Annotated in this window: 53 protein-coding genes (2 of these 53 running past the window's edge); 24 read left to right on the top strand and 29 right to left on the bottom strand. The window is 69.2% G+C overall.

Annotated features, from left to right (window positions below):
• From ACOCEP_RS10770 to ACOCEP_RS10720, 11 genes are all read right to left on the bottom strand, one after another.
• Positions 1–133 carry the 5' portion of an ESX secretion-associated protein EspG gene (locus tag ACOCEP_RS10770; RefSeq protein ID WP_482337107.1) on the bottom strand. 665 nt of this gene lie to the left of the window's left edge, so the window shows 133 of its 798 coding nt (coding positions 1–133); it begins with the start codon at positions 131–133; the stop codon falls past the left edge of the window.
• 96 nt (positions 134–229) lie between these two features.
• On the bottom strand, positions 230–1564 hold the full coding sequence (locus ACOCEP_RS10765; RefSeq protein WP_482337106.1) for a PPE domain-containing protein: 1335 nt from the start codon (positions 1562–1564) through the stop codon (positions 230–232).
• Between the two features lie 3 nt (positions 1565–1567).
• Positions 1568–2167: a DUF3558 domain-containing protein gene (locus ACOCEP_RS10760; protein ID WP_482337105.1), complete on the bottom strand. Its 600-nt coding sequence runs from the start codon at positions 2165–2167 to the stop codon at positions 1568–1570.
• Positions 2167–2571 (bottom strand): hypothetical protein, encoded by a 405-nt coding sequence (locus tag ACOCEP_RS10755; protein ID WP_482337104.1) that lies wholly within the window; start codon positions 2569–2571, stop codon positions 2167–2169. Before ACOCEP_RS10755 ends, ACOCEP_RS10760 begins: the two co-directional genes overlap by 1 nt.
• Before the next feature lie 154 nt (positions 2572–2725).
• Entirely contained in the window at positions 2726–3181 is a 456-nt protein-coding gene (rplI, locus tag ACOCEP_RS10750; RefSeq protein ID WP_005168124.1) for a 50S ribosomal protein L9, read from the bottom strand.
• Positions 3182–3193: 12 nt separating this feature from the next.
• Positions 3194–3442: a 30S ribosomal protein S18 gene (gene rpsR / locus ACOCEP_RS10745; RefSeq protein WP_005168122.1), complete on the bottom strand. Its 249-nt coding sequence runs from the start codon at positions 3440–3442 to the stop codon at positions 3194–3196.
• 77 nt (positions 3443–3519) lie between these two features.
• The gene (locus tag ACOCEP_RS10740) at positions 3520–4023 is read right to left on the bottom strand and encodes a single-stranded DNA-binding protein (protein ID WP_126734698.1); all 504 of its coding nucleotides are present in this window, start codon (positions 4021–4023) and stop codon (positions 3520–3522) included.
• Positions 4024–4040: 17 nt separating this feature from the next.
• Positions 4041–4361 (bottom strand): 30S ribosomal protein S6, encoded by a 321-nt coding sequence (rpsF, locus tag ACOCEP_RS10735; RefSeq protein ID WP_016338288.1) that lies wholly within the window; start codon positions 4359–4361, stop codon positions 4041–4043.
• Positions 4362–4559: 198 nt separating this feature from the next.
• The gene (locus ACOCEP_RS10730; protein ID WP_482337103.1) at positions 4560–5441 is read right to left on the bottom strand and encodes a hypothetical protein; all 882 of its coding nucleotides are present in this window, start codon (positions 5439–5441) and stop codon (positions 4560–4562) included.
• A 101-nt stretch (positions 5442–5542) separates the two neighbouring features.
• Positions 5543–6433 carry a hypothetical protein gene (locus ACOCEP_RS10725; RefSeq protein WP_482337102.1) on the bottom strand — a complete coding sequence of 297 codons (891 nt, stop codon included), beginning with the start codon at positions 6431–6433 and terminating at the stop codon, positions 5543–5545.
• Positions 6434–6556: 123 nt separating this feature from the next.
• Positions 6557–7366 carry a hypothetical protein gene (locus tag ACOCEP_RS10720; protein ID WP_482337101.1) on the bottom strand — a complete coding sequence of 270 codons (810 nt, stop codon included), beginning with the start codon at positions 7364–7366 and terminating at the stop codon, positions 6557–6559.
• A gap of 118 nt (positions 7367–7484) precedes the next feature.
• Between ACOCEP_RS10720 and ACOCEP_RS10715 the strand changes: the two genes are divergently transcribed.
• From ACOCEP_RS10715 to ACOCEP_RS10705, 3 genes are all read left to right on the top strand, one after another.
• Positions 7485–8264 carry a deoxyribonuclease IV gene (locus tag ACOCEP_RS10715; RefSeq protein ID WP_257483497.1) on the top strand — a complete coding sequence of 260 codons (780 nt, stop codon included), beginning with the start codon at positions 7485–7487 and terminating at the stop codon, positions 8262–8264.
• A 193-nt stretch (positions 8265–8457) separates the two neighbouring features.
• Positions 8458–8967, top strand: a complete 510-nt coding sequence (locus ACOCEP_RS10710) for a hypothetical protein (RefSeq protein ID WP_482337100.1) — start codon at positions 8458–8460, stop codon at positions 8965–8967.
• A gap of 44 nt (positions 8968–9011) precedes the next feature.
• Positions 9012–9347 (top strand): hypothetical protein, encoded by a 336-nt coding sequence (locus ACOCEP_RS10705; RefSeq protein ID WP_482337099.1) that lies wholly within the window; start codon positions 9012–9014, stop codon positions 9345–9347.
• Here the strand turns inward: ACOCEP_RS10705 and ACOCEP_RS10700 are convergent.
• Positions 9304–10851: a glycosyltransferase family 87 protein gene (locus tag ACOCEP_RS10700; protein WP_482337098.1), complete on the bottom strand. Its 1548-nt coding sequence runs from the start codon at positions 10849–10851 to the stop codon at positions 9304–9306. The genes ACOCEP_RS10705 and ACOCEP_RS10700 overlap by 44 nt on opposite strands.
• Positions 10852–10868: 17 nt before the next feature.
• Positions 10869–11957: an ROK family transcriptional regulator gene (locus tag ACOCEP_RS10695; protein ID WP_482337097.1), complete on the bottom strand. Its 1089-nt coding sequence runs from the start codon at positions 11955–11957 to the stop codon at positions 10869–10871.
• Positions 11958–12027: 70 nt separating this feature from the next.
• Here ACOCEP_RS10695 and ACOCEP_RS10690 point away from each other — a divergent pair, with 70 nt between their 5' ends.
• Positions 12028–13062 (top strand): Gfo/Idh/MocA family oxidoreductase, encoded by a 1035-nt coding sequence (locus ACOCEP_RS10690; RefSeq protein ID WP_482339679.1) that lies wholly within the window; start codon positions 12028–12030, stop codon positions 13060–13062.
• Here ACOCEP_RS10690 and ACOCEP_RS10685 read toward each other — a convergent pair whose 3' ends face one another.
• The 3 genes from ACOCEP_RS10685 to ACOCEP_RS10675 all read right to left on the bottom strand — a co-directional run bounded on the left by ACOCEP_RS10685 (position 13063) and on the right by ACOCEP_RS10675 (position 19016).
• Positions 13063–15576 carry a transglycosylase domain-containing protein gene (locus ACOCEP_RS10685; protein ID WP_482337096.1) on the bottom strand — a complete coding sequence of 838 codons (2514 nt, stop codon included), beginning with the start codon at positions 15574–15576 and terminating at the stop codon, positions 13063–13065.
• Between the two features lie 160 nt (positions 15577–15736).
• On the bottom strand, positions 15737–18124 hold the full coding sequence (locus ACOCEP_RS10680; protein ID WP_482337095.1) for a transglycosylase domain-containing protein: 2388 nt from the start codon (positions 18122–18124) through the stop codon (positions 15737–15739).
• Between the two features lie 478 nt (positions 18125–18602).
• Positions 18603–19016 carry a DUF5318 domain-containing protein gene (locus ACOCEP_RS10675; protein WP_192747244.1) on the bottom strand — a complete coding sequence of 138 codons (414 nt, stop codon included), beginning with the start codon at positions 19014–19016 and terminating at the stop codon, positions 18603–18605.
• A gap of 247 nt (positions 19017–19263) precedes the next feature.
• Between ACOCEP_RS10675 and ACOCEP_RS10670 the strand changes: the two genes are divergently transcribed.
• Positions 19264–19809, top strand: coding sequence for a PadR family transcriptional regulator (locus tag ACOCEP_RS10670; RefSeq protein ID WP_005168208.1), 546 nt, complete (start codon positions 19264–19266; stop codon positions 19807–19809).
• A 61-nt stretch (positions 19810–19870) separates the two neighbouring features.
• Complete coding sequence (locus tag ACOCEP_RS10665) at positions 19871–20953, top strand: inositol-3-phosphate synthase (protein ID WP_191255714.1); 1083 nt, start codon at positions 19871–19873, stop codon at positions 20951–20953.
• Positions 20954–21143: 190 nt separating this feature from the next.
• On the opposite strand, the gene ACOCEP_RS10660 is transcribed toward ACOCEP_RS10665, so the two are convergent.
• The gene (locus ACOCEP_RS10660) at positions 21144–21779 is read right to left on the bottom strand and encodes an HAD family hydrolase (RefSeq protein ID WP_482337094.1); all 636 of its coding nucleotides are present in this window, start codon (positions 21777–21779) and stop codon (positions 21144–21146) included.
• A gap of 77 nt (positions 21780–21856) precedes the next feature.
• Here ACOCEP_RS10660 and ACOCEP_RS10655 point away from each other — a divergent pair, with 77 nt between their 5' ends.
• From ACOCEP_RS10655 to ACOCEP_RS10620, 8 genes are all read left to right on the top strand, one after another.
• Positions 21857–22315, top strand: coding sequence for a MarR family winged helix-turn-helix transcriptional regulator (locus tag ACOCEP_RS10655; protein ID WP_482337093.1), 459 nt, complete (start codon positions 21857–21859; stop codon positions 22313–22315).
• On the top strand, positions 22305–23522 hold the full coding sequence (locus ACOCEP_RS10650) for an MFS transporter (RefSeq protein ID WP_482337092.1): 1218 nt from the start codon (positions 22305–22307) through the stop codon (positions 23520–23522). The genes ACOCEP_RS10655 and ACOCEP_RS10650 overlap by 11 nt, the downstream gene beginning before the upstream one ends.
• 98 nt (positions 23523–23620) lie before the next feature.
• Complete coding sequence (locus tag ACOCEP_RS10645; RefSeq protein ID WP_482337091.1) at positions 23621–25663, top strand: PhoX family protein; 2043 nt, start codon at positions 23621–23623, stop codon at positions 25661–25663.
• A 179-nt stretch (positions 25664–25842) separates the two neighbouring features.
• Positions 25843–27954 carry a PhoX family protein gene (locus tag ACOCEP_RS10640; protein ID WP_482337090.1) on the top strand — a complete coding sequence of 704 codons (2112 nt, stop codon included), beginning with the start codon at positions 25843–25845 and terminating at the stop codon, positions 27952–27954.
• Positions 27955–28066: 112 nt separating this feature from the next.
• The gene (locus ACOCEP_RS10635) at positions 28067–29677 is read left to right on the top strand and encodes a DUF7850 domain-containing protein (RefSeq protein WP_482337089.1); all 1611 of its coding nucleotides are present in this window, start codon (positions 28067–28069) and stop codon (positions 29675–29677) included.
• A gap of 136 nt (positions 29678–29813) precedes the next feature.
• Positions 29814–30431, top strand: a complete 618-nt coding sequence (locus ACOCEP_RS10630) for a class I SAM-dependent DNA methyltransferase (RefSeq protein WP_482337088.1) — start codon at positions 29814–29816, stop codon at positions 30429–30431.
• 53 nt (positions 30432–30484) lie between these two features.
• Entirely contained in the window at positions 30485–32212 is a 1728-nt protein-coding gene (locus tag ACOCEP_RS10625; protein WP_482337087.1) for an arabinofuranosyltransferase AftB family protein, read from the top strand.
• Positions 32213–32296: 84 nt separating this feature from the next.
• A complete protein-coding gene (locus ACOCEP_RS10620; RefSeq protein ID WP_482337086.1) occupies positions 32297–32983 on the top strand; it encodes an SDR family oxidoreductase in 687 nt (228 codons plus the stop codon).
• 262 nt (positions 32984–33245) lie between these two features.
• Here ACOCEP_RS10620 and ACOCEP_RS10615 read toward each other — a convergent pair whose 3' ends face one another.
• The 3 genes from ACOCEP_RS10615 to ACOCEP_RS10605 are packed head-to-tail and all read right to left on the bottom strand — an operon-like array spanning position 33246 to position 37036.
• Positions 33246–34553, bottom strand: a complete 1308-nt coding sequence (locus tag ACOCEP_RS10615) for an amidohydrolase family protein (protein ID WP_482337085.1) — start codon at positions 34551–34553, stop codon at positions 33246–33248.
• Positions 34554–34613: 60 nt separating this feature from the next.
• On the bottom strand, positions 34614–35264 hold the full coding sequence (locus ACOCEP_RS10610) for a response regulator (protein ID WP_482337084.1): 651 nt from the start codon (positions 35262–35264) through the stop codon (positions 34614–34616).
• A complete protein-coding gene (locus ACOCEP_RS10605; RefSeq protein ID WP_482337083.1) occupies positions 35261–37036 on the bottom strand; it encodes a sensor histidine kinase in 1776 nt (591 codons plus the stop codon). The genes ACOCEP_RS10610 and ACOCEP_RS10605 overlap by 4 nt, the downstream gene beginning before the upstream one ends.
• Positions 37037–37217: 181 nt before the next feature.
• On the opposite strand from ACOCEP_RS10605, the gene ACOCEP_RS10600 reads away from it, so the two are divergent.
• Together ACOCEP_RS10600 and ACOCEP_RS10595 are read left to right on the top strand one after the other, a co-directional pair.
• Positions 37218–37913, top strand: coding sequence for an ABC transporter ATP-binding protein (locus ACOCEP_RS10600; protein ID WP_016338261.1), 696 nt, complete (start codon positions 37218–37220; stop codon positions 37911–37913).
• A gap of 160 nt (positions 37914–38073) precedes the next feature.
• Complete coding sequence (locus tag ACOCEP_RS10595) at positions 38074–40323, top strand: FtsX-like permease family protein (protein ID WP_482337082.1); 2250 nt, start codon at positions 38074–38076, stop codon at positions 40321–40323.
• A 395-nt stretch (positions 40324–40718) separates the two neighbouring features.
• On the opposite strand, the gene trmB is transcribed toward ACOCEP_RS10595, so the two are convergent.
• From trmB to ACOCEP_RS10565, 6 genes are all read right to left on the bottom strand, one after another.
• The gene (gene trmB / locus ACOCEP_RS10590) at positions 40719–41402 is read right to left on the bottom strand and encodes a tRNA (guanosine(46)-N7)-methyltransferase TrmB (protein WP_482339678.1); all 684 of its coding nucleotides are present in this window, start codon (positions 41400–41402) and stop codon (positions 40719–40721) included.
• A gap of 44 nt (positions 41403–41446) precedes the next feature.
• Positions 41447–41989 (bottom strand): hypothetical protein, encoded by a 543-nt coding sequence (locus tag ACOCEP_RS10585; protein ID WP_225950786.1) that lies wholly within the window; start codon positions 41987–41989, stop codon positions 41447–41449.
• 167 nt (positions 41990–42156) lie between these two features.
• Entirely contained in the window at positions 42157–42909 is a 753-nt protein-coding gene (locus ACOCEP_RS10580) for a hypothetical protein (RefSeq protein ID WP_482337081.1), read from the bottom strand.
• Positions 42906–43823 (bottom strand): ABC transporter ATP-binding protein, encoded by a 918-nt coding sequence (locus ACOCEP_RS10575; protein ID WP_482337080.1) that lies wholly within the window; start codon positions 43821–43823, stop codon positions 42906–42908. The genes ACOCEP_RS10580 and ACOCEP_RS10575 overlap by 4 nt, the downstream gene beginning before the upstream one ends.
• Positions 43824–43972: 149 nt before the next feature.
• Complete coding sequence (locus ACOCEP_RS10570; RefSeq protein ID WP_482337079.1) at positions 43973–44704, bottom strand: ABC transporter permease; 732 nt, start codon at positions 44702–44704, stop codon at positions 43973–43975.
• 38 nt (positions 44705–44742) lie between these two features.
• Positions 44743–45681 carry an ABC transporter ATP-binding protein gene (locus ACOCEP_RS10565; protein WP_482337078.1) on the bottom strand — a complete coding sequence of 313 codons (939 nt, stop codon included), beginning with the start codon at positions 45679–45681 and terminating at the stop codon, positions 44743–44745.
• Between the two features lie 190 nt (positions 45682–45871).
• Here ACOCEP_RS10565 and ACOCEP_RS10560 point away from each other — a divergent pair, with 190 nt between their 5' ends.
• Positions 45872–46450 (top strand): TetR/AcrR family transcriptional regulator, encoded by a 579-nt coding sequence (locus ACOCEP_RS10560; protein ID WP_482337077.1) that lies wholly within the window; start codon positions 45872–45874, stop codon positions 46448–46450.
• A complete protein-coding gene (locus ACOCEP_RS10555; RefSeq protein WP_482337076.1) occupies positions 46451–47362 on the top strand; it encodes an SDR family NAD(P)-dependent oxidoreductase in 912 nt (303 codons plus the stop codon).
• Between the two features lie 109 nt (positions 47363–47471).
• On the opposite strand, the gene ACOCEP_RS10550 is transcribed toward ACOCEP_RS10555, so the two are convergent.
• From ACOCEP_RS10550 to ACOCEP_RS10540, 3 genes are all read right to left on the bottom strand, one after another.
• Positions 47472–47885, bottom strand: a complete 414-nt coding sequence (locus ACOCEP_RS10550; RefSeq protein WP_482337075.1) for a VOC family protein — start codon at positions 47883–47885, stop codon at positions 47472–47474.
• Between the two features lie 379 nt (positions 47886–48264).
• Complete coding sequence (locus tag ACOCEP_RS10545; protein WP_037307422.1) at positions 48265–48921, bottom strand: response regulator; 657 nt, start codon at positions 48919–48921, stop codon at positions 48265–48267.
• Positions 48918–50111 (bottom strand): sensor histidine kinase, encoded by a 1194-nt coding sequence (locus ACOCEP_RS10540; RefSeq protein WP_482339677.1) that lies wholly within the window; start codon positions 50109–50111, stop codon positions 48918–48920. The genes ACOCEP_RS10545 and ACOCEP_RS10540 overlap by 4 nt, the downstream gene beginning before the upstream one ends.
• 194 nt (positions 50112–50305) lie before the next feature.
• On the opposite strand from ACOCEP_RS10540, the gene ACOCEP_RS10535 reads away from it, so the two are divergent.
• From ACOCEP_RS10535 to ACOCEP_RS10510, 6 genes are all read left to right on the top strand, one after another.
• Positions 50306–51826 carry a dynamin family protein gene (locus ACOCEP_RS10535; protein ID WP_482339676.1) on the top strand — a complete coding sequence of 507 codons (1521 nt, stop codon included), beginning with the start codon at positions 50306–50308 and terminating at the stop codon, positions 51824–51826.
• A gap of 202 nt (positions 51827–52028) precedes the next feature.
• Entirely contained in the window at positions 52029–52514 is a 486-nt protein-coding gene (gene grpE / locus ACOCEP_RS10530; RefSeq protein WP_482337074.1) for a nucleotide exchange factor GrpE, read from the top strand.
• Positions 52511–54346: a dynamin family protein gene (locus tag ACOCEP_RS10525; RefSeq protein ID WP_482337073.1), complete on the top strand. Its 1836-nt coding sequence runs from the start codon at positions 52511–52513 to the stop codon at positions 54344–54346. Before grpE ends, ACOCEP_RS10525 begins: the two co-directional genes overlap by 4 nt.
• A gap of 178 nt (positions 54347–54524) precedes the next feature.
• Positions 54525–55256, top strand: coding sequence for a DUF6802 family protein (locus ACOCEP_RS10520; RefSeq protein ID WP_482337072.1), 732 nt, complete (start codon positions 54525–54527; stop codon positions 55254–55256).
• A 396-nt stretch (positions 55257–55652) separates the two neighbouring features.
• The gene (locus tag ACOCEP_RS10515; protein WP_482337071.1) at positions 55653–57476 is read left to right on the top strand and encodes a phosphoenolpyruvate carboxykinase (GTP); all 1824 of its coding nucleotides are present in this window, start codon (positions 55653–55655) and stop codon (positions 57474–57476) included.
• An 84-nt stretch (positions 57477–57560) separates the two neighbouring features.
• A protein-coding gene (locus tag ACOCEP_RS10510; RefSeq protein ID WP_482337070.1) for an LLM class F420-dependent oxidoreductase crosses the window boundary here: on the top strand, positions 57561–57671 show its 5' portion. It continues 762 nt past the right edge of the window; only the first 111 of its 873 coding nucleotides appear in the window; it begins with the start codon at positions 57561–57563; the stop codon falls past the right edge of the window.

Below are 57671 nucleotides of genomic sequence, written 5' to 3'. Positions count from 1 at the left end.
CGTCCTCGGTCCGCTGCGCGTCCTCGTCGAACCAGGTCGGCGTTTCCGACAGGATCGTGTGCGGTTCGCCGCCGCGGCGGCGGATCAGCGTGATGAGGGTGCCGGTCGTGATCGTGACCTGCTTGTCCAGCACCGGAACTGCCCCCTAGTCGTTCTTGTTCGTCCAGCCCGGAACAAGACAAGCCGGGCGCGCCCCAATCTTGGCACGCGCCCGGCCCGCTTGTGACGACTACTCGCCGATCACCGGCGGTGCGGTGAGTTCGTCGGTTCCGAAGATCTCGTTGGGATCGTCGCCGACGAGGAACTTGGAGCTGCGCTCCTCGTCTTCGCCGCCCTTGCCCCTGGCGCCACCGGCTCCCATACCGCCCATGCCGCCCATCATCCCGCCGGCGCCACGGCCCGCACCGGCGCCGCCACCGGCTCCGGCCGCGCCGCCACCCATGCCGGCGCTGCCCATCGCCCCCGCGTTGCCGGGCAGGGCCGCGCCACTCCCGCCACCGGGACCGAACCCGGGGCCGAAGCCGCCGTCCGGGCCGAATCCGCCCGCACCGGGGATGTCGGTGCCGCCGAAGCCGCCACCACCGCCTCCGCCGCCACCTGGGCCGAAGCCCCCGGCGCCGGGGATCTTCGGCGGGGTGTAGCCGGACGCGTTGGTCCCGTCGTCCCAGGACGGCGGCTTGTAGTTGCTGCCGGGGATGTTCGGGTTGTACTGCCCGCCGGGCAGGTTCGAGCCCGGCAGATTCGACCCGGGGAGGTTCGACCCCGGCAGGTTGCTGCCCGGAAGGTTCGAGCCGGGCGTGCCGATACCCGGCATGTTCGACCCGGGGATGTTCGGCGTGCCCGAACCGGGGATGCTCGGCATCGACCCGGGCGGCGTCGAGATGCCCGGCATCCCGTTGTGCCCGTTCCGGTCGCCCTGGCCGTTGCCGTCCTTGTCCTTGTCCTTGCCGTTTCCGCCGCCGTTGACGTCGACGTTCGTGTTCTGCCCCTCCATCTTGGAGTAGGTGGGCAGCTTCTTGCCGTTCTCGGAACTGGCCTTGAAGTACTCGTTGAACGCGTCGACGTTCGCTTGACCCTTTTCGTTGTAGTCCCGGATCGCGCGGTCGGTGTCGGTGGTCCACGGGGTGATGGAGTTGAGCAGGTTGTTCTTCGGCGGTTCCTTCGGGACCTGCTGCACCTTCGCCTTCACCGTGGTGAAAGCGGTGTTCTGCTCGCCGAGGTACTTGTCGGAGTCCACCAGCTTCTTGCCGGAGTCCTCCATCCACGCGCGCAGCGGATGCGCGCCGGACTGCTGCGCGGCTTCGGCGCTCTTACCGGTCCAGGCGGCGTCCATCTCCTTCGACAGGTTGTCGATGGTGGTCAGCCGTTCCTGGTAGCCGGCCTTGAGCCGGGTGGCCGCGGACTGGCCCTCTTGGATCGACCCGGTACCCGGACCGGTGACGATCTTCTCCCAGATGTTGTAGCAGTCGATCTTGCGATCGCCGCCGGACGCTTCGAAGTCGCCGGATTTCGTGGTCGCCAGGTTGTAGGCCGAATACCCGGCGATGATCGGCAGCAGGAACACGCGTCAGCCCTCCTTCAACGTCTCGATCATCGCTTCCCCCACCTTGAGCGCGACCGGGCACGGATCGCTCGCGCCCGGTCCGTTGTCGTACTGCACCAGGATGTTCACGGCCAGCTGGTCGGTCACGCCGACGAACAGGCCGCATTTGCCGTTCTTGCGGTGGTCGAGCGACGCGGCGTACACCGCCGGGTAGCCGGCGACCTCGGTCGGCTCGAAGTACTCGTTGTTGGCCTTCGTGTCGTAGACGTCGCTGAGGCCGTTCTTGTTCGCGAGCACAGGGCTGATCTCGATCTGGTTCAGCCGGTCTTCGGCGGCGAAGATCGAGCAGCCGGGACCGACGCTCGTGGTCCGCTGCTCGCCTTCGCCGAGACCGAGCTCGGTCCGCTTCGCGGCGGAAAGCGCGGAGCAGGCGTCACTCTCGATCGACGAGGTCTTCAACGGGTTCGACACCTTGGGCGCCGAGCCGGACGAGCCGCTCGACGCGCTCGGGGCTCCGGCCCCGGTCGTGTAGGACGGCTCCGACGAGGCGGTGCCGTTCTTGGTGCCCGAACAGCCGGCGACCAGCGCGCCCGCGGCGAGGAGGAGAACGAGGGAACGTCGCATCACACGGCCTTGTGCTTGTTGAGCGAAGCCTGCGTTTCGGCCTCGTTCGTGGCGATCTTCTGCTTGGCGGCGGTCAGCTGGTCGATGTAGTTCTTGACGTAGTCCTGCATCTTCTGGTTCTGCTCCAGGAACGCCTTGCCCGACGGGTTCGCCAGCTTCTCCCAGTCGCCGCTCGCGAACTCCTTGCCCGGCGCCTTGACGTTCGCCATCAGGTTCGCGTCGGCGTAGTCCCGCTTGAGCTCGGCCTGCAGGTCCGTCCACTTCTTGATGATGCCGTCGATCTTGTCCTTGTCGAAGGTGAACCCGCCGCCACCCCCGGCCGACGCGGGCTTGTCGGGATTGGCCGGCGCGGAGACCGTGACCTTCTCCTGCCGGTTCTGCTCGGCGTTGCTGTCGTAAGCCATGCGTCCAGATCTCCCCGTGCCTCGACGTCGAGTCTCGATAATGCCTTGATCCCCAGTCAAGCTTAAGACGTGGCCCGGCGGGGTGGGGTTCCCCGTAAAGCAAAGGGCGGGACACCTCCGGAATGGAGACGTCCCGCCCTGTGCCGAAGCGGTGTTACTTGGCCTTGACCTCGAGCCGCACGTCGACGCGGACGTCGGGGTGCAGCCGGGCGCCGACCGAGTGCTTGCCCACGGTCTTGATGTGGTCCTTCAGCTCGATGACGCGCTTGTCGAGCAGCGGGCCACCCGCGGCCTTGATCGCGTCCACGATCTCGGCGGTGGTGATCGAACCGAAGAGCTTCTTCGAGCCCTCGGCCGCCTTGCCGCTCAGCTGGATGGCGCCGAGGCCCTCCAGGGTCGCCTTGATCTCCTTGGCGTGGTCGAGGTCGCGGATGCGACGGCTCTCCTGCGCCCGCTTGATCGTGCGCACGTTCTTCTCCGCGCCCTTGGTGGCCACGATGGCGTAGCCGCGGGGGAGCAGGTAGTTGCGTGCGTAGCCGTCCTTGACCTCGACGATGTCGCCGGGCCCACCGAGGTTGGCGACGTCGGTGGTGAGAATGATCTTCGCCATTGACGTGCCTCCTTAGCGCGCGGTCGAGGTGTAGGGCAGCAGCGCCATTTCGCGGGAGTTCTTGACCGCGATGGCGATGTCACGCTGGTGCTGGCTGCAGTTGCCGGTCACTCGACGGGCACGGATCTTCCCGCGGTCGGAGATGTACTTCCGAAGCAGGTTGGTGTCCTTGTAGTCGATGTTCTCCGGGCGGCCCTTCTTCTCGGCCTTGCAGAACACGCAGACCTTCTTCTTGGGCTTGCGGATGGGTGGCTTGGCCACGGTATTTCTCCTGGATTTCTACGTAGTGGTTGTCTCGCGGCGTCTCGCGGAGCTTTCGCCCGCGGTGGATCGCCTGATCAGAAGGGCGGCTCGTCGGAGAAACCGCCGCCACCGCCGCCACCGGCGGGCGGGGCGGAACCCCACGGGTCGTCGGCGGGCGGGGCGCTCTGGCCACCGCCGCCACCACCGAAGCCGCCGCCACCGCCACCGGTGCCACGGCTGACCTTGTTCACCTTGGCGGTGGCGTAACGCAGCGACGGGCCGATCTCATCGACCTCGAGCTCGACGACGGTGCGCTTCTCGCCTTCCTTGGTCTCGAAAGACCGCTGCTTGAGGCGCCCCTGCACGACGACCCGCGCGCCACGCGTCAGCGACTCGGCGACGTTCTCGGCCGCCTGGCGCCAGATGTTGCAGCGCAGGAACAGGGCCTCGCCGTCCTTCCACTCGCCGGACTGACGGTCCAGCGTGCGCGGGGTGGACGCGACGGTGAAGTTCGCGACCGCCGCACCGGAAGGGGTGAAGCGAAGCTCCGGGTCGGACGTGAGGTTGCCGATCACCGTGATGACGGTGTCTCCAGCCATCGGGAAAGTCCTTCGGCTCAGGCCTTGGCGGCGGCGGTCGCGGCGCGCTTGATCTCGCGGCGCATGACCTTGGTGCGGAGCACGGTCTCCTGCAGGGAGAGCTGACGGTCCAGCTCCTTGACCGCTTCCGAAGTCGAGTTCAGGTCGAGGAGCGCGTAGATGCCCTCGGCGTGCTTCTTGATCTCGTAGGACAGCCGGCGACGGCCCCAGACGTCGACCTTCTCGACGCTTCCGCCCGAAGTGCGGATCACGTTGAGGAAGTTGTCCAGGGTCGGGGCCACCGTACGCTCGTCGAGCGTGGGGTCCAGGATGACCATTACCTCGTAATGGCGTGACACAACCACTCACCTCCTATGGGCTCGCGGCCACGGACTGTCCGTGGCAGGAGGGTTTGTCCAGGTAAGCGTACCTGGCGGTGCCGACGCTCCCGCTCCCGGCCCTGGAGAGCGCCGAAGGGGACTTTCCCCGCATGCGATGCGACGAAAGTCCCCTTCACCACGTCTTATGCGGGGATGGTCCCCTTCAGCGCCCGGCGGTCAGGAGACCCGGCGCAGGACCCAGGTGCGGACCAGCGCGGCGGTCACGCCGGCGAGCACCAGCACCGCGAGCAGCATCGGCAGCTGGACGTCACCGCCGGGCATGCCGTCGGTCGCGAGCGCTTCGGCGTTGCCCGCGTTGCGGACGTCGGGACCTTGGCCGGCTTGGCCCTCGGTGCCGTACTGCGGGGCGCCCTCGCCCGGGAGCGGGCTGTTGGCCGGGTAGCGCACGCCCGGAGCCACCGCGACACCCGGCTGCGCGACCGGGAGGTTGCCGTAGTCGCGCGGCGGGGCGTAGCCGGTGCCGTTGCTGCCGCCGGTGAGCAGGTTCGTGTTCGGCGGGAGGGCGTTGGTGCCGCCGCCGGTGCCGCCCTGCTGCGGGGCGGTGGTGCCCGGCGTCGGCAGGGTGGGGGCGACGTAGTTCGTGGCGACCGTGGTCAGCCCGCAGCTGCCGGCGACCTTGTGCTCGATGGAGTTCAGCGTCTTTTCCGGGTTCAGCCCGAGACCCCAGGACTTGGTGTCCTTGACCGCCTGCCGCACGGCCGCGCCGATCGCCTTGCCGTCGATCGAACCGCCCGCGGCGTTCGGGACCGTGCCGAGGTCGATCTTGTTGACCTTCGCGATGTCGTTCGCGGCGACGTCGTAGAGCGCCAGCGTGCCCGCTTCCCGCGCGCCCGCCCGCACCAGCTCCTTGACCGAGGTGCCGGTGATCGCGACGGTGTCGCCCATCCCGCCGTTGACGGTGCCGCCGCACGCGTTCGCCAGCGTGGTGGCCGCCGAGGCGGTCCCCGCCGTCAGGAGCGCGCCACCGGTGACCATGGTGGCCAGCGCGGTGACGGTGAGCGCCTTGCGGGTGGTCTGCCAGATGGTGGTCTTCCGCACGGGCGCGATCCTCCGGGTCGGTGGGGGCGTGTGGCAGTGCATGAGGAATCACTGCGACGGGGATAACGAGGGAGTGACCAGAAAGATACTAGGCGGTAGGACTAACTTGTAGCGGCCATTCGGCGGAGCACCCAGGTGCGGACGAGCCCCGCGCTGACTCCGGAGAGTGCCAAAACGGCGATCAGCAGCGGCAGCTTCCCGTCCTGAGTGAATCCGTCGCTCACGCTGGGTAGCGCTTCGGCCTGTCCCGCGGCTTGGACGTCCGGGTTGCCGTCCTGGTTTTCGGTCGCGACGCCGAACTGCGGCGCGTAACCCGGGATCTGGCCGCCGTACCGGAGGCCGGGCGACGGGCTGAAGAGACCGGCCGTCGCCATCGGGATGGAGCTGTAGTCGCGCATCGGGGCGTAGCCCGTGCTGATACCCCAGGGCAGGCCGCCGAAGTTCGGGGTGAAGGTGCCGGGCAGCAGCGGGCTGTTCGCCGCCGGGATGCCGCCTTGCGTGGGAGCGCCGCCCTGCGCGGGAGCGCCCGGGCCACCCGTCTGGGGGCCGCCGCTGCCGGGGGTGCCGGGAGCGGGCTTTCCCGGCTGGGGCTGGGTTCCGGGGGCGGGCTTGCCGCCGCCGGTCAGGGCCTGGGTGGTGCCGGTGACCGCGTCGTTCAGCGCTTCCGCGGCGGGCGCGCCGACGACGGGGACCGGCGCGACGACGGTGTTCACCACGGTCACCGTCACCTTGCAGACCGTGCCGAGCAGCGCGTTGATCGTGCCCGTCAGCACCCCGGAGACCGGGCCGGCCTGGCCGAGGTTGAGCGGAATGCCGAGCAACGGGGTCTTGCCGAGGATCGTGTCGCCTGGCTTGGCGGTCACCGATCCACCGCAGGCCGCGGTCTTGGTCTCGGCGGCGGCGGCCGTGCCGGGCATGGCGAGGGCGGCCGAACCCGCGAGAATGAAGGCCGACGCACCCAGGGCTGTCGCCCTCCGTGTCCGTTCGCGCATGCCTTCGACTCCTCCGTCGTCGGGGTCACCTACCTGCACAACGACGCTAACGGAGACGAGTAACGCCCGCTCACTCGAAGAAGTCAGGCATTCGAGTGGAAGCGGGCGTCACTTACGGTGAAATCAGGCGGGCTTGCCCCGGAGCCAAGCGCGGACCAGGGCCGCGGCGACGACGGCCAGCGCCAGCACCGCGAGCAGCAGCGGCAGCTTGGCGGGGGCGACCGGCGCCTGGATGGCCTGCGCGTGGCCGGCGTCCTTCTCGTCGACGGTCGGCGGCGGCACCTCACCGGGGATGATCTCGGTGATCACCGGCGCCTGGACGAAGCTGCCCGGGAGCAGCGCCGCGTTGCCGATCAGGCCGGCGATCGAGTCGCCGCCGATGCCGGTAGAGGAACCCGGGCCGGTCTGGACCGGGAGTTCGCTGCCCGGACCACCGGGCTGGCCCGGCCCGGGCGTCGGCGGTTTGGGTTCTGGCCCCGGCTCGGGGTCAGGACCCGGGCCGGGCCCGGGTCCAGGCCCAGGCGGGAGCGGCAGTTCCTCCGCGACGCCCTGCGTCAGGTTCCCGACCGCGTTCACCGCGCCCTGCGCGGGTTCGCAGACACCCTGCGCGGCGAGGTCGCCCACCGCGTTGTCGGTGAGGCCGGTGGTCTTGACCAGATCGCCGACCGGCAGCGAAAGCAGCGGCTTCCGTCCTTCGGCGGTCTTGGCCTTCGAGTCCAGGCCGACCGTCAGCGCCTCGGGCGAATTCAGCGGGGCGCCCGCGTCGAGAACGAGCCCGTCGGCGGACTTCCCGTTCTGCAGTGTGGCGGCGCAGTCGCCGGAAAGGGTCGGATTCGGTTTCTCGGCGGCCGTCGCGGTCATCGGGAACGCGAGTCCGGCCGTGACCGAAAGCGCGAATCCCCAAGCCGTGATCCGCCCGGCAGTCTTCCCCATCGAGTTCGTCCTCCGCCCCTCAGGACCCACGCGGTTTAACGGAACGCGCTCACGCTACCCCACGAGCGTGACGACCTGGCCCGCGCCGGGGAGAATCGCCCAGGAGTACTTTGCCACCATGAAAATCGGTGCCCATGTCCGCGACGACGATCCGCTGGCCGCGGTCGCCGAGCGCGAAGCCGAAGTCCTCCAATTCTTCCTTTCCGACCCGCAGGGCTGGAAGGCTCCCAAACCCCACCCGCACGGTGAGGCGATCAAGGAATCGCCGGTCGAGGTGTTCATCCATTCGCCGTACCTGATCAATGTGGCCTCGATGAACAACCGCATCCGCATCCCGTCGCGGAAGAACGTCACCCAGCACGCGAACGGCGCCGCCGCGATCGGCGCGAAAGGGCTCGTCGTGCACGGCGGCCACGTCGGTGCGGGCGAGGACGTCGAAGAAGGCCTCGTCAACTGGCGCAAGCTTTTCGAGCGTGAACAGGAAAAGGGCGGTTTCGCCGTGCCGATCCTGATCGAGAACACCGCGGGCGGCGACAACGCGATGACCCGCGACCTCGACACGATCGCCCGGCTCTGGGACAAGGTCGGCGAATTCGGCGCGGGTTTCTGTTTCGACACCTGCCACGCGTACGCGGCGGGCTGGGACCTGACCGAGGCGGTCAAGAAGGTCAAGGCCATCACCGGCCGGATCGACCTGGTGCACCTCAACAACTCGCGGGACGAGTTCGGTTCCACCCGGGACCGGCACGCCAACGTCGTCGGCGGTGACGGCACGATCGATCCCGAGGTGCTGGTCGCGGTCGCGGCCGAGGCAGGCGCTCCGGTGGTCGTCGAGACCCCGGCCGACGGACAGGCCGCGGACATCGCCTACGTCCGGGAGCGCGTCGCCTCCGCCTGACGTCGCGTTGTGGTGTCGCGAAAGCCACTTTCAGGGCATCAGACGTCTCGAAAGTGGCTTTCGCGACACCCAGGCCGGGGGGTCCGGTGCTACTCGGGCGGGAGAGCGTTCCCTCTCCAGCGGGAGGGCCGGGCACGCCGGACGCGGAAGGCTCGATTCCAGCCGGGACACACCCGGTACTGGAGGGAAAGCCATGAACATCAAGTCGAAGATCGCCGCGGTCGCCGTGCTCGCCGCCGCGGCGGGAACGCTGGGGGCGACGCAGGCGACGGCGGCTCCGTCGGCAGGCTCGGCCGTAATCGGGTCGGCGGGCGGACCGCTGACGTTCCTCGGTTACGACAACGACCCGGTCCGCTTCGATTTCGCCGCGTTCGGCGAACCCGGCAAGTCCTCCGGCCGGTTCCACGTGAATCACGTGACCAAGGACGGAAAGCTCGTCGCCGACTTCGACGGCAAGGTCGACTGCGTCTCGCGGTCCGGAAACCTCGCCATCCTGACCGGCGTGATCGAACGCGCCGACATTCCCGGTTTCCCGCTCGAGGTCGTCGGTCGCCGGGTCGGCTTCTCGGTCCAGGACGTGCCGCGCGGGCATGACCGGATCGGCTGGAGCTGGGCCTACGGCGGCGTCGAGCACGATGTCCTGCCCTGCACCGGGCCGGTGCCGTTCTTCGAAACGACCACGGGCGGCTACCTCGTACGCTGAATCGGCTTGACCCTCACGCGGCGGGAGGGTCGAACCTGTGCCGCATGAAGAATCGGACCGTGTACCGGGCGGAGGACGGCGAGCACGTCGGCTACGTCGTCCCCGCGCCGGAAACCCGTTGGCAGGCACTGACCGTTTTCGGCTACCCGCTCGGCGGGCCCGCCGCCTTCGACGACTCCGTCGCGTTGCTGGAGGCCGAGGGGCTGGCCATCCTCGCCGAGCGCTGGTCGGTCAAACAGGGTGACGAATGGGTCGCCTGCAGTCTGGTCGAGACGTCGCCCGAAGCCGTCATCGTGCGAATCGACGACTTCGGGGCCGACGACTTCGGGAAGCACGTCAGGCTGGAACGTCCTGGGCCCGAGGTGCTGAAGCGCGTTTGACCGTCCGCGCGTCGGGGGCGCCGTCGAGGAAACCGCCGATCGGATCGTCGTCCCCGGCGGCGCGGACGAGGTCTCGGCGCGGCCGGTGGATCTCCCGGATCACCAGCGCGCAGAGGCCGACGACCGCGAGGTCGCGGACGACGACGGCGCCGAGGAACCAGTCCTCGGGCAGGCCTTTGTTGTCGACGCCGAGGTAGTACATCATCCGCGGCGCCCAGACCAGCGCGTCGAGGATCATCCAGCCGGCCAGCAGCCGCCAGCGTGGGATCGCGAGCACCGCCAGCGGCACCAGCCAGAGCGAATACTGCGGGCTCCACACCTTGTTGGTCAGCAGGAACGCGGCCACCACGAGGAAGGCCAGCTGGCCGAGCCGCGGACGGCGGGGCGCCTTCATCGCGACGTACCCGATGCCGGCGCAAGCGGCGAGGAACAGCACCGCGACGACGGCGTTGAGCACGACCGGTGTCTGCCCCGTGGCGAGTTTCCCGTCGAAACCGGCCCAGCCGGAAACGTGGGAGATCACGTTGTAGAGCGAGTCGGGGTCCATCGGGCGCGCCGTGTTGAGCCGGAAGAACTCCCACCAGCCGGTCGGCGCGGCGAGCGCGAAGGGGACGTTGACCACCACGAGCGTCGCCGCGGCGAGCCCGGCGGTCAGCGCCCATTGTCTGACCTTGCCCGCGCGCAGGCACAGGAAGAACAACGGGATGAGCAGCAGCAGCGGATACAGCTTCGCCGCCGCGCCGAGGCCGAGCAGCAGACCCGCGACCTCGGGACGGCGCCGGGCCCACGCGAGCAGCGCGGTCGCGGTGAACGCGGTCGCGATGGCGTCGAAGTTGGTGAAGACGTGCACCATCGCCAGCGGCGAGATCGCGACCAGCGCGGCGTCCCACGGGCGGCGTTTCAGTGATCGGCCGGTCGCCCACACCGTGACGAGCCAGGCCAGCGCGAGCCAGAGCGCCGAGATGTTGAAGTACACGGCCACCGGGAGCGCGCCGGGCAGCCAACCCGATTCCGCGACCGAGAGCCAGGCTTCGGTGAGTTTCGCGTTGATCCACTGGAACAGCCCGGTCGCGACCGGGTACTCCATGTACCGCGTGGTCTCCTTCGCCGTTCCCGCGTCTTCGGTCCACGAAGTCACGTACGGGAAGGTGTCCGGATCGTTCAGGCGCTCGGAACTGTAGAGCGGGATGATGTCCGAGTAACACATCGCGACGAACGGGCGGCCCGCCCGCCAGTCGAGCTGATGGGTCCCGGAGTCGTCGGTGTACTGCTGGATGCACGACGCCTTGCCGAACCAAGAGAGCACCAGCGCGAGGCAGGCCAGCAGCAGCCCGACCCGCTGCGGAGACCAGAACCAGTGCCGCCCCACGGCCGCGTGTTCGCCGAGCGGGCCGCCGATCGGCCGGGTGGCCGCGGCCACGAGCGGTTCGTTCCAGCTCGGGATGACCCGCTCGCCGGGGGTGAGGGAGAGCGGAGCCTCGGGCTGGGTCGTCTGGTCGGACACGTGGCGGATGTTAGCGCCTAACCGGGTGACCACCCGGTGATGTCGCCGCTGTCGTAGAACCCGGCCAGCACCTCCGCCGCCGCGCCGAACGCGACCACGTCGTCGCCCATCTCGTCGAGATCGACCTGGATCCGTTGCCAGTGCGGCAACGGAAGCAGCTCCCGAAGCCGCGCGGCGACGGTGTCGCGATACACCTCTGGCTCCGCGCGCACCGACCGGCCGGTCAGTACGACCCGTTCGAGGTCGAGGACCTGGACGAGGTCGGCGAGACCGATCCCGAGCAGGCCCGCGGCCTCCTCCGTGGTCGCCGCCGCGTTGTGGAGCACCTCGACGCAGCCTCGACGGCCACACGCGCAGCGCGGTCCGTCGAAGGCGAGTGTGGTGTGCCCGAACTCGCCCGCGTTCGTCCTCGGTCCGCGATACAGCCTGCCGTCGATCAGCAGGCCGACGCCGATCCCGGTGCCGACGAGCACGACGGCGGTCGCGGCCTGGTCGCCCTCCGGCCACTGCTGGGCGAAGGCGGCGGCGTTGGTGTTCTTGTCGAGCCGCACGGGCAGCCCGGTGCGTTTCGCGAGCAGGTCACGCAGGGGGACGTGGTGCCAGCCCGGCATGTTCGTGGCGTCCCGGACGACTCCTTCGCGGTGGTCGAGAGGGCCGACGCTGCCGACTCCGAGGCCGAGGACCCCTTCGCGCTCGACGCCGTCGAGTAGCGTTTCGGCCGCTTCGCCGACGGCGGCAACGGCCTGGTCTGGGGTGAATCCCGGGGTCAGCGGGCCGCCACAGGACGCGATGATCTTCCCGGTGAGGTCGGTCACGAGCACCCGGAACGAGTCTCGGTCGAGCTGCGCGCCGAGCGCGTGCCGGGCGTTCGCGCGGACGCGCAGCAGGGTGCGCGGCTTGCCGACGCCGGACGCGGCCTGGCGTTCCTCGTCCAGCAGGCCCGCTTCGAGCAGTTCGGGGACGATCTTCGAGACGGCCTGCTGGGTGAGCCGGGTTCGTTCGGCGAGTTCGACGCGGCTGAGGCCGCCCGCGCGCAGGATATGCGTGAGCAGCAGTGTCCGATTGTGCTGGCGCAGGCCGCGCAAATTGACCCCGGTCTCCGGCATAGCGCGCATCCTGCCACGACTGGCTGATTACGCAACACTGTTGTTTAATGGTGTCATGGCTGACTTGCGAGTGGGGATCTTCGGATACGGCACCGGCGGACGCGTTTTCCACGCGCCGCTGGTCGACGCGACACCGGGGCTGACCCCGGCCGCCATCGTCACCTCGAACCCGGACCGGGTCGGCCAGGCGAGTGCCGACTATCCGGCCGCCGACGTGCTGCCCGACGCGGACGCGCTGTTCGCGAAGGCGGGCGAGCTGGACTTGGTCGTCGTCAGCACGCCGAACCGCACCCACGTTCCGCTCGCGCTTCGGGCGATCGAGGCGGGCTTGCCCGTCGTCGTCGACAAGCCCTTCGCGCCGACAGCGGCCGAAGCCGCGAAGGTCGTCGAAGCGGCGAAGGCCAAGGGCGTCGGGCTGACGGTGTTCCAGAACCGCCGGTTCGACTCGGACTTCCTCACCGTCCGGAAGGTCCTCGAGACCGCCCGTCTCGGCGACGTCTTCCGGTTCGAGTCACGCTACGACCGTTGGGTGCCGGAACCGCGGGACAACTGGCGCGAGTTCGGCGACCCCGCCGAGGCGGGCGGCCTCCTCTACGACCTCGGCGCGCATATCGTCGACCAGGCGCTGCAGCTGTTCGGCCCGGTCGCCGAGGTCTACGCGGAGCTCGACAGGCGCCGCGCCGGGGTGTCGGTCGACGACGACGCCTTCGTCGCCCTCCATCACACCAACGGGGTGCGCTCGCATCTGTGGGCGTCCGCGCTCGCGGGCACCCGGAACCCGCGGTTCCGTCTTCTCGGCGACAAGGCGACCTTCACGAAGTACGGCCTCGACGTCCAGGAGCCGCAGATCAAGGACGGATTGCGGCCCGGCGACCCCGGCTGGGGCGTCGAGCCGCCGTCGGACGCGGGCGTGCTCGGCGTGAACGACGACGTCGAAACCGTGCCCACCGAGGTCGGCCGGTACGAGGACTTCTACGCGCAGGTGCGCGACGCGCTGCTCGGCAAGGGCGGCTTCCCGGTCGACCCCGCCTCCGCCGTCGAGGCGCTCCGGGTCATCGAAGCCGCCCACCTTTCAGGTGCCGAGCGGCGCGTCGTCACCCTCTAACTACTCGTTGTCGCCTCTGCCGCCGCCCCGGCCGGGCCCGTTGCCGCCGCTCTCTTCTTCGCCGCCGTTGTTCTCACTCGACGAAGGCGGGTTCCGCGAACTGGACGTCTCTTCTTCCTGGTTCCGCGAGGAGGAAGACCCGGTGGACGGGCCGGTCGACGGCGTGCCGGTCTCGGTCGAGCCCTCGTCCTCGTCCGGCGGGGTCTGCGTCGACGGGACGGTGTTCTCGTCGCCCCCGCCGATGATCTTGACCTTTTCGAAGCGCTCCCCCGGCTTCCCGTTCAGGTACAGGGAAAGGAACTTCTGCCAGATCGGCCCGGCGATCGTCGAACCGAAGATCGACTTGCCGTTCTTCCCCTTCAGCGCCTTGTCGCCGTCGCCGCCGACCCACACTGCGGCCGAGATCGACGGCGTGTAGCCGACCATCCAGGTCTGCGAGTTGGCGTCCTTCGCCGACGCGGGTTCGCCCGGACGGTACGTGTGCTGTTGGGTTCCGGTCTTGCCCGCGCATTCGTGGTTGTTGGGGCACTTGAGCTTCGAGAACGGGATGACACCCTTGAGCGACTCGGTGACGTTGCCGGCGATCTGCTTGCTCTTGTCGGCGTCGTCGGCGAACGCCGGCTTCGCCTCTTCCGGAGCGGTGTACGCGGCCTCGTCCTGCGAGTTGGTCACCTTGACGATGAAGTGCTTGTCCCGCCGCTGGCCTTCGCCCGCGAAGGTCGCGTACGCGGCTGCCATGTCCTCCGGGCTGACGGCCGTCTTGCCACCGCCGAGCGCGATGTTGTTGTCGGCGTACAGTTCGGAGACACCCTCGGGGGCGGGTCTGACCCCGGCGTCCTTGGCGGCCTGTGCCACCGGCCCCGGTTTGGTCACGTTCACGACCATGTCGTAGAACACCGTGTTCGCGGAGCGCTGCATCGCTTCGGACACCGTGCACTGCGCCGAACACGAGCTACCGGGACCGGCGTTCCGGATCGTCTGCTTCCCGAACTGCCGGTTGTTGGACCCGTCGAACGTCGAGTTGATGCCGCCCTTGCCCAGCTGCATGTACGCGGTGAGGTCGAACGGCTTCATCGACGATCCGGGGTTCTGCGGGGTGTCCGCCCAGTCCCGGCCCTTCTGGTCCTTGCCGTCGGGGCCCTTCACGATGGACGGGCCACCGTAGTACGCCTTCACGCCGCCGGTCTTCGGGTCGATGGCGACGAGCGCGTTGAGCAGGTTCTCGTCGGTCTGGCCCTTCATCCCGTCGGCCACCGCCTGCTCGGCCGCGGCCTGCGCCTTCGGGTCGATGGTCGTGTAGACCTTGTACCCGCCCCGGTAGTAGACGTCGGCGGTGATGCCGTTCGCCGCCAGCTCGTCCATGACCTTGTCGCGGATGAACGGGTTGACCACGCCCGCCTGCACCTTGTCGGTCTGCGGGATCGGCGTCGGGAACTGCAAGGTGGCGCGGTCCGCGGCGGAGAGGAAACCGTTCTGCACCATCCGGTTCAGCGCGACGTTCCAGCGATCGTTCGCGACCTTCGGGTTCTCCGAGCGCCCCGGCTGCTGGATGAGCCCGGCGAGGAGCGCCGCCTCGGAGGCGTTCAGCTCGCCCGCGGGCTTGCCGAAGAACGACTGCGCGGCCGCCTCGATCCCGTACGCGCCGCGCCCGAAGTAGATGATGTTCAGGTACGCCGCGATGATGTCCTTCTTCTCGTACGTCTGGTTCATCTTGAAGGACTTGGCGAGCTCGGTCCATTTACGGGCGAGCGACGACTCGTCCTCCCCGCTGGCGACCTTGATGTACTGCTGGGAGATGGTCGAGCCACCGCCCTTGCCCGCGGTCACCTGGTTGTAGACCGCGCGCAGGATGCCGCCGATGTCGAAACCGGAGTTGGTCTCGAAGGAGGCGTCCTCGGTGGCGATGACCGCCTTCTTGACGACGTCCGGGATCTGTTCCGGCGTCAGGATCTGCCGGTTCCCGCCCTTGGGGACGTCTTTGCCCATCTCGGTGTTGTCGGCGTAGTAGTACGTCACCGCCTGGCCCTGCGTGGCCGCGACGGACTGCGGCGACGGCACGTCGACGGCGAAGTAGGTGATCACGAACGCGATCGCCGGGATGACGACGAACAGGCAGAACAGCGCGAGCAGCACCCGCCGGATCCGTCTCCACCGGCGCTTCTTGCGCTGCGCGGGAGTGAGGATCGGCTTTCCGTTCTCGTCGGTCTCCGGGCCGTACGGCTCGTCGTCGTACGGCCCGTCGTAGCCGCGGTCGGTGGTGCCGTTGTGCTCGTGATGGGTGATGAGGTCCGGCTCGTGCTGCGGCGCGACCGGCGGCCGCTGCGGGCGACGCGGTGGCGGCTGCTGCTGGGACGGCCCTTGGCGCTGCCACGGCGCCTGACCAGGGGGACCCTGCCGCTGCCCGTGCCCTGGGGGCGGGCCGGCGGGGCGGCGGGGCGGTCCGGCCGGGCGTTGCGGACGACGTGCGGGGTCAGGGTCCTGACCTGGCCATCCGCCGTGGGGATCGTCGTTCACTGGGACGTCCTCCGAACCTTCCGTGGTGAGCGCGGTCCTGCGGTCGCAGGTCTCCTTCTAGTTAAGACGTATCGGATCGGTTCAGGTTCACCGATGCCACGAAAAAAGGTGTGCCGGGCAACCGCCCGGCACACCTTCCTTCAGGTGCTCAGCCCGATCGTCACGGATCTTCGGCGTTCGGGAACAACGGATCCGAAGTCCCCGGGCCGGGCCTCGTCGGCCTGGTGGGCTTGGTCGGCTTCGTCGGCCAGCCACCCGTTTCGGTCGTCTCGGTCGGCGACGTGGGCGTCGTCGGCGTCGGGGTGGTCGTCGGCGTCTCGGGCGGTGTCGACGTCTCCGGCGGCTTCTGGGCCGTCGTCGTCGGCACCGTGCGCGCGTCCTTGCCGATCGGCTTGACGCTGTCGAACTTCTCCGACGGCTTGCCGGTCATGTACCGGGACATGAAGTCTTCCCAGATCGGACCGGCGATGGTCCGGCCGTAGATCGGCTTGTTGTTCTTGTCGTGCAGCGGCTTGTTGCCGTCGCCGCCGACCCACACCGACGTCGAGATGCTCGGCGTGTAGCCCACCATCCAGGTCTGCGCGTTGCGGTCGCGGTAGCTCGCCGGGTCGCTGTCCTTGAAGTCGTACTGCTGCGTTCCGGTCTTGCCCGCGCACTCGTGATTCTTCGGGCACTTGAGCTTCGAGTACGGGATGACCTCTTCGAGCGCGTCGGTGACGTTGCCCGCGATCTGCTTGCTCTTGTCGGCGTCGTCGCTGAAGGCCGGGGAACCCTTGGGGGTCGTCTCGTCGAACTCGACCTCGTCCTGGGAGTTGGTCAGCTTGGCGACGAAGTGCTGCTTCTGCCGGACGCCTTCACCGGCGAAGGTGGCGAAACCGGCCGCCATGTCCTCCGCGGTGGTGACCGTGCCACCACCGCCGAGCGCGATGTTGATGTCGGGGCTCAGCTTCGCCTTACCGCCCTCGGCCTCCACCATCACGCCGGCTTCCTTCGCGGCCTTCGCCACCGGGTCGACCTTCGTCTCGTTGCGGACCATGTCGTAGAACACGGTGTTCGCGGAGACCTTCATCGCTTCGGCGACCGTGCACTGCGTGCCGCAGTTGGAGCTCTCGCCCGCGTTCCGGATCGTGCGGCCGTCGAACTTCCGGTTGTTGGAGCCGTCGAAGGTCTCGCCGAGTCCGCGGCCCATCTTCAGGAACGCGGTCAGGTCGAAGGCCTTGAACGCCGAACCGGGGTTGTGCGGCACGTTCGCCCAGTCCATCGCCTGGACGTCCTGGCCCTGCGCGTTCTTGGTCCAGTCCGGGCCGCCCCAGTAGGCGACGACGCCGCCGGTCTTCGGGTCGATCGCGACCAGCGCGTTCAGGATGTTCTCGTCCGTCTGGCCCTTCATCCCCTCGGCGACGGATTCCTCGGCCATCTTCTGCGCCTTGGGATCGATCGTCGTGGTGATCTTGTAGCCGCCCTGGTGGAGCCGGTCCTGGTCGTAGCCGCGGGCTTCGAGTTCGTCGATCACGCGGTTGCGGATGTGCAGGCTCAGCGTCCCGGCGTCGTCGGCCTTCGCCTGCGCCTTCGGGATCGGCTTCGGGAACTGCGCGGCGGCGCGCTCGCCCGGGTCGAGCCACTTGTTCGACACCATCTGGTCCATCACGAAGTTCCAGCGTCGCTGCGCGTACGGCTCGTTCTCGGACCGGCTCGGACCCTGGATCAACCCGGCGAGCAGCGCGGCCTCGGACGCGCCGAGCTCCTTGGCCGGCTTCTTGAAGTAGGCCTGCGCGGCCGCTTCGATACCGTTCGCGCCGCGGCCGAAGTAGATGGTGTTGAGGTAGGCGGTGATGATCTCCTCTTTGGACATCTGGTTGTTCATCTTGAAGGATTTGGCCAGCTCGGTCCATTTACGGGTGAGCGTCGGCGCCTCGTTGGCCGTTGCCTTCTTGATGTACTGCTGGGAGATCGTCGAACCGCCGCCCTGGCCGCCGGTGACGTTGTTGTAGACCGCGCGCAGGATGCCACCGACGTCGAAACCGGAGTTGGTCTCGAACGACGAGTCCTCGGCCGCGTACACGGCCTTCTTGACCACTTCCGGGACCTCGCCGGGCTTCAGCAGGTACCGGCTCCCGCCGCTGGCGGGCGCGATCTTGCCCATCGGGCTGCCGTCGGCGTACATCAGCGTGATCGGCTGGCTCTGCAGGCTCGCGACGCTTTCCTGCGACGGGACGTCCACCAGGAAGTAGGTGATGACGAACGCGATCGCGGGTACCACGACGAACAGGCCGAACATCGCGTAGAGGACCCGGCGGACGATGCGCCAGCGTCGCTTCTTGCGCTGCTTCGGCGTGAGGACCTTCTTCTTGCCGTCCTCGTCGTCTTCGGCGGCCTCGTCGTCGTAGGGATCCTCGCCCTCCGCGCCGAACGCGGCGTTCGGGTGACGATCGTCATAGCGGTCGTCGTACGGGTCGTAGCCGTACGGGTCTTCGGTGCCGTTGTGCGCGTGGTGCGTGATGAGTTCCGGCTCGCGCTCGTACGGCTCCGGCTCGACCGGCCGGACCATCGCGGTGGCCTGGTCGGCAGGGGCGGGAGGACGGCGATTGCCGGGCGGGGGCGGAGGCGGGGCACCCTGGCGGGACCGCTGGTCACCGGCGGGGCCTCGTGCTCCCGGCGGTGGCGGTCCCTGCCTGCGCGGGGGCATGCCATTGGGGCGTCGCGGAGGCGCGGGACGACGCGGTTCCCGGTCATCGGAGGGCCACTCGGGGCCGCCGGCGTCACCGCCGGGCCACTGGGGGCCGCCGCCCGGACGCGGGTTCGCCGAGCGGGGGACGCCGTTCGGGGGAGTACGGCGCTGGGGGCGGCGCGGCGGTTCTTCGCTCGGCCAGCCGGGTTCGTCGTCTTCGCCCGGCCATTGGGCACGGCGAGGTGCATCAGGCTCCTGGCCAGGCCAGGAGCGATTGCGGTCGTCGTTCACGAATGGGCCTCCCAGACCGGCGCTTCGGGGGACGCCGCTCTGTGCTCAACTGCGTTTTCGATACCTGTCACTGACCCGCTGTCCTCTGCGACCGGGTCCGTGGCCGGGTGGTACCCGGATCTCCTGTTCCGAGGACGTAGGACCGCACCAGGTGGTTCCAGTGACAGCTCCGGCAGACCTCGACCTCGTAGACGGTGAACTCCGCGAAGTGCCCGTCCATCCGTACCAGTTCTTCCGGCGTCTTGGCCGATCCGGCGGCGTGCTTGAGCTCGTCGCCGTACACCCACGACACCAGGGTGAGTTCCTCCCGATGGCAGACCGGGCAGTCCTGATCGCCTGGTCGGCCGTGGAATTTCGCGGCCCGGAGGAGGTACGGGCCCGCGTCGCAGACGTCGTATGTGCCGACGCGTCCGGAGTGGACGCCCTTGAGCAGCGCGCGCCGCTGTAAGGCGTAGTCCACGACCTGCCGCTGGTTTCGCACGCCAACAGAGTACGGGCTCTTCCTGTGTGGTCCACGCCCCGTTGTCGGCGGGACCGTCCGTACGCGGTCGGACACGCCGACGATTCGATAACTGTCCGGTGAATTTCCCCGGGATCCCCGGTGCTCGATCGGGGTTAGCTACACCACTCCGATGTATCGGCGCGATATAGTGGGCCGGTAGGTTGACCGAGCCGGTCACGGTGGCCAACGCGACCGGTCGCGGTTTGTTCCCGGAAGGGGGTGCGGTGTGCTGGAGCTCGCGATCTTGGGGCTGCTGCACGAGACCCCCATGCACGGCTACGTGCTGCGCAAACGTTTGCATGAGACGCTCGGGATGTTCCGGACGTTCTCGTACGGCTCGCTGTACCCCACCCTGCGTCGGCTGCTTCGCGCCGGTTACCTCGTCGAGGAGCTCGAAGAGGTGGAAGACCGGGCGTGGGCACGCCGGGGCAAACGGGTGTACAAGCTCACCGCCGAGGGCAAGGAACGGTTCGCCGAACTGCTCGGCGACGCCGGGCCGCAGACGTGGGACGACGAAGGCTTCGGCGTCCACCTGGCGTTCTTTTCGAGGACACCGGCCGACGTCAGGATGCGAATCCTGGAAGGCCGTCGTCGTCGGGTCGAGGAACGCCGTGAAGGACTTCGGACGGCAATGGCGCGGGCCGAGGAGAAGATCGACCGCTACACCCGTGAGCTGCACCGGCTCGGGCTGGAGTCCAGTGAGCGGGAGGTGCGCTGGCTCAACGAGCTGATCGCGCACGAACAGGCCGAGCAGCGCGGACCGGAGACCTGAGGCGCCTCCGAGCGCGCTGCGCATTACCTACAACTGTTGGACTAATGAAGGAGAAACCGGCATGGGCGAGAACCGCCGCGTTCGGGTGGCCATCGTGGGCGTCGGCAACTGTGCGGCCTCGCTGGTCCAGGGCGTTCAGTACTACCGTGACGCGGATCCCAGCACTCGCGTGCCCGGTTTGATGCACGTCGTGTTCGGCGAGTACCACGTCCGCGACATCGAGTTCGTCGCCGCGTTCGACGTGGACGCCAAGAAGGTCAGCCGTGACCTGTCCGAGGCGATCTTCGCCTCGGAGAACAACACGATCAAGATCGCCGATGTGCCGCCGCTGGGTGTCACCGTGCAGCGTGGGCACACCTACGACGGGCTCGGCCGCTTCTACCGCGAGACCATCGAGGAGTCCGACGAGACCCCGGTCGACGTCGTCGCCGCGCTGCGCGAGGCCGAGGTCGACGTGCTCGTCTCCTACCTGCCGGTGGGCTCCGAAGAGGCCGACAAGTTCTACGCGCAGGCCTGCATCGACGCCGGTGTGGCGTTCGTCAACGCGCTGCCGGTGTTCATCGCCTCCGACCCCGAGTGGGCGGAGAAGTTCCGCGCGGCCGGCGTCCCGATCGTCGGTGACGACATCAAGTCCCAGGTCGGCGCCACCATCACGCACCGCGTGCTGGCGAAGCTGTTCGAAGACCGCGGCGTCCAGCTCGACCGGACGATGCAGCTCAACGTGGGCGGGAACATGGACTTCCTGAACATGAAGGAGCTGGAGCGGCTCGAGTCGAAGAAGATCTCGAAGACCCAGTCGGTCACTTCGCAGGTCGACCGCGAGCTCGGCAAGGGCAACGTCCACATCGGGCCGTCCGACTACGTGCAGTGGCTCGACGACCGCAAGTGGGCCTACGTCCGGCTCGAAGGCCGCGCCTTCGGCGACGTGCCGCTGAACCTGGAGTACAAGCTCGAGGTGTGGGACTCGCCGAACTCGGCCGGCATCATCATCGACGCCGTGCGCGCCGCGAAGATCGCGAAGGACCGCGGCATCGGCGGCCCGATCCTGTCGGCTTCCTCCTACTTCATGAAGTCGCCGCCGGAGCAGTACGACGACGCCACCGCGCGCGACGAGGTCGAGAAGTTCATCGCCGGCGAGGCGTGACCCTCGCGGCCGCTCAAATGTCATGAAAGGGCCGTTCCTGACGTTTTTCGTCAGGAACGGCCCTTTCATGACATCCGGGCGCCCGCGAGAGGCTGAACCTGGTCCGGTCCCGAGCGGGAGCGTTGCGAAAGCCACTTTCGCAACCTTCAACGTTGCGAAAGTGGCTTTCGCAACACCCGTCGGCCCGGAATCAGCCCTCCTGAAGCGCCGCCGGCAGGTCCGTGATCACCGGGACCACCGTCGTCTCCGCCAGCACCGCCGGGTCCGGCGGGAAATGCGGATTCGGCACCGCGTACACCGTCATCCCCGCGGCCAGTGCGGCGCGCAGCCCGTTCGTCGTGTCCTCCACGGCCGCGCAGTTCTTCGGCTCCGCGCCCAGCAGCTCGGCCGCCTTCAGATACACATCGGGCGCCGGTTTCCCCGCGCCGACCTGCTCCGACGACACCGCCGTCGGCACCGGCAGCCGCGTGATGTCCAGGAAAGCCTTGATCAGCAGCGGCGGCGACGAGCTCGCGATCGCCACCGGCCAGTGCTTCGCGACTTCGCGGACGACACCCGGCGCGCCCGGGATGATCGGCGGCTTCTCCGCGTACCGCCGCGCCATCCGGTCGATCACCACCTGCGCGACGTCCGCGGGCCGCAGCTGGACGCCGAGGTCGTGCGCCAGGTAGGCGGCCCATTCCGGGGTGCTCATCCCCTGCATCGCCCTGGTCGATTCCTCCCGCCAGGTGCCGTGGAACTCGTGGACGACCGCCCGGCGGACCTCGTCCCACATCGTTTCCGAATCCACCAGGACACCGTCGAGATCGAAGATCACCGCTTCCACGCTCCCAAGCCTAGGCGGTGAAAACCTGTGCGGCAGATTACTTAGCCATGCTCAGTATTTTTAGTTAGCATGGCTAAGTGACCACGAAAGTCGCCGAGCTCGCCCACCGGCTCCGCCCGCTGGTGTTCCGGCTGTACTACCTCGTCCGCCGGGAGACGCCGCAGGTGCGGCTCACCCTCACCCAGGGTTCGGTGCTGTCGGAGCTGCTCAACGGCGGTCCGCGCCGGATGAGCACGCTCGCCGATCTGGAGCGGGTCCGGATGCCGACGATGACCGACGTCGTCCGCCGTCTCGAACGGCTGGGCCTGGTCAGCCGCCGCCGCGATCCCGCCGACGGCCGGGCCGTGCTCGTCGAGGTCACCGAGGTCGGGCAGCGCTTCCATCGGCAGTTGATCGTCGCGCGGGAGGAATTCCTGCGTGAGCGGCTCTTCGAACTCGACGAGACCGACCGCGCCGCGATCGAAGCCGCGCTCCCCGCCCTCACCAGGTTGCTGCACGAAGAGAAGAAGGAGGAACTGATCCGCGATGAGCGCTGAGCCCCACTCGAGCCTGTTGGACGCCGTCAAGGGACAGCCCAAGCAGGTATGGATCACCGCGTTCGCCGCGGTCATCGCGTTCATGGGCATCGGACTGGTCGACCCGATCCTGCTGTCGATCGCGGAAGGCCTGAAGGCGACGCCGTCGGAAGTGACCCTGCTGTTCTCCAGCTACCTCGGCGTCCAGGCGGTCGCCATGCTGGTGACCGGCGCGATGAGTGCCCGGTTCGGGGCCAAGCGGACCGTGGTCGCCGGGCTGACGCTGGTCGTCGTCGCCACCGCGCTGTGCGCCGCGTCCGGGTCGATCGAGCAGCTCATCGGGTTGCGCGCGATCTGGGGACTCGGCAACGCCTTCTTCATCGCGACCGCGCTTTCGGTCATCGTCGGCGCCGCGACCGGCGGCCAGGCGGGCGCGATCCTGCTGTACGAGGCCGCGCTCGGCGTCGGCCTCGCGGTCGGCCCGCTGCTGGGCGCGCTGCTCGGCAGCATCTCGTGGCGCGGCCCGTTCCTCGGCACTTCGGTGCTGATGCTGTGCGGTCTCGTGCTCTGCTCGATCTTCCTGACCGCCGACGCGAAGGAGACGCGGCCCAGGATCAGGCTGCTCGACCCGTTCCGCGCGCTCAAGCACGGCGGGCTGCTGCGCACCTCGATCGGTTCCGCGCTGTACACCGCCGCGTTCTTCGTGGTGCTGGCCTGGTCGCCGTTCGTGCTGGAGTGGAGCGCCGTCGCCGTCGGCCTGATCTTCTGCGGCTGGGGCCTTTCGGTCGCCGTCGCGGGCGTGGTGCTGGCGCCGAAGCTCGCCGCGAAGCTCGGTGAGCGGCACGCGACCGTGGTCGCCGTCTTCGGTTACGCCGTGTTGCTGCTGATCATGGCCATCCCGAGCAAGCCGGTGCTGGTCGTCGGCATCATCCTGTCCGGGCTGGTGTCCGGCCTGCTCAACACGCTGTTCACCGGCACGGCCATGTCGATCAGCGGCGCCCCGCGCCCGGTCGCGAGCGCCGGATACAACTTCTGCCGCTGGCTCGGCGGCGCGGTCGCCGCGACCGTCGTCGGTCACCTGGCCGAGTGGTTCGGCGCGAAGCAGGCGCCGTTCGTGATCGCCGCGATCCTGTGCGTGCTGGCCGGCGCCCTGCTGACGATCCGCGAGAAGTCGGCTGACCCGCACACGATTCCGGCCGAGGCGGTCCTCGTCGGCGAAGAGATGTAAAGCGGAACAAAGGGTGAACACCGGACCAACGAGGGGTTTCCTCTCGTCGGTCCGGTGCCTTAGCGTCGACCTCCCGAACTGCAGATGCGGAGGTCCGCGTGAAATTCCTTCCGTTGCTGGCCGGCCATTCACCAAGCCGGGCGTCAGTGACCTGTACCTACCGCTGTGGCGACGCGTGCTTCCACGACGCGCCGAACACCTCGGACAACCCCACCTTCGCCGACGTGCTCGGCGCGGTGAGCCGCCGTGGCGCGCTGAAGGCGACGGCCGTCGTCGCACTGGCCGCCGGGACGCCGCTCGCGCTCGCGGCGCCGGCGTCCGCCGCTCCCGAGGGGCGGCCGAAGCCGCCACCCGGCACCGACTACGAACGGGTTCAGCCGAACACGCTCGACGCCGTCGTGGTGCCCGAGGGCTACGAGCAGGGCATCGTGATCCGCTGGGGTGACGCGGTGCTGCTCGGTGCGCCGGAGTTCGACTTCGACCATCAGACGGCCGAGGCGCAGGCGAAGCAGTTCGGCTACAACTGCGACTTCGCCGCGCTGCTGCCGCTCGACCACTGGGGCCTCACTTCGCTGCTGGTCACGAACCACGAATACACGTCGGAAGAGTTCATGTTCCGCGGGTACGACCGGGACAACCCGACCGAGGAGCAGGTCAAGATCGCGTGGGCGGCCCACGGCCTGACCGTCGTCCAGGTGTCGCGCGGACGCGACACCGGGCACCTGCGGCCGAAGATGTCCCGCTACAACCGGCGCATCACGCTGCACACGCCGTTCAAGGTGACCGGCCCCGCCGCGGGCAGCGACCTGCTCAAGACCGCCGCCGACCCCACCGGCACGGTGGTGCTGGGCACGATGAACAACTGCGCGGGCGGCGTCACGCCGTGGGGCACGATCCTGTCCGGCGAGGAGAACATCAACCAGTACTTCGGGAACGCCGAAACGGTGACCGACCCCGTGAAGCGCAAGCGCTACGCGCGGTACGGCATCAAGGGCACCGCGACCACCCGCAAGTGGGAGCGGTTCGACGCGCGCTGGGACATCGCCAGGGAACCGAACGAGGCCCATCGCTTCGGCTGGGTGATCGAGCTGGATCCGAACGACCCGGACAGCACCCCGGTCAAGCACACGCATCTCGGGCGGTTCAAGCACGAGACGGCCAACATCCGCGTCGCCAAGGACGGCCGCGTGGTCGCCTACTCCGGCGACGACGAGCGCTTCGAGTACATCTACAAGTTCATCTCGAAGGGCCGGATGAAGCCGGGGAACAGCGCGCACGCCCGGCGCCACAACATGACCCTGCTCGACGACGGCACGCTCTACGTCGGCCGGTTCACCGGCGACAGCCCGGCCGCCGAGATCGACGGCACCGGAAAGCTGCCCTCGGACGGTGAATTCGACGGCGGCGGCGAGTGGATCCCGCTGGCGTCGGGCAACAAGTCCTTTGTGGACGGAATGAGCGCCGAAGAGGTGTACGTCTTCACCCGCGAGGCGGCCGACCGGGTGGGCGCCACCAAGATGGACCGGCCCGAGGACATCCAGGCCCATCCGTACACCGGCCGGATCTACTGCGCGCTGAGCAACAACGTCGAGCGTGGCAACCCCGGCAAGGAAGGCGCCACCGAGCCCAACCCGCGGCTGAACAACAAGCACGGCCAGGTGCTGGAGCTCGAAGAACGGCGCGGGGACGCGCTCGCGCTGACCTTCAGCTGGCGGCTCTTCCTGGTGTGCGGCGACCCTGCCTCGCCGGACACCTACTTCGCCGGCTTCCCCAAGGACCAGGTCTCGCCGATCTCCAGCCCGGACAACGTGGCCTTCGACCGGCACGGCAACCTCTGGATCTCCACCGACTCGGCGGGCGCCCTCGGCATCAACGACGGCCTCTACTCCGTGCCGTTGGAGGGGCGCAACCGCGGTGAGCTGAAGTTGTTCCTCACGGTGCCCCGCGGCGCGGAGACCTGCGGGCCGATCGTCGAGCGGAAGATCGTCACGGTCTGTGTCCAGCATCCGGGTGAAGTGGACGGCGCGAACGCCGACAAACCGGCCTCCCATTGGCCGGACGGCGGGGAAACCCAGCCTCGTCCCTCCGTGGTGGCGGTGTGGAAACCCGGCAGGCATGGCCTGGCGGACATCGGTTCCTAGTCGAAAAGCAACGATCTAGCAGTACTTTTGGTCGATGGCGCGCTGCCGGGTCCGGCAGCGCGCCATCGCTCGTTCGCGCGCTGTTCATCTTCTGGCCAGAGCTGGATCGTTTTGGTCGCTTACCGTCACGACGTTCCCCCGACTGGACTACGTGTACCCACCGCGACCATGGAGGCCCTGTGTCCTTCGAGCCTCAGCGGCTCCTGCCGTTGATCACCTCCCACCCCGGTGGCCGCTCCGCGGTCACCTGCGAGTACCGCTGCGGCAACGCGTGCGCCCACCCCGAGCCGAACACGTCGGACAACGAATACTTCGGCGACGTCGTCAAGAACGTGCTTTCCCGTCGTGGCGCGCTGAAGGCGGGCGCCGTGATGGCCGCCACCGCGGGCGGTTTCGCCGCGCTGTCCGGTACGGCCGCCGCCGAGACCCCGGCCGACGTATCCAGCGCTGCCGCCGCGGGCCGCGGCAAGCCGGGCCGTCCCGGGCGTCCGGTGCCCGGCACCGACTTCGAAGCGGTGCCGCCGAACACCCTCGACGCGATCACCATCCCCGAGGGTTACGAGCAGCGTGTCGTCATCCGCTGGGGCGACGCCGTCGAGTGGGGCGCGCCGAAGTTCGACTTCCACAAGCAGACCGCGGCCGCGCAGGCCAAGCAGTTCGGTTACAACTGCGACTTCGTCGGCCTGATCCCGCAGGATCCGCTGGGCATCCGCAACCTGCTGGTGGTGAACCACGAGTACACCACCGAGGTCCACATGTTCCCGGCCGACCAGTACGACCCGAAGAACCCGACCGAGGAGCAGATCAAGATCGCGTGGGCCGCGCACGGCCTCTCGGTCGTCCAGGCCTTCCGCGACCCGATCGGTGGCGCCCTGCGCGTGACGCCGAGCCCGTTCAACCGCCGCATCACGCTGAACACCGCCTTCGAGGTGCGCGGCCCGGCCGCCGGTTCGAAGTACCTCAAGACCTCCGCGGACCCGACCGGCCGCAAGGTCTTCGGCACGCAGAACAACTGCGCCGGCGGCGTGACCCCTTGGGGCACCGTGCTTTCCGGCGAGGAGAACGTCAACCAGTACTTCGCCAACGCGGCGAGCGTCACCGACCCGGTCGCCGCCGCGCGGCTGAAGCGGTACGGCTTCTCCGGCACCGAAAGCACCCGTAAGTGGGAGCGGTTCGACAAGCGCTGGGACCTCGCGAAGGAGCCCAACGAGGCCAACCGCTTCGGCTGGGTCGTGGAGATCGACCCGAACGACCCGCACTCGGCGCCGATCAAGCACACCGCGCTCGGTCGCTTCAAGCACGAGGCCGCGAACATCAAGATCACCAAGGACGGCCGCGTCGCCGTCTACTCGGGTGACGACGAGCGCTTCGAGTACATCTACAAGTTCGTCTCCAAGGGCAAGTACAAGCCGGGCAAGAGCGCGCACGCGCGCCGCCACAACTCGGCGCTGCTCGACGACGGCACCCTGTACGTCGGCCGCTTCACCGGCGACAGCCCGGCCGCCGAGATCGACGGCACCGGGAAACTGCCCTCGGACGGCGAATTCGACGGTGTCGGCGAGTGGATCCCGCTGGCGTCGGGCGACAAGTCCTTTGTGGACGGTTTCACGGCCGAAGAGGTCTACGTCTTCACCCGCGAAGCGGCGGACAAGGTCAAGCCGACCAAGATGGACCGCCCCGAGGACATCGAGCCGAACCCGGTCAACGGCCGGATCTACGCGGCGCTGACCAACAACAGCCAGCGCGGCCCCGCCGGCAAGGCGAACGTCGACGAGGCGAACCCGCGGCCGAACAACCGCAACGGCCACGTCCTGGAGTGGGAAGAGGACCGGGGCGACGCCGCGTCGACGAAGTTCTCCTGGCGGCTCCTGCTGGTCTGCGGTGACCCGAAGACGGCGGACACCTACTTCGGCGGGTTCCCGAAGGAGCAGGTCAGCCCGATCTCGTGCCCGGACAACGTCGCGTTCGACCGCCACGGCAACCTGTGGATCTCCACCGACGGCAACGCGCTGGGCGCGCACGACGGGCTGTTCTCGGTGCCGGTCGACGGTCCGGAACGCGGGCACGTCAAGCAGTTCCTGTCGGTCCCGGTCGGCGCGGAATGCTGCGGCCCGGTGGTGACCGACCACCTGGTGCTCGTCGCCGTGCAGCATCCGGGTGAAGACGCGGACAGCTCCGCGAACCCGACGTCGCACTGGCCGGACGGCGGCACTTCGCAGCCGCGTCCGTCGATCGTGTCGGTGTGGAAGAAGGGTCGCTGGGGCCAGGTCGGCCGCATCGGCGTCAAGTAGTCGCCTCCGGCGCCCCGATCACTCTCGGCGAGACTTGTTCTCCCTGATCGGGGCGCCGGACGACACCGTTCGGTGATTACGGAAGCCTGCCCCGCTCATTAGCTTCAGCCCTGTGAAAAGGGCACTGGTGTTCATCGCGGCGGGCGCGCTCGTCTCCGGCTTCGTCCCTTCGTACGCGCAGGCGGCGACCGTCCCGTCCGGTTGCACCGGTGGCGTCGCGCCGAACCCGAGCGTCGAGCAGGGCAGCCCGCCCGCCGGGTACACCTTCAACCCGGCCGCCCCGGTGCCGCCCGGCACGCCGAGGAGCAAACAGCCCCGGCTGTCCACGGCCAGCGGCTACCAGCCCGACGGCGGCAAGTACGCCCTGATCTCGACCCCGGACAACATGGTCAGCACCGCCTACGCGGCGATGAAGTTCGTGCCCGGCGGCGTCTACACCCTGACCGACTGGACCGGCACGAACCGTCGGCGCGCGGACGCCGTCCAGGAGACGGGGCTGCGGTTCTACAACGGCTCCGGCAAGGTCGTCCTGGAGAACAAGCTCGAGGTCGTGCACGCCGTCGAGTCCGACGGCAAACTGGCCCGGCAGGATTTCCCGCCGTCGATCGCCCCGCCGTCGGCCGGTTCGGTGAAGTTCTTCGCCGCCACCGACCGCAACTGGGTCATGTGGGACTGCGTCCATCTGCGGGTCGACTCGTTCTCCGCGAAGGCGGAGGTGCGGGATCCGGCGAGCGGTGCCTGGGGTGCCACGGCCACCCTGGAGGCGGGCACCACCGCGAACTACCGGTTCACGGTCACCAACGACGGCACCACGACGCTGACCGGCATCAAGGTCGAAGATCCGTACTGCGACGTGAACCCCGCCCCGATCGCGACCCTCGAAGCAGGCAAGTCGGCGACCGTCACCTGCGACCACAAGAACGTCACCGAAGCGGACAACGGCCGCGTCAGCACCGCGACCGTCTCCAGCGGAACCTTGCCGAAGAAGACCGCGACCACCACCATCAAGGTCACCCCGCCGCCCGCGATCGACGAGATCGGCGAGTTCGCCTGGAACGACCTCGACCGGAACGGCCTGCAGGACCCCGGCGAGCCGGGCGTTCAAGGCGTGAAGGCGACCTTGAAGGACGCGTCGGGCAAGGCGCTCGGGACGATCACCACCGACGCCGCCGGCAAGTACCGCTTCACCAAGCTGAAGGACGGCATCTACCAGGTCTGCTTCGACATCGCCGGGCTCCCGTTCACGTACACGGCGAAGGACGCGGGCGACGACACGAAGGATTCGGACGCCGACCCGGCGACCGGCTGCACCGCGACCACCACGGTCGGGCCTCGCAAGCGGCAGGACCTGACGCTCTCCGCGGGTCTCGTCGCGCCGCTGAGCAGGCTGGGCGACTTCGTGTGGCTGGACAAGGACAAGGACGGCCTTCAGAGCCGCGACGAACTCGGTGTCCCCGACGTGAAAGTGACGCTGAAGGACAATTCCGGCAAGGAGGTCGCCTCGACCTCGACCGGGCCGGACGGGCGCTACGCCTTCGAGCAGGTGCTTCCAGGCTCGTACCAGGTGTGCTTCGACGCCGGTTCACGTCAGCTCACCCGCTCCGGCGCCGCGCACCACAACGGCACCGATTCGGCGGCGGACCCCGCCACCGGCTGCACGCCGGTGGCCGCGCCCGGCTCGCCGGAAGACCTGACCAGGGACGCCGGCCTGCTCGACCCGTGATCGCCTTTCAATCACGCGAGTTACGCCCCCAATCACGCGTGTTACGCCTCTGATCACGCGAGTTCGCCGTTCGCACCCGTCTTGACGCGCGTTCGGTGGCGCGAATTGTCGGTGGGTGCCGCTAACGTCGCCGACCGTGACTTCCCATCTCGACGCCACCCGAGAGTCCTACGACACCGTCGCCGAGGACTACGCGGCGCGCATCGTGCCGCTGTTCGAGGAGGAGCCGATCAGCCGCGCGATGCTCGCCGCGTTCGCCGAGCAGGTGCGCGGCCCGGTCGCCGACGTCGGCTGCGGTCCCGGCCACGTCACCGCGCACCTGGCGTCGCTCGGCGTCGATGTCACCGGTGTCGACTTGTCGCCGAAAATGGTCGAGATCGCCCGTCGGCAGTATCCTGACCAGCGGTTTTCGGTCGGCTCCATGACCGCACTGGATTTTCCGGACGGGTCGTTGGCCGGTCTCGTCGCCTGGTGGTCGATCTTCCATCTGCCGCCGGAGGCGCTCCCGGCGGTGTTCGCGGAGTTCCGTCGCGCGCTCGCGCCGGGCGGGCAAGTCCTGCTCGGGTTCCACGTCGGTGACGAGCGCCTGAGCCCGGAGACGGCGTACGGCCACCCGGTCACCTACGACGCCTACCTGCTGGATCCCGGCCGGGTCGCGGACCTGCTCGGGCAGGCCGGCTTCGAGGTCACCGCGCGGCTGGCCATGGAAGGGAGGAAGTGGCCACAGTCCTGTCTGTCCGGCCGTGCGGTTTGACTCGCGGGCCGCGGACCTGATCTCCTGCGCACGCAACCGAGGCGGGCGGGGCCATGACGCAGACGAACACGACAACGGGTGAGAGCACGCCCGGCTGGCCTTCGCGCGCCTGGTACCTGAGGCCTTCGACCTGGACCTGGTTCGGATTCGGTCTGGTGCTGATGGTCTACGCCGATCTTGCCTGGCGCCGCCGCTGGATGAGCGACGACGGGCTGATCGTGCTGCGGACGGTCCGTCAGATCCTCGCGGGCAACGGGCCGGTGTTCAACGTCGGCGAGCGGGTCGAGACCAACACCAGTCCTTTGTGGACAGCGGTCCTGAGCGTACTGGGGCTGATCCCAGGGGTGCCGCTGGAGTGGGTCTCCGTGGTCACCGGGCTGGTCTTCTCGGTCACCGGGTTGTTCTTCGGCCTGGACGGCGCGCGGCGGCTCTACCAGCCGCTGGCGTTCCACGGGCTCGCTCCGGCCGGAGCGCTGGTGGTCTGCGCGCTGCCGCCGTTCCGCGACTTCGCGACGTCCGGCCTCGAAACCGGGCTGATCACCTTGTGGCTGGGCGGAACATGGTGGCTGCTCGTCCGTCGTGCGTCCACAATGGACGATCTGCGCAGCTGGCCGGTCGCGCTGGTCGCCGGGTTGGGTCCGTTGGTGCGGCCAGACCTCGCGCTCTTCAGCGCTGTCGCCTTGGTGGCGTTGTTCGTCCTCGCGCGGCCGGGGCGGCGTCGCGTGGTGGGTCTGATGGCGGTGGCGGTCGCGCTCCCGTTGGCGTATCAGGTGTTCCGGATGGGCTACTACGGTCTGCTGACGCCGAACACCGCACTGGTCAAGGAGGCGTCGGAAGCGAACTGGGCTCGCGGATGGGCGTACCTGGCCGACCTCGTCCAGCCGTACTGGCTGTGGCTCCCGCTGGTGCTGCTCGCCGCCGCGGTCGTCACGGTTTCGTCCACTATGGACAGAACCTTCGTGGTGCTCACCGCGGTTCCGGTCATCGGAGCGGTGTTGCTCGCGGTGTACGTGATCCGGGTCGGCGGGGATTTCATGCACGGGCGCATGCTGCTCCCGGCGCTGTTCTGCCTGCTCTTGCCGGTGCTGGCCCTGCCGGTGACGAGGGTGACCGTGGCGTTTCTGGTCGCCGTCGGGGTCTGGGCGTTCGTGGCCGCCGCGTCGCTTCGCCCGGCATACTCGGCTTCCCCGCGCGCTGTGGGCGTCACCGACGAGCGATCGTTCTGGTCGCGGTCGACGGGGCACGAACACCCGGTCCTGGCGGACGACTATGCCGACCACCCGCTGATGCCGTCGGCGCTGGACGCCATCCGCGGCGTGTCGGGCCCGGCGGTGCTGATCCAGGACTACACGACCCGGCGCTGGTACGCGTACCCGACGAACCGGCCGTACGTGACCGTCGCGGCGGACAGCATGGGCGCGCTCGGCCTCCTGATCCCGCTCGACATGCGGCTGCGCGACGGTTACGGCCTCGCCAACCCGTTCGCCGCGCATTCGACGTCGCTCCCCGGCGGCCGTCCCGGCCACCAGAAATGGCTGCCGCCGGTATGGGAGTTGGCGAATTCGGCGCGGCTCCCGATCGCCGAGGGCGGTCCGGCGCGCTCCGCGGACGTCACCGCCGCCCGAGCGGCGCTCGACTGCCCGGCTCTCGTCGCGATCGACGCGTCGGTGCGGGAGCCGCTGACGGCCGGGCGGTTCGCGGAGAATCTCGCCGGTTCCTTCACCCGGGGTTCGATCCGTTTCCCGCGCGTGGCGACCCCTCCCGTCGTGTGCGCCCCCTGATCACGCGAGTTACGCCTCTGATCACGCGAGTTACGCCTCTGATCACGCGCCGGTGGTCCAGAACCGAACCACTAGCGTGACGGTATGGCTGATCTACCTCTCGCTCTCGTCACCGGCGCCACCCGCGGTATCGGTGCCGCGACCGCCCGCGCGCTCGCCCCGACCCATCGGTTGCTGCTCGGCGGCCGCGACGCCGACGCGCTCGGCGAACTGGCGGGCACCCTGCCCGAGGCGAAGCCGTGGCCGATCGACCTGACCGACACCGAAGCACTGGAGGCGGCGACCGCCGAAGTCGGCGGGCTGGACGTGCTGGTGCACTCGGCGGGCGTGGCGCGGCTCGGCACGGTCGAGACCGCGACCGACGCCGACTGGCGGGCGAATTTCGAGGTCAACGTCCTGGGAGTTGTCACGCTGACCAGGCTGTTGCTGCCCGCGCTGCGTGCTTCGAAGGGGCACGTCGTGGTGATCAACTCGGGCGCCGGGCAGAACGCGCGGCCGGGTTGGGGCCCGTACGCGGCGAGCAAGTTCGCCGTCCGGGCCTTCGCCGACTCACTGCGTGAGGAGGAGTCCGCGCTCCGGGTGACGTCGATCTATCCCGGCCGCACCGACACCGAGATGCAGCAGGCGATCGTCGCCGACGAGGGGCGCGAGTACGAGCCGGAACGCTTCCTGCGCCCCGACTCCGTCGCGGCCGCCGTCCTCGCCGCGGTCTCCGCCACCGGTGACGCGCACCCGACCGACGTGACCCTCCGGCCGCGCGGTTTGGTCTGACTTCCCAGCCACCAGCGCGCGCCTTGCCCCCAATGTGACATCTGGGTCACTCACCGTCCCCAATGCCACATTGGGCGCAATGCGCGCGCTGGTGCGCACGAGTCTTTGGTGCGCATGGCCCCCATGCCCAGTTGTCCACAGCCCCCACCCGTTGTGGACAACCTGCCCCTGACCAGCACTTTTCCGCCAGCCCCCGCCCCCACCCCCGATAGACTGGCCTCGGGGCCGCCCCCTGGGACGGGTGGGGGGCTGGGTAGGTGAGTCAAGAGCGCAGGCGTGTGGAGGTGTGGGCCACTTCGGCCTGCACCTTGGCGCGGTCCACCCGGAGGGGTTCGCCGTCGCCGACGACCTGTTCGCCCGCCACCCACACGTCGCGGACGCGGCGCGAGCCCGCGGCCCACACCAGGTTCGCGAGCAGCTGCGTGTCGGGCACGTCGATGCCGGTCGCGAAGGCCGGGTCGTCGAGGTCGACGTGCACCATGTCCGCCCACCGGCCGGGTTCCAGCGCGCCGATGTCGGTCCGGCCCAGCGCGTCCGCGCCGCCGCGGGTGCCGAGCAGGAACGCGTCGGCCGCGGTCAGCACGGTCGAGTCGCCGGTCGCGAGCCGCGCGAACATCGCCGAGAGCTGCAGCTCCTCCCACAGGTCGATGTCGTCGTTCGACGCCGGGCCGTCCGTGCCGAGCCCGATGGCGACGCCCGCCTTCCGCAGCTCAGTCACGCGCGCGATCCCCGAAGCGAGCTTCGCGTTCGAGCCCGGGCAGTGCGCCATGCCGACCCCGCGCGCGGCGAACAGCGCGATGTCCTCGTCGGACAGGTGGATGGCGTGCGCGGCCAGCGTCCGGCCCCGCAGCATCCCGACCTTCTCCAGCAGCGCGGGCACCGAACCGTGCGCTTCCCGCTGCTTGACGTCTTCGAGCGCCGCCTCGGCCACGTGGATCTGCACCAGCGCGCCACGCTCGGCCGCCGATTCCGCGGTCGCCCGCAGCGCTTCCTCGTTCAGCATGTACGCCGAGTGCGGCCCGTAGCCGACCTCGATCCGTTCGCCGGGCCCGAACCGGAGGCCGTCGGTGTCGATCCAGCGTTCGATGCTCTTCAGCATCGCGCGCCAGTCCATCCCCGGCAGCTCCATGATCGGCGGGCCCAGCACCACCCGGCCACCGGTGGCGAGCACCGCGTCGGCGAGCTGCTCGCCTTCGAAGTACATCTCCGCGCTGGTCGTGACGCCGTGCCGCAGCATCTCGATCGAACCCAGCATCATGCCGGTGCGGATGTCGGCGGGCTCCAGTTTCGCCTCGGCGGGCCAGATGATCTCGGTCAGCCACGGCAGCAGCGGCAGGTCGCCGCCCATCCCGCGCAGCAGCGTCATCGGGCTGTGCGCGTGCGCGTTGACCAGACCGGGCAGGAGGATGCCGCTCAACCGGGTCACGGGAGCGGACGATTCGGGGGCCCCGGACCGGGGACCGACATGGGTGACGCGGCCCGTCTCGTCCACGTCGACCACGGCGTCACGCAGCAACGAGCAGGCGGGGTCGGCGGGGAGAACGACGGGAGCGTGGAAACGGCGTTGCATGGACCGAGCTTACGGGGGCCATTTATCGCGCCGGCCGCCATCTCGGCGTCCTGCCGCCGCTCAGTCCACGACGCCGCTACGCCACGCCCAAGCCGCGATCTCCACTCGGTTCCGCGCGCCGACCTTGCCCTGCACCGACGCCAGATGCGTCTTCACCGTGGACAGCGACAGGAACAGCTCGGCCCCGATCTCGGTGTTCGTCAGCCCCTTCGCGGCCGCCCTGACCACGTCCAGCTCCCGCGCGGTCAGCGGTTCCGAAGGCGGGGTGACGTCGCGTTTCACCGTCCCGCCGTCGAAATGCTTCAGCAGCCGGACGGTGATCTGCGGCGACACCAGCGCGTCCCCGCGCGCGGCCGCGCGCACGGCTTCGATCAGCAGCGCGGGCCCGGCGTCCTTCAGCAGGAACCCGCTCGCGCCGTTCCGCAGCGCGGCATGCACGTACTCGTCGAGGTCGAACGTCGTGACCACCACGACCTTCAGCGGATCGGCGACGTCCGGGCCCGCCAGCTGCTTGGTGACCTCCAGCCCGTCGATCCCCGGCATGCGGATGTCCAGCAGGCAGACGTCCGGCCGCAGTTCACGCGCCTTGGCGACCGCCGAGACGCCGTCGGGCACGTCGGCGACCACCTCGATGTCGTCCTGCGCGTCCAGGATCATCCGGAAGCCGATCCGCACCATGTCCTGGTCGTCGGCGATCAGTACCCGGATCACTCTTCTCCTTCAAGTGGTAGCCACGCTTCGACGCGCCATCCGCCGCCCGGCGCGCGTCCGGCGGAGAGCCGGCCGTGCAGCAGGGCGACCCGTTCGCGCATGCCGATCAGACCGTAGCCGCCCGACCCGCCGGCCGGACGGCCCTGTAGCTCGCGTCCGTCGTCGGTCACCTGGAGGTGCAGTTCGTTCTCGCTCACCTCGGCGATGACCAGCGCCTCCTTCGCGCCGGACGCGTGCTTGCCGATGTTCGTCAGCGATTCCTGCACCAGCCGCAACGCCGACCGCCCGACCTCGTGCGGCACGTTCGGCGGCAGTTCGAGCTTCATCGACGTCTTCACGCCGTGGTTCGACCGTTCGATCAAGGTGCGCAGGTCGGCGGCGAGATCGGTGGTGGCCTGTTCGCTGAACTCGCTGCTCCCGGCCGGGGCGTCACCGCGCATACTCCGCACGAGCCGTCGCATCGCCGCGAGCGCCTCCACCCCGGCGTCCTCGATCCGGCCCATCGCCTCGACCGCGACCTGCGGATTCTTCTCGCCCATCATCTTCGCCGCCTGCGCCTGCACGACGATCCCGGTCACGTGGTGGGCGACCACGTCGTGCAGTTCCCGCGCCAGCGCCATCCGCTCGGACGTCTGCGCGTCGGTGATCGCCGACTGGATGACCTGCGTGCGTTCCGAATCCCGTGATCGCAACGCCAGGCCCACGGCCACCGAGATGCCGAGCAACAGCACCGCGGCCACGGCGAGTCCGGCGATCTCGTCCGGGTCGGTCATCAGCCTGGGGCCCGGCCGTTTGGCGTTGAGGATCGAGGCGACCGCGACCACGGCCGAAAGCCCCGCGATCCGGGACGCGGCCTTGCCCAGCCCGACCGCCCGGACCAGGGTGACGACCAGCCCCATCCCCGCGACGATCTGCGTTCCAGGCACCCCACCGGGTGTGGCGTAGTCGTAGCGGAGCCGGAGGAACGGCGTCACCAGAGCCGAAAGCAGCATGACCGCGGTGAGCGCGACCATCGCGTCGGCGGGCCGTCGCGGCGCCGCGACGGCGATGATCGCCGCGACGATCGAGCAGACCAGGATCGGGAAGCCGTGCGCCCCGCTCTCGTAGGTGAAGCCGAACTCCAGGATCAGCGCGACACCCAGCAGGCCGATGAGCGGCCATTGGCCCATCACCAGCTTGTTGAGCTTCTGCAGCTTCTCGTAGTTCTTGGGATGCGCCGTCCGGTCGCGTCCGGGGATCGCGAAGAGCAGCGTGCCGCCCAGCAGGATGCCGCCGAACAGCATCGCCTGCGCCATGGTGCCGTTCGAATCGCTGCCGTAGTAGTACCGGCCGGACACCGCGCTCAACGTGGCCAGCACCAGACCGGAGATCACGGCGAACGCGACGCCGGGCCGCGTCCGGCGCGCGGCGTAGAACAGGATCTCGACCCCCGCCACCACCTCGGTGATGGACAGATGCGCGAGCACGCTCGAGTAGGTCGGAATGTTGAAGTACCGGACGACCAGCGTGTACGCCACCAGCACGACCGAGGCCGCGACGGCGGCGACGGCGGCCCGCTTCTGCGCCCACAGCGCGCAGAACACCATCGCGAAGATACCGGGGAAGAGCAGGAGATCGATCCCGCGCCGGCCCGTGTCGTCGAAGGCGGCATCGGTCACGAAGACCAGGTCGAAAGCGAGTGCGGCCAGCAGGACGACGGCGGGCATGCCGATACGTCGCGCGAGCGCACTCACCCGCGCGGGGAACTTGTTCTGGGCCGGACCTGCTGTCACACCGTGACGGTAGAGGATCGGCTGCCGTCCGCACCTTGGCCGACCGGCCCGAGCCGGGTCGGCCGATCGGCCGATGCGCGGGTGATCAGCACTGGCCGTCTGCCCGAAGTGGACACAGGTGCTTCACCGCGAAGCTCTTCCCCGAAGCGGAACACAAGTGACTTGACTAGGGAGAATCACGGTGGTGGATCCACAGTGGACAGGGCAGCCGGTGCTTTCGGGCCGCGGGCTGGTGAAGCGGTACGGCACGCAGCACGCGCTGGCCGGGATCGACATCGACATCCAGGCGGGTGACGCGGTCGCCATCGTCGGGCCCTCCGGCTCGGGCAAGACCTCCCTGCTGCACGTGCTCGCCGGGATCCTCCGCGCCGACTCCGGGCAGATCTTCCTGGCCGGGCAACGGGTCGACCAGCTCAACGAGCGCAAGCGCAGCGAGCTCCGGCGTACCGAGTTCGGCTTCGTGTTCCAGTCCGGGATGCTCGTCGCGGAACTGAGCGCCGAGGAGAACGTCGCGCTGCCGTCGCTCCTGGGTGGCAAAGGCCGCAAGGAATCCATCGAAGCCGGCCGCGAATGGCTGGCGAAGCTCGGCCTCGCGGGCAAGGAGAAGCGCCGCCCCGGTGAGCTGTCGGGCGGCGAGGCGCAGCGTGTCGCGATCGCGCGGGCACTGACGCACCGGCCGAAGGTGATCTTCGCCGACGAGCCGACCGGTGCGCTCGACACCCGCACCGGCCGCGCCACCATGGACGCGCTGCTCGCCGCGGCCGCCGACAGCGGTGCCGCGGTGATCGTGGTGACCCACGACCGCGAACTCGCCGAGGCCATGCCGCGCACCGTCTCCATCAGGGACGGCCTGATCGCGACGAGGCTGGCTGCCTGATGACGCGCGGCGAGCAAAGGGACCACGGAGCGCGCTCAGGCCGTCAGGCCCCGCTGTCACGGCGGCAGGGCGCCATTCACGACAACGTTCGAAAGCAGCATGTGCCGCGCCCTGGCGACAGGATCGCGGTCGCGCGCGAAATCGCGGAGGTACGGGCCTGATGAACAGCTTCCAGCTGGCCATGCGGGTGCTCCGGGTCGACCGCCGGACCCGCACGTCGGCCATCCTCACCGCGGTCGGGGTCGCCGTCGCGACCAGTCTGGTGCTCCTGCTGGCCTCCCTCCCGGGTGCCACGCAGGCCCGCTCCCAGCGGGCGATCTGGCAGGACATCGGCAGCTACTACTCCCAGTCCGGCGAGAGCCAGGGCCCGGCGCCGCTGCTGATGGCGTCGAACAAGGACTACTCGGGCGACCGCGAGATCATCCGCGTCGACATCGCCCAGACCGGCACTTCGCCGATGCTCAGCCTGCCGCCCGGCATCCCGAGGCTGCCCGGCCCCGGCGAGTCGATCGTCTCCCCCGAACTCGGAAAACTGATCCAGTCGGCGCCTCAGGCACAGCTCGGGGACCGGTTCGGCAAACTCGTCGACGCGCTCGGCCCGGAATCGCTGATGTATCCGGAGCAGCTGGTCGCCGTCGTCGGCCACACCCCGGAGTCGATGCCGCAGACGGCGCTCGCCGCGGACGGCTTCCCCAACAAGCAGGCGAAGCCGGACCCGATGCTCGAACTGCTCGCCTGGGTCGGGGTGATCGTCCTGCTCGTGCCGAGCCTGGTGCTCGTCGCGTCTTCGGCCAGGCTCACCGCCGCCAGGCGTGAGCTGCGGATGGCGGCGCTCCGGCTGGCCGGCGCCACTCCCGGCCAGGTGACGAAGATCGTCGCCGCCGAGACCGCGTTGTCCGCCACGGTCGGCGCGCTGCTCGGCATCCTCGTGGCACCGGCGCTCCAAGGTCTCTCGACGTTCGTCCCGTGGGGCGGCGGAACCTGGCTCGCTTCGGACTTCAGCCTGTCGGCCGGCTCGACCATCGCGGTCGCCGTGGCGATCCCGCTGCTGGTCGTCTTCGCCGGAGTCCTCGGCATCCGCCGCGTCCTCAAGACGCCGCTGTTCGCGGCTTCGGCGCACGCCCGCAAGCCGCTGCACTGGTGGCGGCTGCTCGCGGTCCCCGTGGCCGGCGCCTTCTTCCTCTTCGCGGTCACCCAGGACGACGCCAGCCTGCCGATGGTGATGCTCGGGCTGTTCCTGCTGGTCGGCTCGGCCGCGATCATCGGACCGTGGGTCACCTCGGCGGTCGGTGGCACGTTCGTCCGGATCTGGCGCAAACCGGCGTCGCTGCTGGCCGGACGCAGGCTCCGCGACGACCCGAAGAGCGCTTACCGCGCCACAGCGGGTGTCGTGCTCGCCGTCTTCACCGGCTCGATGGCGCTCACCCTGCTGCCCTCGTTCGAGTCGATGGCGGGCGGCGGCCGGACCTTCAAGGACAACGTCCTCTACGCCCAATCCGACGCGACTCAGGCGCGGCAGGTCGCCGACCAGACCAACGCGTCGCTCGCCCGCTACGGCATCACCGAGAAGGCCGTCTCGGTCGGGCAGGTCTACCTGTCCACCGGCGAACCGGGCACCCGCTCCCAGAATCTGAACCGGGCCTTCGTGATGACCTGCGAGGACGCCTCGAAACTCCTGCGGGTGAACATCGGCGGCTCGTGCCGGCCGGGTCCGGCGATCTACAGCAGGTACGCCATCAACCCGGCGGAGTACCGCGTGCTGTCGGAGTACGACAAGGCCGGCCCGCCGCTGGATCCGAAGGCTCCCGTGCATCTCTTCCCGCAGGGTGACGAGGACACGTCCAGCACGATCGTCATCGACCCGGCCCTGGTGCCCGCGGGGGTCACGCCGGAGCGCTTCGACGTGATCGTGCCGACGACCACGGAGAACGCCGAGACCGTGCGGACCGCGCTGGTCGGGGCGGCCCCCGGGCAGGAGGTCGGCAGCCGCGGCCTGCATCTGATCGGTCAGCAGCAGGAGCTCGGCGACCTGCGCCGGGTCACCGTGATCGGCCTGATCGCCGCCGGCGTGCTCGCCGGGTGCAGCGCGGCCGTGGCGACCGCGGGCTCGGTGATGGACCGCCGCCGCACCTTCGGGGCGCTCATCGCGGCCGGGACACCGGTCCGGGTGCTGGCGAGGGCGCTGCGGATGGAAGCGGCCCTGCCCGCGATGGTGGCCACCATCGGCGCGGGGGCGGTCGGGATCGGTGTCGGCGTGGGGCTCTACAGCCTGGTCGAGAAGGACGCGGTCGTGCTGAGCCCGTGGCTGCTGGCGCCCGTGGTGCTGGGAATCGGGGTGGCGCTGCTCGGGGCGTCCGTCTCGACCCCGGCGCTCAAGCGGGTGCAGTCGGAGCCTCTGGCCGACGAATAAAAGATTCGCCCGAATGGCGTCATGGCGCCTGGGCGGGCAGGTCTCGTGGGTGGAGTCGGTGGTGATCCACCCACGGGCCGGGTGCCCGGTCGTCTCTCTGTCGGGGGAGGGACGAACGGGCACCGGGGACGCGCAGGGGGCGTTCCAAGGCGCGGGGGTGTGAAGGAAGGGCCGGTCGGGCACGTGGGGACGTCCTGACCGGCCCTTTCTGTGCGTGGGGTTCTGGAGGTGGTGTCGCGAAAGCCACTTTCGGGACATCAGACGTCTCGAAAGTGGCTTTCGCGACACGGTCGCCAGGACGGTGCCGGACCCGGGGGAGCGAAGGGCCGCCGCGAGTCGTCCGTCCGGTCACGCGAAAGCGCCATCCATGCTCAAGACACCCTTCACGAGGTCGTTCAGACCCGCTCGAAGATCAGGTCGTGCGAGATCCGGCCCTCGACGTCGGCGCGGTTCTCGAACTTCGTGATCGGCCGCCACTCCGGCCGCGGCGCCCAGCCCCCGGGCTCGCCGGCGTGCCGGTTGCGCAGGAGCGGCTCGGCCGAGCAGACCTCCATCATCTGCTCGGCGTAGTTCTCCCAGTCGGTCGCCATGTGGAAGGTGCCGCCCGGCGCGAGCCGCGAGGCCACCAGCGAGACGAACTCCGGCTGCACGATCCGCCGCTTGTGGTGCCGCTTCTTCGGCCACGGGTCCGGGAAGAACAGCCGGACCCCGGCCAGCGAGCCCGGCTCCACGTGCGAGGTCAGCAGCACGACGGCGTCGCCGTGCATCAGCCGCAGGTTCTTCACGCCGAGCTTCTCGGCGCGCAGCATCAGCTGGCCGAGCCCCGGGTCGTAGACCTCGACGGCGACGTAGTTGAGTTCCGGCGCGGCGGCGGCGAGCTGGGACGTGGTCTCACCCATGCCCGAACCGATCTCCACCATGACCGGCGCCTGCCTGCCGAACCAGTCGCCGAAGTCCACCGGTCCTTCGGGCAGTTCGCCGACGGTGCGGCCGAGCGACGGCCAGAGTTCGTTCCAGGCTCGCTGCTGCCCGACGGTCATCCGGCCGCCGCGTTTGACATAGCTGACCACGCTGCGCATCCGTGGCTGGTCCTCGTTTTCCACCAGCCCATTAAACGCGGCGGTCACCTCACCGCTTCGAACTCCCCCAGCCGCGACCGCAGGCCCGCGAATCCGGCGACCGCGATCGGCGACGGCGTCGTACTGGAATGGGCGGGGAGAACGTCGATCCAGCCGTCGTGACGGCTGGTGTTCAGCACCGTGGTCGGGATCGAATGCCCGGACGCTCCGCGTTCGGAGGGCATGAACTCCCAGTAACCGGATTCCCCGTCCGCGGCCCACGGGACGAATTCCCAGCCGGGACGCCTGCCGAGCAGACCGGCGATCCGGTCTTCGATGCGGAAACCGAGTTCCCGCGATTCGAGCCTGCCTTCGACGACGGCACGAAGCCACCACGGCGCGGGGATTTCGCCGTGCATTCCACTGGACGCGCGGTACAGCGCGACAACGAGATCTTCGGGCGCGCGGTGTACCCACGCGCGGCGGATATCGGATGGCCGGGTCGCGGACGCGACCGTGCGGGGCAGTTCGATCGCCTGTGACCATTCGAGGTCGAGCATGGGCTCGAGCCGGGGCTGCGTATTTTCCGTGCGGGCTTGCGGGATCATGCGTTCCACTCCCTGACCGGAATCCACCGTCAAGGATCACCTCCGGGGCCGAGAGCCGAAATAGGCTCATCCCGAGCATTGCCCGGTCAGGAACAGTATGTCCGCTCCCTGTGAGAGAAGCCACAGCCTCTTAACGTGGACTTAACTCCTTTGGCCGCGGTAAAAGCTCACGCATCCCTTCGATGGGTGATCATCAGCCCGGCCGCATACACAATCACGCAGATGCCGCCGAAATAAGCCAGATAACCCCACGGCCCCAGCGGCGGTTCGAGTTTCAACATCGACACCGTGAGATCCGGCCCGGAAAACTGATTCGCCGCGAAGAACGGCATCCACTGGTAGATGTCGTCGCCCACTTTCGGAATCAGCACGACGAGCCCTTCGAGCACCTGCGTCCAGGCCAGCGCGAACCCGAGCGCGAACGCGGGGCTGCGGAACAGCAGCCCGAGGCCGATGCCGAGCAGGCCGGTCAGGAAGAAGGTCAGGCCCTGGCCCGCCACCGCACGCCAGTCGGCACCCGAAGCCAGGCCCAGGTCGGCGGCCGGTTTGATCAGGTACGCGATCGCCCACGAGCCGAAGCCCACCAGAAGCCCGATCAGCCCCGAGAACACCCCGACGACGGCGCCCTTCGCCAGCAAGGCGGGCACGCGCGAGGGCACCGCCTGGAAGGTGAGCCTCATCGTGCCCCAGTTGAACTCCGTCGCCGCCGCGAGGATGGCGAGGACCAGCACGACGGTGCGGCCGAGCGCGCTGGCGACCTGCGTCGAGCCGACGCCGGTCTGACCTTCGAGCGGCACGAAGCCGAAGAAGAGCGCGGTGTAGGCCAGCGCGACCACCACCGCGATGGCCGCGCACCACCAGGGTGCGCGTGTGCTCAGCAGCTTGATCCGCTCCGCGCGGAGCATGTTCGCCGCGGTCATCGGGCCACCTCCGGTACGCCGGCGCCGTACTCGACGGCCTCGGCGGTGAGTTGCATGTACGCCTGTTCGAGCGAGCCGGCGAGCGGCTTCAGCTCGTGGAGGGTCGCGCCGGCGGCGAACGCGAGCTCGCCGATGGTGTCACTGTCCATTTCGGACACGACGAGCGCGCCGTCCTCCTCGCGGAACTCCGCCCCCTTGTCGGTGAGCGCGGTCCGGAGTTCGGGCAGATGCGGGCTGCGGACGCGTACGCCGAGGCCCTTCGCCCGGCCGACGAACTCCTCCATCGTGCCCTGGTAGATCAGCTTCCCCCGGCCGATCACGACGAGGTCCTGCGCGGTCTGCGCCATCTCCGGCAGCAGGTGGCTGGACACGAACACGGTGCGCCCCTCGGCGGCGAGCGCGTGCATCAGCTTCCTGATCCACACGATGCCCTCGGGGTCGAGCCCGTTGACCGGCTCGTCGAACAGCAGCACTCGCGGGTCGCCCAGCAGCGCCGTGGCGATCCCGAGCCGCTGCGACATCCCGAGCGAGAACTGCCCGGCCCGCTTCCGGGCCACCGAGTCGAGCCCGACCAGCCGGAGCACCTCGTCGACCCGCTTGTCCGGCAGGCCGTTCGTCGCGGCGATCCACCGGAGGTGCTCGCGCGCGGTGCGGCCGGGATGCCGCCAGGTGGCGTCGATCATGCCGCCGACCGTCCGAAGTGGATCACGCAGCTCGCGGTAGGCCTTGCCGTCGATCGTCACCGAGCCCGACGTCGGGTTGTCGAGCCCGAGCATCATCCGCATGGTGGTGGACTTCCCCGCCCCGTTGGGGCCGAGGAATCCCGTCACCCGGCCCGCTTCGGCGGTGAAGGAAAGCGCGTCGACGGCGAGCTTGTCGCCGTAGCGTTTGGTGAGTCCGGTGGCCTCGATCATCAGACCTCCCTCCAGTGGATTCCGACATTACGCGGGAAAGGACCGGGCTGCCCCCCGATAGGCGGCCCGGTCCTTGTTCCCCTTTTTCTCCCCGTCCGGATGCTTCGCTCCCCCGAGTTCGGCGTCCGGCTTTCCCCTGTGGAAGCTTCTTACGCGTCGCGCTTGTCGGCGACGACCAGCGAGATGACCAGCAGCACCAGTGCGAAACCGGCGAAGTAGGCGAGCGACCCGGCCTGGCTCAACGGCGCGTCGGCGGCGGCGGGACCCGAGCCGGTGAGGAACCGGTCCGCGACGTGGAACGGCATCCAGTCGTAGATGTCCTTGCCGATCTTCGGGATGAGCTGGATCAGGTTCTCGACCGCGAGCGTGTAGATCAGCAGGAGCGAGATGGCACCGGCGCTCTGCCGGATCAGGATGCCGACGGCGACCGCGATCACCGAGGCGAGGGCGAACACCAGGCCGACCCCGGCGACGCTGATCCACTCGGCGGTGGTGTTCAGCGCGAGATCCTCCGGCCGCATGATCGAGGCCAGCGCCCAGGCGCCGAACGCGGCGATCTCGCCGATCACCAGCGAGAGCATCGCGACGACGCCGGTCTTCGCCAGCAGCGCGGCGCGGCGGTTCGGCACGGCCTGGAACGTGGTGCGGATGGTGCCGAAGCGGTATTCGGTGGTCACCGAAAGCGCGGCCAGCACCATGACCACGGTCATCCCGAACACGTAGCCGAACTGGGACATGCCGACGTCGGTGAATTCCCCCGACGGCGCGGCCCCGGCGAAGATGGCGGCGAAGCCGACCACGACCGCGAGGGTGATCAGCGCGCACCACCAGGGTGAGCGGGTGGTGAACAGCTTGATGCGTTCCACGGCGAGCAGAGTCATGGCTTTTCTTTCCTCGGAAGAGTGAGCGGCTGTGCCGGTTACTGGGCGGCGGTGACCACTTCGGCCGCTTCGGCTTCGAGACCTGTGTGGTACTCGACCGAGTCGCCGGTGATCTGCATGAAGGCCTGCTCCAGGGAGCCGGTCTGCGGGCTGAGCTCGTGCAGCACGATCTGGTTGGCCGCGGCGATCTCGCCGATCTTCTCACTGTCCAAACCGGACACGACGATCGCTTGTTCGGCGTCGGTCACCTGAGCGCTCGCCTGTGTCAGCACGGCGCGCAACGCGGGCAGCTGCGGCGACCGGACCTTGACCGTGTTCTCGGCGGCCCGGGCCACGAAGTCCTCGGTGGAGGACTGGGAGATCAGGCGTCCCTTGCCGATCACGACCAGGTGGCTCGCGGTCAGCGCCATCTCGGAAAGCAGGTGCGAGGAGACGAACACCGTGCGGCCTTCGTCGGCCAGCCGGTGCATGAACTTGCGGATCCAGAGGATGCCCTCGGGGTCGAGGCCGTTCACGGGCTCGTCGAAGAGGAGGACCTCCGGGTCGCCCAGCAGCGCCGCCGCGATCCCCAGCCGCTGCGACATGCCGAGGGAGAACCCGCCGGCGCGCTTCCCGGCGACGCTGGTGAGCCCGACGATCTCGAGCACCTCGTCGACCCGGGCCGCCGGGATCTTGTTGGACCGAGCCATCCACTGCAGATGCGCCCGGGCCGAGCGGTTGGGGTGGACCCATTTCGCGTCCAGCAGCGCGCCGACCGTCCGCAGCGGGTCCTTCAGCTCGCGGTAGAGCTTGCCCCCGATGCGCACCTGGCCGGAGGTCGGATTGTCCAGGCCGAGGATCATCCGCATGGTCGTCGACTTGCCGGCCCCGTTCGGGCCGAGGAAGCCGGTGACCTCCCCCGGCGCGACGGAGAACGACAGGTCGTTCACCGCCAGTGTCCTGCCGTACCGCTTGGTGAGGCCCGCTGCCTCGATCATGTCTGCTCCCCTCGGCGACTGCGAGAACAATCGTCGTCCATGTGGGTGGCCGAGCGCGTCATCCTGAGGTGCCAACCTGATACCCGACCTGAGTCGTAGCTTGCCGTCTTCCGGCGGCGTACGCGATCGGTGATACCCCTGAGAGTGACCCTGATTCGCGAGGGTTAATGAACCGTGGTTCAATAATGACATGGCGAGGCCCCGCAGCATCACCGACGAACGACTGCTGACCGCGGCGGGAACCGTGATCGGCAGGGTCGGCCCCGGTTTCACGCTGGCCCAGGTGGCGGCGGAGGCCGGGGTCGCGGTCGGCACGGTCGCCCAGCGGTTCGGTTCGAAGAACGGTCTTCTGCTGGCGGTGAGCCGGGCGAACACGCGATCCGTCGTGGGACTGATGCGGGAATGCGGTGAGCTCGCCGATCCCGTGGAGGCGCTGCGGGCGGCGGTCGTCGTGGTCTACGAGGGCCTTGGCGACGCGGAGACCGCGGCGAACCATCTCGGGCAGCTGGGGGTGGACATCGGCGATCCGGGGTTGCGCGCCCTGCTCGGTGAACATTTCACCGCCGTGGAAGCGGAATTGCGGAGGCTGGTGCGTGTCGCGGCGCGTGACCTGCCGGGCGCGCCCGGTGTCGTCCGCGCCGCGCGAGTGCTGCTGGGGGTGGCGAACGGGGCCGCGCTGGACTGGTCGATCCGGCCGAAGGGACGGATCACCGAACGGTTGGGGCAAGACGTGGACGCGGTGCTGACCGCGTGGAAGGGAGTGTCCTGAATGGATCGGAAAGTGGCCGTGGTCACCGGGGCGACGCGGGGCTGTGGCCGGGCGATCGCGGTGGAACTGGGCAGGCTCGGCTGGACGGTGTTCGTCACCGGCCGCACGACGCGTGAGCGGCAGTCGCCGATGAAGCGTTCGGAGACGATCGAAGACACCGCGGAGCTCGTCGACGCGGCGGGCGGCCGGGGGATCCCCGTCCGGACCGACTTCACCGTGGTGTCCGATGTGGACGCCTTGGTGGCGCGGATCGAGTCCGAAGTGGACGGCCGGATCGACGTCCTGGTCGACGACGTCTGGGGCGGCGACCAGTACGCGGACTTCGACGGGGCGTACTGGGACTCCAGCCTCGACGACGCGCTCACACTGGTGCACAACGCGATCGACACGCACCTGATCGGGTTGCACCGGCTGCTCCCGCTGGTGGTGAAGCGGGAAGGGGGGCTCGTCCTCGAGGTCACCGACGGCGATCACGACGAGTACGTCGGCGCGGGGATCCCGTACTTCCTCGCGAAATGCGGGATCCGCGCCATCGGCAGGGCGCTCGGCGCGGAACTGAAGAAGTACGGCTGCGTCGGCATGACCGTCACGCCGGGCTTCCTGCGTTCGGAAGCCATGCTCGACCACTTCGGGGTCACCGAAGAGACGTGGCGGGACGCGGTCGGCACGTCCGCTCCGGTCGACTTCGCCATCTCGGAGACCCCGGCGCTGCTCGGGCGGGGTGTCGCGAAGCTGGCGACCGACCCGGAGGTCGCGCGGTTCGCCGGAAAGACGCTCGCGTCGTGGACGTTGATGAACGAGTACGGCCTGACCGACGTCGACGGCTCACGCCCCGACTTCGGCAAGTGGATGGCCGAAGTCCGGGACGCGGGCAAGGACGAGGCGACGGCGGACCACTCGCTGTACCGCTGAGGCACGGCCGCCGGCCCGTGTCGCGAAAGCCACTTTCGGGACATCAGACGTCGCGAAAGTGGCTTTCGCGACGCGCCCTGACCATGGGCACCCAGTGCCGGCCGGGGACCTACTTCTTCCCGGCCAGCACGTCCAGGTAGTGCTGGTTGAACATGACGCCGAGGACGTTGCCGAACGGGTCCACGACGGCCGCGGTCACGAAGCCCGGCCCACGCTCGATGACCGGCTCGTACTCCTTCGCGCCCTTCGCGAGCAGCTGCGCGAAGGCGTCCTCGACGTTGTCGACGGCCCAGTTCGCGATGGCGCCACCGGGGCCGGGCTGGGCCATCGGCGGCCGGAAGTCGCCCCGGACCAGGCCGAACTCGTGCTGGTAGTCGCCGATCCGGAACTCGACGTACGCCGGTGTCCCGTCGGGACCGTTGCGGACGAAGTACGGCTCGATCCCGAAGAGATCGGAGTACCACTCGATCGCGGCGGCCATGTCGTCGGCGTAGAACGTGGTGGTGGTGAGACCTCGCAGCATTTCCTTCTCCTCAGGTAGTGGCTCTGAAGACAAGGATCCACCGCAAAGTGCTCACCGAATGACCACTTTTCCGTGTTCCGGCGAGAATCACGCGAGATCCGGCTCCAAGCACGTGTGTTCCGCCTGGAATCACGCGTGATCCGGCTTCAAGCACGTGTGTTCCGCCTGGAATCACGCGTGATCCGGCTTTCCGAAGGGACTCGCGGTCGCCAGCCCCAGCAGTTGCGCGTGAAGGCCCCCTTCCCTCGGCTCAGCCGAGGAAACTCGACCTTCACACCTTCCCCAAGTACATGAAGGCCCCCTTCATTGCGTCTAGCGCAATGAAGGGGGCCTTCATGTACTTACAGGGACGAGCGAGTGTGACAGTGGCGCCGTGGGCTCAGCTGACCCCGGGACGCGCCAGCCCGGTCTCGTAGGCGAGCACCACGGCCTGCACCCGGTCACGCAGATCCAGCTTCGACAGGATCCGCCCGACGTGCGTCTTCACCGTCGCCTCGGACAGGAACAGCGTCTCGGCGATCTCCAGGTTCGAGAGGCCCTTCGCGATCAGCACGAGCACCTCCCGCTCCCGTTCGGTGAGGACGTCGAGCTCGGCCGCGTCCCGCATCGGCTTCCCGCCGCCGCCGACGAACCGGTCGAGCAGCCGCCGGGTGACCGACGGCGAGACCACGGCGTCCCCCGAAGCGACCGCCCGCAGCGCCGACACCAGGTGATCCGGCTGGGTGTCCTTCAGCAGGAACCCGCTCGCGCCGCCCTGCAACGCCGAATAGACGTACTCGTCCAGATCGAACGTCGTCATCACGAGCACCCGCGCCGTCCCGGCCTCGACGATCCGCTTCGTCGCCTCGACCCCGTCCAGCACCGGCATCCGGACGTCCATCAGCACGACGTCGGGCCGCAGTTCCTCGGCCAGCCGGATGGCCTGCGCGCCGTCACCCGCCTCGCCGACGACGTCGATGTCGGCCTGCGCGCCCAGGACCATCCGGAATCCGACGCGCATCAATTCCTGGTCGTCGACGACCACCACCCGTATCACGTCGTCAACCTAACCGGGAGCCTCGCGTGCACCTGCCACCCTCCACCGGGGGCGGGCCCGACCTCCAGCGTGCCGCCGAAGACGTTCGCCCGTTCCCTCATTCCGATCAATCCGTTCCCACCGGGGACGGCGAGTCTCCGCGGCGGCGCGGCGTGCTTCGCCGCCAGGGGTATCAGCTGTTTCGCGCGGCCGGCGCCGTCGTCGGTGACCTGGACGTCGATCACGTCCGCCTCCCGTCGCACCACCACCTCGGCCTGCGCGCCCTGGCCGGCGTGTTTCAGCGTGTTCGTCAGCGACTCCTGCACGATCCGGTACACGCCGAGGGACACCCCCGCGGGCAGCCCGGCCAGCGCGTCCGGCCCGATCGCCAGCGTCACCGGCACCCCGGCCTGCCGGATCCGGTCCGCGAGGTCGGTCACCGCGCTCGCGTCCGGCTGCGGCACCCGTGGTTCGTCGTCGTCGTCGCTGCGGAGCACGTCCAGCAGCCGCCGCAGCTCGGCGAGCGCGCCGCGGCCGGTCTCCGAGATCGTCTGCAGGGCCCGTTTCGCCACCTCGGGATTCCCGTCGACCGCGTAGGACGCGCCGTCGGCCTGCACGACCATCACGCTCACCGCGTGCGCGACGACGTCGTGCAGCTCACGGGCGATCCGCCCGCGCTCTTCGCCGACGGCGATCCTGGTCGCCTGGTCCCGTTCCGTCTCAAGTAGATGCAACCTGGCTTCCACCTCCTCGTGATAGGCGCGCCTCGCGCCGGCGAACTCGCCGAGCGTCCAGCACAGTGCGAAGGAGAAGACGCCGATGATCGCCAGCACCCAGACGTCCTCCGGCGGGTCGGCCCACAGCTGGAGCGCCGAGGTGGCCAGCGTCGCCACCAGATACAGCAGTCCTTGTTTGCGCCCGACGTAGACCAGCACCGAGTAGACGCTGATCATCACCGCGACCGCGCTGGCGGCGCCCAGCCCCAGCGCGCCGTGCGGGATGCCGATCAGCAGCACCAGATACGCCGACCACAGCGTCGCCTTCCGCCGGAAGACCAGCGGGACGACCATCGCCATGTCCAACGGCACCGTCACGTACCAGGGCGGCATCGGGACTTCCGGCGTTTCGGTCGCCGCCACGTAGACCAGCAGGTCGGTCAGCAGCAGGACGACGGCGATGAGACTGTCCCCCGCCATGGGGTGGGCACGCATCCAGAGGCTCAACCGTCGCACCTGGTAACACTATGTCGGCCGGTGCCGCGCGCGCGTCGGTCGCCGGTACCACCTTCGGTGCGACCCGAGGATGAGCGGCATGGCACGATTCCCCTCGGTGTGCTCGACGACTGGGAGGGGTGGGCACCGTGACCTCAGCGACGGAGCAGGGCCGTCTCGCCGGCCCGCTGTCGATGTCGGTGGCCAATCTTTGCCACCGCCTTCAGCCCCAGGTGTCCGCCCGGACCGCGGCCGGTTTCGCCGAAGTGCTGCGACGCCTGGGCGGCCCGCTGCAGGTCGCCGTCGCGGGCCGGATCAAATCGGGGAAGTCCACCCTGGTCAACGCCCTGATCGGGCGTCGGGTCGCGCCGACCGACGTCGGTGAGTGCACCAGGCTGGTGACCAGGTTCCAGTACGGCACGGTCGACCGGGTCGAGATCGTCTTCGCCGACGGCCGCAAACAGGTGCTGCCCTTCTCCGCCGACGGGATGATCCCGGCCGAACTGGGCATCGACATCGACAAGGTCTCGCATATCGAGGCGTACCTCACCAACGCGGTCCTGCAGGGCATGACCGTGATCGACACCCCGGGTCTCGGCTCGCTCGACGCCGCTTCGGTGTCGCGGACCGAGGAGCTGCTGGGTGCGGCGAAGCACCGTAAGCCCGACGGCGAGGAGGAGGAAGAAGGCTCCGACGAGCTGGACGACACCTCGCGCAACGCCGTCGCGGGCGCCGAAGCCGTGCTCTACGTGGTCACCCAGGGCGTGCGTGCCGACGACCAGCAGGCGCTGGCCGCGTTCACGGCCGCGACCGCGAGCCGCGAGGCGGGCCCGGTCAACGCGATCGCGGTGCTCAACAAGGCGGACACCATCGCGCCGGAGTCGGTCGAAGGCTCGGGCGGCGACGTGTGGAAGGCCGCGACGCTGCTGTCGGAGAAGCAGGCCGCGACGCTGAAGCCCCGCGTCGCCGACGTGCTGCCGGTGATCGGGCTGATCGCGGAGTCGGCCGAGTCCGGCGGGTTCACCTCTCCCGACGCCGAAGCGCTGCGCCAGCTGGCCGAGATGGACGACGACATCCTCGAGACCATGCTGATCTCGGCGGACATCTTCACCAGCTGGGAATGCGACGTCGCGGCGGGCACCCGGCTGCGGCTCCTGGAGAAACTGGACCTGTTCGGCGTGCGGTACGCCGTCGAAGCGATCCGCAAGGAACCCGAGATCACCGCGGGCTCGCTGCGCCGGAAGCTGCTCGACGCCTCCGGTCTCGAAGCCGTCCGCCAGCGGCTGAGCATCGTCTTCGCCGCCCGCGCCGACGGCATCAAGGCGGCGGCCGCGCTGGCCTCGGTCACCGCGCTGGCCCACGCGTCCGGCGACCCGGCCGAGCGGCAGCGCGTCCACGACGCGATCGAGGTCCTCCTCGCCAAGCCGGAGGCGCACCAGCTGCGGCTGCTCGAAGCGCTCACGCTGGTCGCGTCCGGCGCCGTCGACATGCCCGAGGACCTGTCCGAGGAGGTCCTGCGGGTCGGCAGCAACGCCGACATCGGCGCCCAGCTGGGCAAGCCGGGCGCCCCGCGCGCCGAGCTGGCGGCCCACGCCCTGGAGCGCGCCGGCTGGTGGCGCTCCTTCGCGTCCTTCGGCGCGACGCCCGCCCAGAGCCGCGTCGCGCACGTCGTGCACCGGGCCTACTTCCTCATCTGGCAGCAGATCCGCGACTGACCGCCCCGCCGCCTTCCGCGTGATTCTGGAGCCGGGCCTCGATCCGGCGGCGGAACTCGCGGTGGTGAAGAGGCTGCTCGCCAGATTCCTTCGTCCCGTTCTGCCGATTTCGCCCCCGGCTGGCGGGCGCGTGCCCGACACTGGTGAAATCTCCCCGGGCTGATCGGTAGGCCCGGGACACCAGTTACGGGGGTCGATTCGGGTGGGTGCCTGGCTGCGCAAGAAGGCGGTCGAAGACGTGAATCCGGACGACGTGCCGACCGGCCAGATCTCGGCGGCGATCATCGCCGAAGCGGACGGAGAGACTTCGCCGTCCGAGGGAACCGAGGCCGTCGAGACCGCGTCCAACACCGATGTGGAGTCCACGACCACGGGTCCGGCCGACCTCGAACAGGCTCTCGCCGACAGGCAGACGCTGATCCAGCTGTGCCTGTACGCCCTCGATCGCGCGCGCAGCGGCGGCGTCGTCGAGCGGCTCGAACACGGTCTCGCCGGGATCGGCGTCCGTGCCCTGCGTCCGGACGGTGAGCGGTTCGACCCCGCCGTGCACGAGGCGGGCGGCGCGGTCGCGACCGAGGATCCGGCGCTCGAAGGGCTCGTCGCGGAGACCGAGGTGGTCGGTTTCGCCGATCACGAGCGGGTGCTGCGCGCGCCGATCGTCATCGTCTACGCGAAGAAGGCCCAGTGACCGCTCCGAGCGCGGCGGCCAATCTCCCGGCGGTCGTGAAGAGCACCCGCGAGCAGCTGCTCACCGTCGTCCGCGAAGCCGATCCTCAGGCCGCGAAATGGGTCGAAGACATCCGGAAGGCGCGGCCGAAGAAGCCGTCGGTCGTGGTGGTCGGCGAGACAAACCGCGGCAAGAGCTCGCTGGTGAACGCGCTGCTTTCCATGCCGGGACTGTCCCCTGTGGACGCCGACGTCGCCACCGCGACGTATCTCGTCTTCGAGCACGCCCAGCAGTGGTCCGCGCAGGCCTGTTATCCGGGCCAGCTGGCGCCGGTGCCGATCAACCTGAACGACCTGATCCACTGGGTCTCGGCCGCGCACGAGCTGCCCGAGGGGCAGATCCCGCCGCGCTACGTCGAGGTCTCCGGCCCGGTCCCCCTGCTCGAACGAGTGTCCATTGTGGATACCCCCGGGGTCGGCGGGCTCGACTCGATGCACGGCGAACTGGCGAAGGAGGCCGCCGCCGGCGCCACCGCGCTGCTGTTCGTCGTGGACTCGTCGTCGCCGTTCACCGCGCAGGAGCTGCAGTTCCTGCACGACATGGGCGAACGCGTCGAGACCGTGCTGTTCGCGCTGACCAAGACCGACCAGTTCCGCGGCTGGCGCGAGGTCCTCGAAGCCGACCGGCGGCTGCTCGCCGAGCACGCCCCCCGGTTCGCCGACGCGGTGTTCCACCCGGTTTCCGCGCGCATGTTCGAGACGGCGGCCAAGGCACCGAACGAGCAGATGGCCACGATGCTGCGCGAGAAGGCCGGGATCGCCGCGTTGCAGGGCGCGTTGCAGGAGATGCTGGTCGGCCGCTCGGCGATGCTGGGCGAGGCCAACACCCTGCGCGCGCTGTCGAGCGCGCTCGGCGAACTCAAGGCGAAACTGCAGGCGGAAAGCCGCGCGCTGTCCGCCGGCGAGGCCGAGGCCGAGCAGCTGCGTCAGCGCCGTGACGACCTGACCACCGAACGCCGGTCTTCGACACGGGGCTGGCAGCTGAAGCTGCGCGCGGAGATCCAGCGGACCCGCGTCGAGGTCGGGCACGAGACCAGCAGGCAGATGCGCGACGCGTCGACGCATTTCCGGCAGCTGATCGACGGCGCGAAACGGGACGCCCTCGCCGCGCTGCCCCAGCAGGTCGACATCGCGTTGCAGACGACGTCGCAGCGGATCTCGATGCTGCTCTCACAGCGGCTCAACCAGGTCACCAACGTCGCGCTTTCCGAGCTGTTCTCGCCCGAAGAGCTCGAAATCATCCGCGGCCAGTTCGCCAGGGCGGGCGGCCCGCCGGTCGTGCTGCGCCCGCCGGACAAGAAACCGCCGACGGCCGAGGACAAACTGCTCATCTTCATGGGGGTTTCCGGCGGGCTCGGCGCCGGGAAGGTCGCCGCGCTGCCGCTGGCGGGGGTCGCGATCCTGAACCCGGTGATCCTGCCGGCCACGATCATCATCGGGCTCGGCGCCGGCTGGTGGATGGCGCGGACCCGCAAACACGCGTCCGACAAGCAGCACATGAAGCAATGGCTGGTCGAGGCGATCGCCGACGCGCGGTCCACACTGGACCAGCTCGTCGCGGAGCAGCTGATCGAGGCCGAACAGCAGCTGTCGATGGCGCTCGACGAAGCCCTCGGCCGCCGCATCGACGCGATCGAGGCGGAGCTGAAGGAAGTCGACAAGACGATCAAGATGGGCGCGCAGGAGCGGGCCAAGAAGATCTCCGTCGTCGCGAAGCGCCTGAAGGACGTTTCGGACGGCCGAGACCGCGCCGAGGCCCTGCTCGGTCGCATTCGGTCCCTGCGCGACGCCTGACCACCCGCGTTTCGTCCTCTAATTGCGGTACTTGCACGCGCAAGTACCGCAATTAGAGGACGAAACGCGCTGGGTCGGGCGGCCCGGGCAGGTGGCCGGTGTTGTGGACCGGAACCGAACCGGCCTACGGTGAGTCATAAGCTTCGACACACCAGCAGGTCAACGAGGGGGTTATCCCATGTGGGTCGACGAGAGCGGCGGCACGGACACCGAGTCGGGCTCCACCGAAGCGGTCACCGTCCACGTTGACGGCGAGGAGTACCAGGCCGAGCTCAACTACGACCTCGACAAGGACGGCGTCAACGACGCCGCGGTCATCCAGCACGAGGACGGCACCGGCCAGGCGTTCGTCGACACCGACGGCGACGGCGAGGCCGACCAGTACGCGGTGCTCGACGAGAACGGCAAGGTCGTCCAGGAGGCCGTCTACGACGAGGCTTCCGGTTCCTGGGTCGAGGCGGGTGGCGGCAGCGGCGACGACGGTTCCGATGCGGGCACCAGCGGCACCATGCACGCCGACATGCCCAGCGGCGACGTCGAGGTCGGCCCGCCCACCATCGACACGGACGGTGACGGCACGCCCGACACCGCCGTCGTCCAGACGGAGGACGGCCGCACGATCGCCTTCACCGACAAGGACGGCGACGGCAGCGCCGACATCGCGGTGGAGACCGACGCCTCCGGCAACTCCAAGACCTACGAGCACACCGGGCCCGGCCAGTGGACCGAGGTCGGCAGCGGGCTGGTCAACAACGACATCGGCGCGGCGTTCGCGAGCGTCCCGGCGGCCGGAGGCGATACGGCGGCCGACCCGGCCGGCGACGCGGCGTGGGGTGGCGCGGGCACCGAAACACTCGAAGGGGTGGCGAAGATCGATTCCGCCACCGGGCAGTGGATCAGCCCCAACTGATTCCCGAAATGGCCTGGACCAATTCAAGAATGGTCCAGGCCAATTCGGAGCGGCAATTCCTGTAATCCTGGTCACAGGGCGACCCGGCACGAGACCTCGTGCCGGGTTTTCTCGTGTCCGATTCGTCCGGCCGCTGTGCCATCGGTCACCGGAAGAATTTCTGCGTATGGCCCATTCCGGTGATACTGAATCGATTCCCTTATCGTTCTTGTGAGAGAACCGACAGGTCAGCTCTCGGTTACCTGCCGGTCATCCGGCTACTCTCGGGGAATCCCAAAACCTGCACACCGGTCTTCCCGCCGGTGTGCGAAGCCATTCGGTCGCCGGCATCGAAGCCCGCATCGGAACAGCGTCGTTCCCGGTGTGGGCTTCTGCCGTCGGAAGTCAGGAGTAGAGATGACCGCAGTCGCCATCCCTGGACTGGAAAATGCGCCGACGACGCACAGTGGCGTGCTGTCCTGGGTCCGGGAGGTCGCCGAACTGACCACTCCGGACCGCGTGGTGTGGGTCGACGGGTCCGACGAAGAGGCCGCCCGGATCAACGCCGAGCTGGTCTCCGCCGGCACGTTCGTGCAGCTCGACGCGAAGCCCAACTCGTTCTGGGCGGCTTCCGACCCGAATGACGTCGCCCGGGTCGAAGAGCGCACCTTCATCTGTTCGGAGAACGAAGAGGACGCGGGTCCCACCAACAACTGGATGGACCCGGCCGAGATGAAGGCCACGATGACCGAGCTGTACCGCGGGTGCATGCGCGGTCGCACGATGTACGTCATCCCCTTCTGCATGGGCCCCCTCGGAGCCGAGGACCCCAAGCTCGGCATCGAGATCACCGACTTCGCCTACGTCGTCGCCTCCATGCGCGTGATGACCCGCGCCGGCAAGGCCGCGCTGGACAAGTTCGTCACCGAGGACGGCACCGAGCGCGAGTTCGTCCCCGCCCTGCACTCCGTCGGCGCGCCGCTGGAGCCGGGCCAGGAGGACGTCTCGTGGCCGTGCAACACCACCAAGTACATCTCGCACTTCCCCGAGTCCCGCGAGATCTGGAGCTACGGCTCCGGCTACGGCGGCAACTCGCTGCTGGGCAAGAAGTGCTACTCGCTGCGCATCGGCTCGGTCATCGCCCGCGACGAGGGCTGGCTGGCCGAGCACATGCTGATCCTCAAGCTGATCTCGCCCGAGGACAAGGTCCACTACGTCGCGGCGGCGTTCCCGAGCGCCTGCGGCAAGACCAACCTCGCCATGCTGCAGCCGACCATCCCCGGCTGGCGCGCCGAGACCCTCGGTGACGACATCGCGTGGATGCGGTTCGGCGAGGACGGCCGCCTCTACGCGGTGAACCCCGAGTTCGGCTTCTTCGGCGTCGCGCCGGGCACCGACTGGCACACCAACCCCAACGCGATGCGCACCATCGAAAAGGGCAACACGGTCTACACGAACGTCGCGCTCACCGACGACGGCGACATCTGGTGGGAGGGCATGGGCGACAAGCCCGAGCACGCCACCTCCTGGAAGAAGCAGGACTGGACGCCGGAGTCGGAAGAGAAGGCCGCGCACCCGAACTCGCGCTACTGCACGCCGATGTCGCAGTGCCCGATCCTCGCGCCGGAGTGGGACGACCCGCAGGGCGTGCCGATCTCGGCGATCCTGTTCGGCGGCCGCCGCAAGACCACGGTCCCGCTGGTGAACGAGGCCCGCGACTGGCAGCACGGCGTGTTCATGGGCGCCACCATGTCGTCGGAGACCACCGCGGCCGCCGCCGGCGCGGTCGGCAACGTGCGCCGCGACCCGATGGCCATGCTGCCGTTCCTCGGCTACCACGCCGGTGACTACTTCAAGCACTGGCTGGACCTCGGCAAGAACGCCGACGCGGACAAGCTGCCGAAGATCTTCTACGTCAACTGGTTCCGCCGCGGCGACGACGGCCGTTTCCTGTGGCCGGGCTTCGGCGAGAACTCGCGGATCCTGAAGTGGGTCATCGACCGCGTCGAGGGCAAGGGCAACGCGAACGAGACCCCGGTCGGTTTCGTGCCGAACGCCGAGGACCTCGACACCGACGGCCTCAAGGAGCCGCTGGCCGACATCCAGGCCGCGCTCGACGTCTCCGCCGAGGAGTGGCGCCAGGAACTGCCGCTCATCGAGGAGTGGTTCGAGAAGATCGGCGACAAGGTCCCGTCGTCGCTGCGTGACGAGCTGGACGCGCTGAAGCAGCGTCTCGGCTGAATCGCCTGAACGGCGGAAGGCCTCATCCTCGGAGTCATTCCCGAGGATGAGGCCTTCTTCTTTCGCGCTCGGTACCGTGGCCGCATGGTCAAATTCGGCGTCAACATGGTCGTCCCGGAGACCCGCGCGGCATGGGTCGAGAAATGCCGCAAGGCCGAGGACCTCGGATTCGACGTGATCGGCGCCGCCGACCAT

The organism is Amycolatopsis sp. CA-211722 (genome assembly GCF_056828465.1).
Note: the sequence above shows the minus strand (reverse complement) of the source record. Positions and strands in the feature narration are given on the sequence as shown.

Bases quoted from the DNA above. Each gene is read 5' to 3' on its own strand.
- ACOCEP_RS10760 (WP_482337105.1), bottom strand. From the start codon at position 2,167: ATGCGACGTTCCCTCGTTCTCCTCCTCGCCGCGGGCGCGCTGGTCGCC.
- ACOCEP_RS10755 (WP_482337104.1), bottom strand. From the start codon at position 2,571: ATGGCTTACGACAGCAACGCCGAGCAGAACCGGCAGGAGAAGGTCACG.
- rplI (WP_005168124.1), bottom strand. From the start codon at position 3,181: ATGGCGAAGATCATTCTCACCACCGACGTCGCCAACCTCGGTGGGCCC.
- ACOCEP_RS10740 (WP_126734698.1), bottom strand. From the start codon at position 4,023: ATGGCTGGAGACACCGTCATCACGGTGATCGGCAACCTCACGTCCGAC.
- ACOCEP_RS10725 (WP_482337102.1), bottom strand. From the start codon at position 6,433: ATGCGCGAACGGACACGGAGGGCGACAGCCCTGGGTGCGTCGGCCTTC.
- ACOCEP_RS10720 (WP_482337101.1), bottom strand. From the start codon at position 7,366: ATGGGGAAGACTGCCGGGCGGATCACGGCTTGGGGATTCGCGCTTTCG.
- ACOCEP_RS10715 (WP_257483497.1), top strand. From the start codon at position 7,485: ATGAAAATCGGTGCCCATGTCCGCGACGACGATCCGCTGGCCGCGGTC.
- ACOCEP_RS10710 (WP_482337100.1), top strand. From the start codon at position 8,458: ATGAACATCAAGTCGAAGATCGCCGCGGTCGCCGTGCTCGCCGCCGCG.
- ACOCEP_RS10705 (WP_482337099.1), top strand. From the start codon at position 9,012: ATGAAGAATCGGACCGTGTACCGGGCGGAGGACGGCGAGCACGTCGGC.
- ACOCEP_RS10695 (WP_482337097.1), bottom strand. From the start codon at position 11,957: ATGCCGGAGACCGGGGTCAATTTGCGCGGCCTGCGCCAGCACAATCGG.
- ACOCEP_RS10680 (WP_482337095.1), bottom strand. From the start codon at position 18,124: ATGGTCCGGCCGGTCGAGCCGGAGCCGTACGAGCGCGAGCCGGAACTC.
- ACOCEP_RS10665 (WP_191255714.1), top strand. From the start codon at position 19,871: ATGGGCGAGAACCGCCGCGTTCGGGTGGCCATCGTGGGCGTCGGCAAC.
- ACOCEP_RS10650 (WP_482337092.1), top strand. From the start codon at position 22,305: ATGAGCGCTGAGCCCCACTCGAGCCTGTTGGACGCCGTCAAGGGACAG.
- ACOCEP_RS10625 (WP_482337087.1), top strand. From the start codon at position 30,485: ATGACGCAGACGAACACGACAACGGGTGAGAGCACGCCCGGCTGGCCT.
- ACOCEP_RS10620 (WP_482337086.1), top strand. From the start codon at position 32,297: ATGGCTGATCTACCTCTCGCTCTCGTCACCGGCGCCACCCGCGGTATC.
- ACOCEP_RS10615 (WP_482337085.1), bottom strand. From the start codon at position 34,553: ATGCAACGCCGTTTCCACGCTCCCGTCGTTCTCCCCGCCGACCCCGCC.
- ACOCEP_RS10595 (WP_482337082.1), top strand. From the start codon at position 38,074: ATGAACAGCTTCCAGCTGGCCATGCGGGTGCTCCGGGTCGACCGCCGG.
- trmB (WP_482339678.1), bottom strand. From the start codon at position 41,402: ATGCGCAGCGTGGTCAGCTATGTCAAACGCGGCGGCCGGATGACCGTC.
- ACOCEP_RS10585 (WP_225950786.1), bottom strand. From the start codon at position 41,989: ATGATCCCGCAAGCCCGCACGGAAAATACGCAGCCCCGGCTCGAGCCC.
- ACOCEP_RS10580 (WP_482337081.1), bottom strand. From the start codon at position 42,909: ATGACCGCGGCGAACATGCTCCGCGCGGAGCGGATCAAGCTGCTGAGC.
- ACOCEP_RS10575 (WP_482337080.1), bottom strand. From the start codon at position 43,823: ATGATCGAGGCCACCGGACTCACCAAACGCTACGGCGACAAGCTCGCC.
- ACOCEP_RS10570 (WP_482337079.1), bottom strand. From the start codon at position 44,704: ATGACTCTGCTCGCCGTGGAACGCATCAAGCTGTTCACCACCCGCTCA.
- ACOCEP_RS10565 (WP_482337078.1), bottom strand. From the start codon at position 45,681: ATGATCGAGGCAGCGGGCCTCACCAAGCGGTACGGCAGGACACTGGCG.
- ACOCEP_RS10560 (WP_482337077.1), top strand. From the start codon at position 45,872: ATGGCGAGGCCCCGCAGCATCACCGACGAACGACTGCTGACCGCGGCG.
- ACOCEP_RS10555 (WP_482337076.1), top strand. From the start codon at position 46,451: ATGGATCGGAAAGTGGCCGTGGTCACCGGGGCGACGCGGGGCTGTGGC.
- ACOCEP_RS10550 (WP_482337075.1), bottom strand. From the start codon at position 47,885: ATGCTGCGAGGTCTCACCACCACCACGTTCTACGCCGACGACATGGCC.
- ACOCEP_RS10540 (WP_482339677.1), bottom strand. From the start codon at position 50,111: ATGCGTGCCCACCCCATGGCGGGGGACAGTCTCATCGCCGTCGTCCTG.
- ACOCEP_RS10535 (WP_482339676.1), top strand. From the start codon at position 50,306: ATGTCGGTGGCCAATCTTTGCCACCGCCTTCAGCCCCAGGTGTCCGCC.
- ACOCEP_RS10520 (WP_482337072.1), top strand. From the start codon at position 54,525: ATGTGGGTCGACGAGAGCGGCGGCACGGACACCGAGTCGGGCTCCACC.
- ACOCEP_RS10515 (WP_482337071.1), top strand. From the start codon at position 55,653: ATGACCGCAGTCGCCATCCCTGGACTGGAAAATGCGCCGACGACGCAC.